General features: G+C 43.6%; 55 protein-coding genes and 1 pseudogene (1 of these 56 running past the window's edge). 20 read left to right on the plus strand and 36 right to left on the minus strand.

Translation table 11 applies throughout. The annotated features are described in order from the left end of the window. The 8 genes and pseudogenes from F0361_RS17915 to F0361_RS17950 all read right to left on the minus strand — a co-directional run. A pseudogene (locus F0361_RS17915) lies at positions 1 to 367 on the minus strand (PVC-type heme-binding CxxCH protein); the annotation flags it as partial. A 166-nt stretch (positions 368 to 533) separates the two neighbouring features. Further along, positions 534 to 1,994 (minus strand): Gfo/Idh/MocA family protein, encoded by a 1,461-nt coding sequence (locus tag F0361_RS17920; RefSeq protein ID WP_154920777.1) that lies wholly within the window; start codon positions 1,992 to 1,994, stop codon positions 534 to 536. Between the two features lie 9 nt (positions 1,995 to 2,003). Beyond that, complete coding sequence (locus F0361_RS17925) at positions 2,004 to 2,792, minus strand: 3-keto-disaccharide hydrolase (RefSeq protein ID WP_154920778.1); 789 nt, start codon at positions 2,790 to 2,792, stop codon at positions 2,004 to 2,006. A gap of 107 nt (positions 2,793 to 2,899) precedes the next feature. Then, positions 2,900 to 4,171, minus strand: a complete 1,272-nt coding sequence (locus F0361_RS17930; protein ID WP_154920779.1) for an adenylosuccinate synthase — start codon at positions 4,169 to 4,171, stop codon at positions 2,900 to 2,902. 19 nt (positions 4,172 to 4,190) lie between these two features. After that, positions 4,191 to 4,646 carry a Fur family transcriptional regulator gene (locus tag F0361_RS17935; RefSeq protein WP_154920780.1) on the minus strand — a complete coding sequence of 152 codons (456 nt, stop codon included), beginning with the start codon at positions 4,644 to 4,646 and terminating at the stop codon, positions 4,191 to 4,193. Between the two features lie 188 nt (positions 4,647 to 4,834). Continuing rightward, on the minus strand, positions 4,835 to 7,039 hold the full coding sequence (locus tag F0361_RS17940) for a RelA/SpoT family protein (RefSeq protein WP_154920781.1): 2,205 nt from the start codon (positions 7,037 to 7,039) through the stop codon (positions 4,835 to 4,837). A 44-nt stretch (positions 7,040 to 7,083) separates the two neighbouring features. Then, on the minus strand, positions 7,084 to 8,316 hold the full coding sequence (locus F0361_RS17945; protein ID WP_154920782.1) for a M48 family metallopeptidase: 1,233 nt from the start codon (positions 8,314 to 8,316) through the stop codon (positions 7,084 to 7,086). 37 nt (positions 8,317 to 8,353) lie between these two features. Continuing rightward, the gene (locus tag F0361_RS17950; RefSeq protein ID WP_154920783.1) at positions 8,354 to 9,157 is read right to left on the minus strand and encodes a TrmH family RNA methyltransferase; all 804 of its coding nucleotides are present in this window, start codon (positions 9,155 to 9,157) and stop codon (positions 8,354 to 8,356) included. A gap of 73 nt (positions 9,158 to 9,230) precedes the next feature. Between F0361_RS17950 and F0361_RS17955 the strand changes: the two genes are divergently transcribed. The 10 genes from F0361_RS17955 to F0361_RS18000 all read left to right on the plus strand — a co-directional run bounded on the left by F0361_RS17955 (position 9,231) and on the right by F0361_RS18000 (position 16,891). Continuing rightward, on the plus strand, positions 9,231 to 10,046 hold the full coding sequence (locus F0361_RS17955; protein ID WP_154920784.1) for a DUF6503 family protein: 816 nt from the start codon (positions 9,231 to 9,233) through the stop codon (positions 10,044 to 10,046). A 123-nt stretch (positions 10,047 to 10,169) separates the two neighbouring features. Further along, positions 10,170 to 10,412, plus strand: coding sequence for a MoaD/ThiS family protein (locus F0361_RS17960; RefSeq protein ID WP_154920785.1), 243 nt, complete (start codon positions 10,170 to 10,172; stop codon positions 10,410 to 10,412). After that, positions 10,412 to 10,828 carry a molybdenum cofactor biosynthesis protein MoaE gene (locus F0361_RS17965; RefSeq protein ID WP_154920786.1) on the plus strand — a complete coding sequence of 139 codons (417 nt, stop codon included), beginning with the start codon at positions 10,412 to 10,414 and terminating at the stop codon, positions 10,826 to 10,828. Before F0361_RS17960 ends, F0361_RS17965 begins: the two co-directional genes overlap by 1 nt. Positions 10,829 to 10,897: 69 nt before the next feature. Continuing rightward, positions 10,898 to 11,881, plus strand: coding sequence for a GTP 3',8-cyclase MoaA (gene moaA, locus F0361_RS17970; protein WP_154920787.1), 984 nt, complete (start codon positions 10,898 to 10,900; stop codon positions 11,879 to 11,881). Positions 11,882 to 11,884: 3 nt separating this feature from the next. Continuing rightward, positions 11,885 to 12,358, plus strand: a complete 474-nt coding sequence (gene moaC / locus F0361_RS17975; RefSeq protein ID WP_154920788.1) for a cyclic pyranopterin monophosphate synthase MoaC — start codon at positions 11,885 to 11,887, stop codon at positions 12,356 to 12,358. After that, positions 12,342 to 12,935, plus strand: coding sequence for a molybdenum cofactor guanylyltransferase (gene mobA / locus F0361_RS17980; RefSeq protein WP_154920789.1), 594 nt, complete (start codon positions 12,342 to 12,344; stop codon positions 12,933 to 12,935). The genes moaC and mobA overlap by 17 nt, the downstream gene beginning before the upstream one ends. After that, positions 12,935 to 14,005 (plus strand): HesA/MoeB/ThiF family protein, encoded by a 1,071-nt coding sequence (locus F0361_RS17985; RefSeq protein ID WP_154920790.1) that lies wholly within the window; start codon positions 12,935 to 12,937, stop codon positions 14,003 to 14,005. The genes mobA and F0361_RS17985 overlap by 1 nt, the downstream gene beginning before the upstream one ends. Further along, positions 13,989 to 14,765 carry a sulfite exporter TauE/SafE family protein gene (locus F0361_RS17990; protein WP_154920791.1) on the plus strand — a complete coding sequence of 259 codons (777 nt, stop codon included), beginning with the start codon at positions 13,989 to 13,991 and terminating at the stop codon, positions 14,763 to 14,765. Before F0361_RS17985 ends, F0361_RS17990 begins: the two co-directional genes overlap by 17 nt. A 403-nt stretch (positions 14,766 to 15,168) precedes the next feature. After that, positions 15,169 to 16,359 (plus strand): molybdopterin molybdotransferase MoeA, encoded by a 1,191-nt coding sequence (locus tag F0361_RS17995; protein ID WP_154920792.1) that lies wholly within the window; start codon positions 15,169 to 15,171, stop codon positions 16,357 to 16,359. Positions 16,360 to 16,483: 124 nt separating this feature from the next. Beyond that, entirely contained in the window at positions 16,484 to 16,891 is a 408-nt protein-coding gene (locus tag F0361_RS18000; protein WP_154920793.1) for a hypothetical protein, read from the plus strand. 108 nt (positions 16,892 to 16,999) lie between these two features. On the opposite strand, the gene F0361_RS18005 is transcribed toward F0361_RS18000, so the two are convergent. From F0361_RS18005 to F0361_RS18020, 4 genes are all read right to left on the minus strand, one after another. Further along, positions 17,000 to 19,396, minus strand: coding sequence for a penicillin acylase family protein (locus tag F0361_RS18005; protein ID WP_154920794.1), 2,397 nt, complete (start codon positions 19,394 to 19,396; stop codon positions 17,000 to 17,002). 327 nt (positions 19,397 to 19,723) lie between these two features. Beyond that, the gene (locus tag F0361_RS18010) at positions 19,724 to 21,016 is read right to left on the minus strand and encodes an amidohydrolase family protein (RefSeq protein ID WP_154920795.1); all 1,293 of its coding nucleotides are present in this window, start codon (positions 21,014 to 21,016) and stop codon (positions 19,724 to 19,726) included. A 176-nt stretch (positions 21,017 to 21,192) separates the two neighbouring features. After that, positions 21,193 to 24,147 (minus strand): amidohydrolase family protein, encoded by a 2,955-nt coding sequence (locus tag F0361_RS18015; protein WP_154920796.1) that lies wholly within the window; start codon positions 24,145 to 24,147, stop codon positions 21,193 to 21,195. A gap of 213 nt (positions 24,148 to 24,360) precedes the next feature. Then, positions 24,361 to 25,422, minus strand: a complete 1,062-nt coding sequence (locus tag F0361_RS18020) for a DUF3810 domain-containing protein (RefSeq protein ID WP_317131749.1) — start codon at positions 25,420 to 25,422, stop codon at positions 24,361 to 24,363. Between the two features lie 66 nt (positions 25,423 to 25,488). Here F0361_RS18020 and F0361_RS18025 point away from each other — a divergent pair, with 66 nt between their 5' ends. Next, a complete protein-coding gene (locus tag F0361_RS18025) occupies positions 25,489 to 26,952 on the plus strand; it encodes an aminoacyl-histidine dipeptidase (RefSeq protein ID WP_154920798.1) in 1,464 nt (487 codons plus the stop codon). A 57-nt stretch (positions 26,953 to 27,009) separates the two neighbouring features. On the opposite strand, the gene F0361_RS18030 is transcribed toward F0361_RS18025, so the two are convergent. The 3 genes from F0361_RS18030 to F0361_RS18040 are packed head-to-tail and all read right to left on the minus strand — an operon-like array spanning position 27,010 to position 29,722. Beyond that, the gene (locus F0361_RS18030; protein WP_394349881.1) at positions 27,010 to 28,149 is read right to left on the minus strand and encodes a peptidylprolyl isomerase; all 1,140 of its coding nucleotides are present in this window, start codon (positions 28,147 to 28,149) and stop codon (positions 27,010 to 27,012) included. A gap of 8 nt (positions 28,150 to 28,157) precedes the next feature. Next, positions 28,158 to 28,709: a gliding motility-associated peptidyl-prolyl isomerase GldI gene (gldI, locus tag F0361_RS18035; RefSeq protein ID WP_154920800.1), complete on the minus strand. Its 552-nt coding sequence runs from the start codon at positions 28,707 to 28,709 to the stop codon at positions 28,158 to 28,160. Further along, positions 28,706 to 29,722 carry a DHH family phosphoesterase gene (locus tag F0361_RS18040; protein ID WP_154920858.1) on the minus strand — a complete coding sequence of 339 codons (1,017 nt, stop codon included), beginning with the start codon at positions 29,720 to 29,722 and terminating at the stop codon, positions 28,706 to 28,708. The genes gldI and F0361_RS18040 overlap by 4 nt, the downstream gene beginning before the upstream one ends. A 136-nt stretch (positions 29,723 to 29,858) precedes the next feature. On the opposite strand from F0361_RS18040, the gene F0361_RS18045 reads away from it, so the two are divergent. Next, positions 29,859 to 30,278 (plus strand): nucleoside-diphosphate kinase, encoded by a 420-nt coding sequence (locus F0361_RS18045; protein ID WP_138259404.1) that lies wholly within the window; start codon positions 29,859 to 29,861, stop codon positions 30,276 to 30,278. A gap of 359 nt (positions 30,279 to 30,637) precedes the next feature. Here the strand turns inward: F0361_RS18045 and F0361_RS18050 are convergent, their stop codons facing one another. The 3 genes from F0361_RS18050 to recF are packed head-to-tail and all read right to left on the minus strand — an operon-like array spanning position 30,638 to position 32,433. Further along, a complete protein-coding gene (locus F0361_RS18050) occupies positions 30,638 to 30,934 on the minus strand; it encodes a DUF721 domain-containing protein (RefSeq protein WP_154920801.1) in 297 nt (98 codons plus the stop codon). Positions 30,935 to 30,936: 2 nt separating this feature from the next. Then, positions 30,937 to 31,350, minus strand: coding sequence for a hypothetical protein (locus F0361_RS18055; RefSeq protein ID WP_154920802.1), 414 nt, complete (start codon positions 31,348 to 31,350; stop codon positions 30,937 to 30,939). A gap of 3 nt (positions 31,351 to 31,353) precedes the next feature. Continuing rightward, positions 31,354 to 32,433, minus strand: a complete 1,080-nt coding sequence (recF, locus tag F0361_RS18060; RefSeq protein WP_154920803.1) for a DNA replication/repair protein RecF — start codon at positions 32,431 to 32,433, stop codon at positions 31,354 to 31,356. Positions 32,434 to 32,555: 122 nt separating this feature from the next. On the opposite strand from recF, the gene F0361_RS18065 reads away from it, so the two are divergent. From F0361_RS18065 to F0361_RS18095, 7 genes are all read left to right on the plus strand, one after another. Beyond that, positions 32,556 to 33,323: a tetratricopeptide repeat protein gene (locus F0361_RS18065; RefSeq protein WP_154920804.1), complete on the plus strand. Its 768-nt coding sequence runs from the start codon at positions 32,556 to 32,558 to the stop codon at positions 33,321 to 33,323. Beyond that, entirely contained in the window at positions 33,323 to 33,805 is a 483-nt protein-coding gene (ribH, locus tag F0361_RS18070; RefSeq protein ID WP_154920805.1) for a 6,7-dimethyl-8-ribityllumazine synthase, read from the plus strand. The genes F0361_RS18065 and ribH overlap by 1 nt, the downstream gene beginning before the upstream one ends. 134 nt (positions 33,806 to 33,939) lie before the next feature. After that, on the plus strand, positions 33,940 to 34,236 hold the full coding sequence (locus F0361_RS18075) for a riboflavin synthase subunit beta (protein ID WP_154920806.1): 297 nt from the start codon (positions 33,940 to 33,942) through the stop codon (positions 34,234 to 34,236). 2 nt (positions 34,237 to 34,238) lie between these two features. Further along, entirely contained in the window at positions 34,239 to 36,083 is a 1,845-nt protein-coding gene (gene mutL / locus F0361_RS18080) for a DNA mismatch repair endonuclease MutL (protein ID WP_154920807.1), read from the plus strand. Then, positions 36,084 to 36,830 (plus strand): rhomboid family intramembrane serine protease, encoded by a 747-nt coding sequence (locus F0361_RS18085; protein ID WP_138259412.1) that lies wholly within the window; start codon positions 36,084 to 36,086, stop codon positions 36,828 to 36,830. It begins immediately after the preceding gene. Then, on the plus strand, positions 36,830 to 37,705 hold the full coding sequence (locus F0361_RS18090; RefSeq protein ID WP_154920808.1) for a rhomboid family intramembrane serine protease: 876 nt from the start codon (positions 36,830 to 36,832) through the stop codon (positions 37,703 to 37,705). The genes F0361_RS18085 and F0361_RS18090 overlap by 1 nt, the downstream gene beginning before the upstream one ends. A 14-nt stretch (positions 37,706 to 37,719) precedes the next feature. Then, on the plus strand, positions 37,720 to 38,736 hold the full coding sequence (locus F0361_RS18095) for an endonuclease/exonuclease/phosphatase family protein (RefSeq protein ID WP_154920809.1): 1,017 nt from the start codon (positions 37,720 to 37,722) through the stop codon (positions 38,734 to 38,736). On the opposite strand, the gene F0361_RS18100 is transcribed toward F0361_RS18095, so the two are convergent. From F0361_RS18100 to udk, 9 genes are all read right to left on the minus strand, one after another. Further along, positions 38,713 to 39,033 carry a DUF6122 family protein gene (locus F0361_RS18100; protein WP_154920810.1) on the minus strand — a complete coding sequence of 107 codons (321 nt, stop codon included), beginning with the start codon at positions 39,031 to 39,033 and terminating at the stop codon, positions 38,713 to 38,715. The two genes, F0361_RS18095 and F0361_RS18100, sit on opposite strands and share 24 nt — an antisense overlap. Further along, complete coding sequence (locus tag F0361_RS18105) at positions 39,026 to 39,652, minus strand: WbqC family protein (RefSeq protein ID WP_154920811.1); 627 nt, start codon at positions 39,650 to 39,652, stop codon at positions 39,026 to 39,028. Before F0361_RS18105 ends, F0361_RS18100 begins: the two co-directional genes overlap by 8 nt. A 12-nt stretch (positions 39,653 to 39,664) precedes the next feature. Next, positions 39,665 to 41,365, minus strand: coding sequence for a signal peptidase I (lepB, locus tag F0361_RS18110; protein WP_154920812.1), 1,701 nt, complete (start codon positions 41,363 to 41,365; stop codon positions 39,665 to 39,667). 96 nt (positions 41,366 to 41,461) lie between these two features. Further along, the gene (gene dapB / locus F0361_RS18115) at positions 41,462 to 42,163 is read right to left on the minus strand and encodes a 4-hydroxy-tetrahydrodipicolinate reductase (protein ID WP_154920813.1); all 702 of its coding nucleotides are present in this window, start codon (positions 42,161 to 42,163) and stop codon (positions 41,462 to 41,464) included. A gap of 2 nt (positions 42,164 to 42,165) precedes the next feature. After that, a complete protein-coding gene (locus F0361_RS18120) occupies positions 42,166 to 42,801 on the minus strand; it encodes a DUF5683 domain-containing protein (protein WP_246160932.1) in 636 nt (211 codons plus the stop codon). Further along, positions 42,794 to 43,693 carry a ParB/RepB/Spo0J family partition protein gene (locus F0361_RS18125; protein WP_154920814.1) on the minus strand — a complete coding sequence of 300 codons (900 nt, stop codon included), beginning with the start codon at positions 43,691 to 43,693 and terminating at the stop codon, positions 42,794 to 42,796. The genes F0361_RS18120 and F0361_RS18125 overlap by 8 nt, the downstream gene beginning before the upstream one ends. A 1-nt stretch (position 43,694) precedes the next feature. After that, the gene (locus F0361_RS18130) at positions 43,695 to 44,468 is read right to left on the minus strand and encodes a ParA family protein (protein WP_138259420.1); all 774 of its coding nucleotides are present in this window, start codon (positions 44,466 to 44,468) and stop codon (positions 43,695 to 43,697) included. 172 nt (positions 44,469 to 44,640) lie between these two features. Beyond that, a complete protein-coding gene (locus F0361_RS18135; protein ID WP_138259421.1) occupies positions 44,641 to 44,976 on the minus strand; it encodes an FtsB family cell division protein in 336 nt (111 codons plus the stop codon). Continuing rightward, positions 44,976 to 45,590 carry a uridine kinase gene (gene udk / locus F0361_RS18140; protein WP_154920815.1) on the minus strand — a complete coding sequence of 205 codons (615 nt, stop codon included), beginning with the start codon at positions 45,588 to 45,590 and terminating at the stop codon, positions 44,976 to 44,978. Before udk ends, F0361_RS18135 begins: the two co-directional genes overlap by 1 nt. Positions 45,591 to 45,699: 109 nt before the next feature. On the opposite strand from udk, the gene F0361_RS18145 reads away from it, so the two are divergent. Continuing rightward, the gene (locus F0361_RS18145) at positions 45,700 to 46,920 is read left to right on the plus strand and encodes a multidrug effflux MFS transporter (protein WP_154920816.1); all 1,221 of its coding nucleotides are present in this window, start codon (positions 45,700 to 45,702) and stop codon (positions 46,918 to 46,920) included. A gap of 62 nt (positions 46,921 to 46,982) precedes the next feature. Here the strand turns inward: F0361_RS18145 and F0361_RS18150 are convergent, their stop codons facing one another. The 9 genes from F0361_RS18150 to nagB form a co-directional block, all read right to left on the minus strand. After that, entirely contained in the window at positions 46,983 to 47,300 is a 318-nt protein-coding gene (locus F0361_RS18150) for a hypothetical protein (RefSeq protein ID WP_154920817.1), read from the minus strand. A gap of 55 nt (positions 47,301 to 47,355) precedes the next feature. Continuing rightward, a complete protein-coding gene (gene acs / locus F0361_RS18155) occupies positions 47,356 to 49,263 on the minus strand; it encodes an acetate--CoA ligase (RefSeq protein ID WP_154920818.1) in 1,908 nt (635 codons plus the stop codon). Between the two features lie 84 nt (positions 49,264 to 49,347). Next, the gene (locus F0361_RS18160; RefSeq protein ID WP_138259425.1) at positions 49,348 to 51,042 is read right to left on the minus strand and encodes a sodium:solute symporter family protein; all 1,695 of its coding nucleotides are present in this window, start codon (positions 51,040 to 51,042) and stop codon (positions 49,348 to 49,350) included. 66 nt (positions 51,043 to 51,108) lie between these two features. Next, entirely contained in the window at positions 51,109 to 51,369 is a 261-nt protein-coding gene (locus F0361_RS18165) for a DUF4212 domain-containing protein (protein WP_154920819.1), read from the minus strand. 44 nt (positions 51,370 to 51,413) lie between these two features. After that, a complete protein-coding gene (locus F0361_RS18170) occupies positions 51,414 to 52,490 on the minus strand; it encodes an anhydro-N-acetylmuramic acid kinase (protein WP_154920820.1) in 1,077 nt (358 codons plus the stop codon). A gap of 7 nt (positions 52,491 to 52,497) precedes the next feature. Further along, positions 52,498 to 54,060 carry a glycoside hydrolase family 3 protein gene (locus F0361_RS18175; protein WP_154920821.1) on the minus strand — a complete coding sequence of 521 codons (1,563 nt, stop codon included), beginning with the start codon at positions 54,058 to 54,060 and terminating at the stop codon, positions 52,498 to 52,500. Between the two features lies 1 nt (position 54,061). Then, the gene (locus tag F0361_RS18180) at positions 54,062 to 55,327 is read right to left on the minus strand and encodes an MFS transporter (protein ID WP_154920822.1); all 1,266 of its coding nucleotides are present in this window, start codon (positions 55,325 to 55,327) and stop codon (positions 54,062 to 54,064) included. Then, positions 55,311 to 56,843: a glycoside hydrolase family 10 protein gene (locus F0361_RS18185; protein WP_154920823.1), complete on the minus strand. Its 1,533-nt coding sequence runs from the start codon at positions 56,841 to 56,843 to the stop codon at positions 55,311 to 55,313. The genes F0361_RS18180 and F0361_RS18185 overlap by 17 nt, the downstream gene beginning before the upstream one ends. A 48-nt stretch (positions 56,844 to 56,891) precedes the next feature. Next, on the minus strand, positions 56,892 to 57,671 hold the final stretch of the coding sequence (gene nagB, locus F0361_RS18190) for a glucosamine-6-phosphate deaminase (RefSeq protein WP_154920824.1). Its footprint extends 1,146 nt past the window's final position; the window shows 780 of its 1,926 coding nt (coding positions 1,147–1,926); the start codon falls outside the window, past its right edge; the stop codon is at positions 56,892 to 56,894.

A 57,671-nucleotide genomic window follows, 5' to 3' on the forward strand; every position in this document is an offset into this window, starting at 1 on the left:
CCTCCAATTGTGTCAACCATTCATCCGGAGAGGGGAAAAATCCTTCGCTGCCGGAATTTTGGGCCAGTTCCGTTTGGAATTTCTCCGCGCCAGGAAACGCCCATGGATTGTTTCTGGACGAATTTGGCCTGAACCCGGGGGTGTTTCCACCATCGCACATGTTCCGTATCCGCAGGGAGTCCTTTGGGAACCTCAATTGCATTTCGGTCTCAAAAAAACCGTAATTCAGCATTCTGGAACCTAGGTTGTTGCCAATAAGAACGATACTGCTTTTAGGATTTATTTCGACTAAAGGCTCTTTCTGGTTTTTACAGGCGGCAAGGAAAATCAATAAAAAAACTAACGGGTAGGTAAACTGGCGTTTCATTCGTTGAATATAAGTGCAATTAAATATAGTCATTATGTTGAACTACCTCAAAAAGAACAACAACTAACAGTTGCGTCTAGAAACAAATAGACCTGACAGGTTTTTAAAACCTATCAGGTCCAGTTTTTTAATTTTTAGTCTTGTTTCAAGGTCGGCACTGGATGAATTAAAAATCCCGGTAATCCCCTGCCAAATATTGATTGGCCTCCTCTTCCGCGAATTTTGCGTTTTGGGCATCCCAATGTAGGGTTTGGTTGGGAAACCTTCCGGCAATCACGCCCAATAGTATGGTTTCCGTAAGCCTTGAGGCATAGGAAAATGGAGCGCTACATTCCGCATCGCCCAAACAGGCATCCACGAATTGGTGGTAATGTTTTGGCCCCTCCGAAGCATAATCCCTAATGGGTTTCCCCATGTTGTTCGCTTGCTCCACTTGCGCAATTTCCTCGGAAATATCCACATATTCCCCATCTACTATTTTTTGTGGAAGCTGCATGAAGTGCGGCAATAGGAGTCGGCCCTTATCGCCAACGAACATAGCCCCCTGCTCAGGGAGTTGTCCCGCTTCGGCAATTCCGGCATCCAAGGAAATTTTATTTTCTTCGGATTCTTCTTGGTTCGCATTGGAACTTTCTCCCGTATTCGCAACGCTATTCGGTAGTTTTAGGTCCTCGTGCATTTCCGGTGCTCCAGGTCCGTCATACCATATCCATTTTAAGGATTCCGCCGTATGTTTGGTGCCGGGGAATTCGTAGGTAACGATATTTTTTTCAGGAAACCCAAAACCGTTCGGTTCCCTACATTCATTTCTGATGGTTCTGGGAACGCCCAATTCCAGTGCGTTATATGGGGTATCAAAAATGTGAACACCCATATCGCCCAAGGTTCCACACCCATAGTCTACCAACTTTCTCCAGTTTCCGGGGTGATAGACTCCTTCCTTATAAGGCCTTTCTGCCGATGTTCCCAGCCAAAGGTTCCAGTTGAGCCTTTCGGGTACCGGGTCAGAACCTTCGGGTTCCGGTCCGTCATATCCCCAGTTTTTGGGCGACCAGGCATGTACCGTATGAACCTTTCCAATGATGCCCGACTGTATCAAAAGCGTAGCCAGTTTATAATCGTAAAAGGTATGTACCTGTATTCCCATTTGAGTGACAAGGCCTTTTTCGGCTGCCAATTTATTCATCGCCCTGGCTTCGGAAACATAATGGGTCAAGGGTTTTTGGCAATATACGGCCTTATCCATGTTCATGGCCATCATGGATGCGGGTGCATGGGTATGGTCTGGCGTACTTACGATTACGGCATCTATCTCATCACCAATTTCTTCCAGCATGACCCTATAATCCGTATAGGTCTTTGCATTGGGATGCAGTTTTTTGGCTGCTTCCAGATTGTTGGCATCCACATCGCAGAGCGCGGTAACATCCACTTTGGGGTGCGAGGAAATATCCCTCAAATCCTCTCCTCCCATATTGCCGACACCTATATGCGCGGTTCTGAGTCGGGTTAATGGAGTTTTTACCACCTCTTTTTGTTCTTCCTTGCAGGCGATTAAAATTGATGGCATGATAGCCGTGGAGGAGGCCAGTATAGCCGATTTTTTTAAAAATTCCCTTTTTTTCATTTTGTTGGTCTATAATTTTTTGATTTTGATATTTCGAAACCAGATCGGACTGGAATGGTCTTGAAGACCGATATATCCCGTTTTGTATTTTCCGTAGTCCTTGCTATTTTTCCATTTGTCCGAATTCTTGCGTTCGTACCAATCTTCGGACCATGGAACGAAGGACAATACCATTTGGCCGTTCAGCCAGTGCTCCACTTTTTCCGGGGTGAAGACAATTTTGGTAGCGTTCCATTCCCCTACCGGATGCAGTATTTTTTTGCTAGCATCTGCGGCGTGCATGGCATAGTCCGAAGCTGTTTGTTGTAGCGGCTTTAGTTCTTCCGGTTTTTCCGTGTAGCCCAGGCTCTTGTTGTATTCGGTAAGGTCGTGGATTTTGGCGTAGTTTTCATCATCGATCAATTGATATTCCGGAGCAACTTCCGGGGGACCGCCATAGCCTTCCTTTAGGTGGTAAAAAATTCCGCTATTACCGCCTTCCGGTAACTTCCATTCTAGATACAGTTCAAAATTTTCGAACTCTTCCGCACCATAAATTATATCCTTTCCCCCAGTGTAATCCTGTTCCAATCCCAATTCCGTATCAAAAGTGAGTGCGCCATCCTTCGCGATCCAGCCTGGTGGGAGTTCCTCCCCGTTATAGGCCCGCCATCCTTCGGTACTTTCACCATCGAACAGTACAATCCATTCGTCCGATGTTTCCTTTTCAACGGTTTCCTTGGGGCTGTCATCTTTTTTATCGGTTTTACAGGAGATGATTAAAATAAAAAGCAGTGGGAGAAACTTGAGCTTAGTCATTTTTGGTTTTGTAAGTTATTTGGTTTGATTGGTAATTTAATAAAAAAAGGATAGCGATACTGACTTTTGTCAATATCGCTATCCTAAAATTTATGAATTCTATGTTCTTACCTATGTATCGTTTGGGTCCTGTCCGGTCCCACTGAAACGATCTTAATTGGTACTTCCAATTCTTTTTCCAAAAATGAGATGTATTCTTTTAATGCTTTAGGGAATTGCTCTTCTGTTTCCATTTTGGTTAAATCCTCTGCCCAACCGTCCATTTCAGTGTAAATAGGCTTCACGTTTTCGGCTTCAATATTGAATGGAAGATGCTCGATTTTTTTTCCTTTGTAATTGTAGGCGGTGCATACCTTTAGTTTTTCGAATCCGCTAAGGACATCCCCCTTCATCATCATCAACTCCGTAACACCGTTAATTCGAACGGCATATTTAAGGGCCACCAAATCCAACCATCCACACCTTCTAGGCCTTCCCGTAGTTGCCCCAAATTCATTACCGACCCGTCCCATGGTTTCACCAACTTCATCGAACAGTTCCGTTGGGAAGGGGCCACTGCCTACCCTTGTGGTATAGGCCTTGAAAATTCCCTTTACCTCCTGGATTTGGTTTGGCGCTATTCCCAATCCTGTACAGGCTCCTGCCGCCGTGGTGTTGGAAGAAGTTACAAAGGGATAGGTTCCAAAGTCAATGTCCAGCAAGGACCCTTGAGCGCCTTCGGCCAATATTTTTTTACCCGCTATTTGAGCTTGGTACAGATATTCCTCACTATCAATGAAGGTCAGTTCCTTAAGTTCCTTGACCGCCATAAAAAATTCTGCTTCCAACTCTGCCAGGTCATATTGAATGTCCACATCGTAGAAATTGATCATGGCCTCGTGTTTGTTGGCCAAGCTACGGTATTTTTCCTTCCAATCGTCCAGTTCCAAATCGCCAACGCGCATACCGTTCCTGCCCGTTTTGTCCATATACGTAGGACCGATTCCCTTCAAGGTAGAGCCAATTTTGGCCTTGCCTTTGGCCGCTTCGGACGCGGCGTCCAACAAGCGGTGCGTAGGTAATATTAAATGGGCCTTTCTGGAAATCAACAGGATGGTCCTTATGTCCAGGTTGAACTTTTTTAGGTTGTCCAATTCCTTTTTAAAGATGACAGGGTCAATGACGACGCCGTTTCCAACCACATTTATGGCATTTTCATGGAAAATTCCGGAAGGGATGGTATGTAGAACGTGCTTGATACCGTCGAATTCCAAGGTGTGTCCGGCATTGGGACCTCCTTGAAATCGGGCGATTATGTCATAATTTTTTGTGAGTACATCAACGATTTTTCCTTTTCCTTCGTCCCCCCATTGTAGGCCCAACAATAAATCTACTGCCATTTAAATTAAACTTGCTTGGTTAGTTATTTGTGTTTTCTGAATTATTTTTTACTCCGTAAAAATAGAGCGAATGTGTATTTATCTTGATGTCGAATACTTCCTCTATCGTTTTTTTGATGGACTGGATCCGGGGATCGCAAAACTCCATGACTTCGCCCGTATCCGTTAGTATTACGTGATCGTGCTGCCGGTCAAAATAGGACTTTTCGTATTGTGCCTGGTTTTTTCCAAATTGGTGTTTGCGCACCAATTTACAGTCCAATAAAAGCTCGATGGTATTGTATAAAGTGGCCCTACTAACACGATAGTTTTTGTTCTTCATTTTTATATAGAGCGATTCAATGTCAAAATGATCATCGCTATCATAAATTTCTTGAAGGATCGCGTAGCGTTCAGGCGTTTTTCTATGTCCGTTTTCCTCCAAAAAAGTGGTAAAGACGTTTTTCACTATTTCCTGATTCTTCTCGGAAGCCATACAAATTGTGTTAATGTACAAAGGTACAGTTAAATTTTTATTCCTTTCTAAGGGCCTGTTCAAGAATTTATCAAATGTTATCCATGCCCTTGTAAGCGGTCAAAATCGAAATCCAATGGGCTAAAATGCTCTTTTCCGACTATGCAAAATAGGGTGTCAAATTCCAAATTTAGAATGACTGTAAAACACTATAGTCTGGTTACTTTATCTATACCATTTATTTGCTGGAGGTTCTCGGTAAGCTTGTTCAGGATACCCTTGTTTTTTACGACTACGGTAATTCTTCCGGTGAAGGTGCCGCCGTCTGTGCTAAAGTTGAGGTTGCGCATGTTTACGTGCATGTTGTCCGATATTACTTCGGTAATCTCACTGACCAGTCCAAGATTGTCGATGCCGGTTAGCTGAATATCGGCCTTGAATTCTTCCTGCGTGGAATCTACCCATTTCGCGCTGATGATGCGGTAGGCATAATTCGACTGTAAGGAAATGGCATTGGGGCAATTCTTTTTATGCACTTTGATGCCTTCGGATACGCTCACAAACCCAAAAACGTCGTCACCGGGAATGGGGTTGCAGCATTGTGACAGCTTGTAATCCAATTTTTCCTCTTCCTTGCCAAAGACCAAAAGATCGTATTTGGAGGTGATCTCCTCCTTGTCGATATCCTCCGGTGCCGGCGTCCTTCTAATCCTGTTTTTGAAGAAACTGATAAAGGCATTGCTGTAGGAAGATGCAAAATCACGAATCATTTTATTGTCTATGGAACCGATACCCACCCTGTAGAACAGGTCCAAACTCGTCTTCAGCTTGAAAAAAGTCACCATCTTATTGATGGAATCCTCGTTCAAGGTAATTTTTTGCGACTTTAATTTTCTTCGGAGTATCTCCTTTCCTTCCTCCGCAACTGATTTTTTCTCTTCCCGTAAAACCGATTTGATCTTTGCCCTGGCCCTCGCAGTGGTGGCGTAATCCAACCAGTTCTGGTTGGGTTTCGCTTGTTCCGATGTAATGATTTCTACTTGGTCTCCACTATGCAGCGTCGTATTTAGCGGTACCAATTTACCATTGACTTTGGCACCACGGGTGCGCATGCCCACTTCTGTGTGGATGTTGAAAGAAAAGTCCAGCGGTGTCGCTCCTTTTGGGAGCGATTTTAATTCGCCTTTTGGGGTAAATACAAAGATTTCTTTGGAGTAAAGGTTCAGTTTGAACTCCTCCACAAAATCGACCGCGTTTGAATTGGAATTTTCCAAGGCCTCCTGAAGTTTGTTCAGCCAGACCTCGATTCCCTGTTCCTTTTGGTCGCCGTGCTTGTACTTGAAATGTGCGGCATACCCTTTTTCGGCAATCTCGTGCATGCGCTCGCTTCGTATCTGTACTTCTACCCATTTTCCTTTAGGCCCCATCACGGTGATGTGCAAAGCTTCATAACCTGTTGATTTTGGAGAGGATATCCAATCCCGCAAGCGAACCGGGTTGGGTGTAAAATGATCGGTTACGATGGAGTATATCTTCCAGGCCAAAAACTTTTCGTTCTTGGCATCGGATTTATAAATGATACGGATGGCGAACTTGTCATAGATTTCATCAAAACCTACATTTTGGGTCTTCATTTTACGCCGCATGGAGAAAATGGATTTCATACGGCCTTTGATGTAATAATTGAGCCCTTCCTGTTTCAGGGAATTGTCTATGATATCAGAAAAGGCATTTATGTACGCTTGTTGCTCCTCTTTGCTTTCCTCTATTTTACTTTTGATATCATAATAAACCTCAGGTTCCGTATACTTTAGACTCAGGTCCTCCAGTTCCGTTTTGATGTTGTAAAGCCCAATTCTATGCGCCAAAGGGGCATAGATGTACAAGGTTTCGGAAGCTATCTTCACCTGTTTATGCTCCGGCATGGAATCCATGGTGAGCATGTTATGGTAGCGATCGGCGATCTTTATGATGATGACCCTAACGTCGTCGTTCAAGGTCAATAACATTTTTCTAAAATTCTCCGCTTGTTGGGAGATATTCATATCCTTTTTAAGATGGGATATTTTTGTAAGTCCGTCCACAATACGTGCCACCGTTTCCCCGAACATCCTGTCAATATCGTCCAGTGTGTACGGTGTGTCCTCCACAACGTCGTGCAACAGGGCTGAGGCAATACTTACCGCATCCAAACCAATTTCCGAAGCAACGATTTTGGCCACGGCAATGGGGTGAAACACATAAGCTTCCCCGGATTTTCTCCGCTGCTCTTTATGCGCATCTACCGCAACTTCAAAGGCGCTCCGTATTAGTTTCTTATCGTCATCCGTTAAGGTTTGGTAACTGATACGAAGAAGTTCCTTGTACTCCTGTGCGATTAATTTGTTCTCTTGTTCTAATGCAGCCTGTGTCATACTTGATTAAAATTAGCACAATCCTAGCTGTTAGACAACAAAAATTATGCCTTTAAATTTCGGATTCTTTCTACCAAGGGAGGATGTGAATAGTGGACAAAAACATAGGTAGGATGGGGGGTAAGGTTGCTCAAGCTATTTTTTGAAAGTTTCTTTAGGGACGTTATCAAGGGAGGTGCGGCGAAGGTGTTTTTTGCAAAATCGTCCGCCTGATATTCGAATTTCCGAGAAAAATAATTCATCAAAAGACCGGTAAGTTCAGATATAGGGCTGTACAGGATTCCAAAACCGATAAGCGCCGCGTGAAAACTGGGTCGGTCAACCCCAACGGCCAAGGAAATACTAGGGTTGTTTATGAATAATGAAAGGATAAAGAGCATAAAGCCCGTAAGTAAAACCGATGTTATCAAATTAAAGATGATGTGGTTCTTTTTGTAATGCCCAATTTCATGTGCCAAAACGGCCACAATCTCGTCCTCTTCCAAATCATTGATGAGGGTGTCGTAGAGTGTTACCCTTTTTTCCTTTCCAAACCCGGAAAAATAGGCGTTCGCCTTGGTCGACCTTTTTGATCCATTGATCACGAAAATATTTTTAAGCTCGAAGCCCACCTTGCTAGCATATGCCTCTATTTTTTCCTTTAACGAACCGGTCTCCAGGGGTTCCTGTTTGTTGAACAATGGAACGATCAATTTGCTGTAAAACAAATTCATGAATAGGGTAAAGACCGCGATCAATGCCCAGGTGTAAAGCCAAAAGCCTTTGCCGGCGAACTGAAAAAACCAAATGACCAGGGATAAAAGAATGCCGCCAATGACAATTGTCATTAACCAACTTTTAAGCTTGTCCAAAAGAAAGGTTTTCACCGTTGTTTTGTTAAAACCGAACTTCTCCTCGATCACGAAAGTTTGGTAATAATATAGGGGCGTAGCCAGAAAATCACTGCCGATCATAATGAATCCAAAGAACAGCAGGGCCTGTAGGATTTGATTGTTGGTAAGATCCCTAACGATGGTATCCACAAAACCGAAACCTCCAAAAACCAAAAAGCCTACGATCAATACGAGTGAAAAAACTGAGGTTACGATGCCAAACCTGTAATTGGCCAATTTATATTCCTGTGATTTTTTGTACTCTTCCGGATTGTAGACATCATGTACATCCGCCGGTATGGGATCCCTAAATTTCTTGGCATTGAGGTAGTTTAATATTGTGGTAAGGACAAATTCCCCTAAGAGAATTCCCAGAATACAATAAAAAACAACGGTGTGGTCCATAAAGACTTTTGAGATTAACGAACGAATTTCGGTTTTGTTATTCCAATCGCTGACGTTTCGCCTCAAAGATAAGTATTGCCGCGGATACCGAAACATTCATGGAATCGATGGCGCCTTCCATGGGAATGATAATGTTTTGAGTGGAATTTGAAAGCCATTCATCACTGAGTCCGCTATGCTCCGTACCTACAACAATGGCTGTGGGCCCTTTGTAGTCAATCCCCGTGTAAGGTTTGGAAGCGGAAAGTGCGGCACAATATAGGGCAATGCCATTTTCCTTTAAAATAGAAATAATCGAGGAAGTATCAGCCATAAAAATCTTTCTTGAAAAAACACATCCTACACTTGACCGAATGATATTCGGATTGTAAAGATCCGTTTTAGGATTAGCGATAAAGACGGCATCCAGGTTTGCGGCGTCGGCCGTTCTTAAGAGAGCCCCAATATTCCCTGGTTTTTCTGGGGCCTCGGCTACAAGGATCAAGGGGTTTTTGGTTTGAAACGAAACCCCTTCCATGTTGTGGTTCTTGGCTTCGGCTATGGCGATAACGCCTTCCGTCGTATTTCTATGCGCCAATTTTCCATAAACATCGGGACTAACCGAAATCAAAGCGGTATTCGCATTTTCTATGAATGCATCCATATCCTCTTTTGAGATTAGTTCCGTACAGAACAATAAGGTGTCAATGGTATAGTTTCCATGGATTGCGAGTTCAATTTCCTTTCTTCCTTCCAGAACGAAAAGTCCGGATTTCTTGCGTTCCCTGGATTTTTCCTTTAGTAAAAGGGCCTTTTTTATCAGAGGGTTTTGTAGGCTGCTAATGTGTTTTATGTCCTTCATTGGCAACAAAAATAATTTAATCTGTTAACTAAACATGGTATGACCGACCAACTTAAAAACTAATTCCTGAAAAATGATAAAACAGTTATTACCAATCTGTATGCTTCTTTTGCTGATGGGCTGTAAAGAGGCTGCCAAAGAGAAGAATACCAATGAAACCATAGGTAAAACTACCGAGACAAGTAACGTAGTAAGCAGGTATCCGGAAGCGCAAAGGCGCATATTTGATGCCCATGGGACGTACGGGGCATGGAAGGAATACAAAACGCTTTCCTATGAAATAGGGAAAGAAAAAACCAATGAAATCCATGTTGTGGATCTACCTAAAAGAATGGATTTGGTTACCATGGGTACTGTTCAAATGGGATTCGATGGTACCAGGGTTTGGCTGGCTGACCCGGAAAGAAACTATCAAGGAGATCCCGTATTTTACCACAACCTTATGTTCTATTTTTATGCAATGCCCTTTGTTTTGGGCGATGAAGGTATAAACTATGGGGATACGGCGGATTTACTAGTGGATGGCAAATCCTTTCCCGGGATAAGCGTCACCTATGATTCAGGTGTAGGTACGTCACCCAAGGACGAGTATTACCTTCATTACGACCCGGAGACTTTTCAAATGGCTTGGTTGGGCTATACGGTGACCTATAGAACGGGTGAGGATTCGGATACTATAAAATGGATTCGGTATGATGACTGGCAGAAAGTGGGCGACCTTGTTTTGCCTAAATCGATTTCTTGGGTTGCCTATGAAGGCAGGGAGATGGGCGAAATACGAAATACCGTGCAGTTTGAAAATGTGGAATTAAGTAAGGAATCCAAGCCCAATGAATATTATGCAAAGCCCGAAGCCGGGGTTTTTGTCGAAGGAAAATCCCAAGATTGATTTTGTATTTTTCAAACTTAATGAAAGGTTAAATAGGTCTTTGATTCGTTAGGTTCTTCCAGAATAATAAGTAATTTAGAGGTTCAGGTAAAATGGGCATGCCCATTGCACAAATTGGGTCAAATGGATTTACTTTTTTTTGGAATTGCAAAGGATATTGTTGGTACATCCCAACTGGATATGTTTTTTGGGGAAGACTCCCCTAATTCGGTGGCGGAGCTAAAACAAGCCTTAAAAAAAAGATATCCCGAATTTTCAAAGTTGACCTCCTTGGCAATTGCCGTGAACAGCGAATATGCATCCGATGATGTTCAGCTTAAAGCAAATGATGAGGTGGCGATAATTCCGCCCGTAAGTGGAGGCTAATGAATAAGATCATAGAAATAGTACAAGATCTGGATACCAACAAAGTGTATCAGGAATTATCCCATCCAAGCAGTGGTGGCATCTGCGTCTTTGTAGGTTCAGTCAGGGAGTTTACCAATAACGAGCAAGTGATGGCCCTAGAGTTTGAGACCTATGAGACCATGGCTTTGAAAGAGATGGACAAATTGGCGGATACCGCCTTGGAAAAATGGAAGTTGAACAAAGTGGTCATAAAACATGCGGTCGGCAAGAAGGAGGTCCAAGATGCGGTGGTCATTGTGGGAGCCTCATCGGCACACAGGTCGGAATGCTTTGAAGCATGTCGGTTCTTAATAGACACCTTGAAGGAAACGGTACCCATTTGGAAAAAGGAACTGTTCAAAAATAAATCGGTCTGGGTTTCTGCCCACCCATGAAAAGGAAGAGAAACCAACCCACTGGCGGCTATTTTGCATTGGCAACGCTAAAGCGTATATTGAAAGAATATGTTGATAGACAATCATAATAGAACAATAAATTACCTAAGATTGGCGGTTACGGACCGTTGTAATCTAAGGTGTAACTATTGCATGCCCGCGGAAGGCATCAATTTTGCCAAAAACGATAAACTGCTCACCATTGAAGAATTGAAAACCCTAAGCGGTATTTTGGTAGGTCAGGGAATCGATAAAATCAGGATAACCGGGGGCGAACCCTTTGTACGAAAGGATTTGATGGAATTGCTAAGATACTTGGCAAAGTTGGATGGTTTGAAGGATATTTCGGCAACCACGAACGCAACCTTGATAGGGCCGTATATCGATGAGCTAAAATCCTTGGGCATCAAAAATATCAATGTGAGCCTAGATGCCATCAATAAAGCAACTTTTGAGAGAATCACTCGCAGGGACCAATACGATACGGTCCATAACAACCTGATTCGTTTGATCAGTGAAGGATTCAATGTGCGTATAAATTTTATCGCCCTTGACGGACAAAATACCCAGGACATTCTGCCCATTTTGGAGCTGGCGAAGCACTATCCGGTATCGGTTCGGTTTTTGGAGGAAATGCCCTTTAACGGTGGTTCAAAAACCTTCCAAAAAATTGCTTGGGATTATAAAAAAATCTTGGAGCACATTAGGGAAGCACATCCCGATTTCTACAAACTGGAATCACCAAGCACTTCCACTTCCATAAATTATAAGATACCCGGTCATATGGGAACTTTTGGGGTGATACCTTCGTTTAGCAGGACTTTCTGCGGTACCTGTAACCGACTTAGGGTTTCGGCCACGGGCGATGTTATTACCTGTTTGTATGCAAAACCCAGCGCAAACCTAAGGGACATTATGAGGAGTGAAAATGCGAAATCCAAAGTGGAAGAACAAATTTTGATAGCTGTTGGCAGTAGGGCAAAAACCGGTTTCGAGGCCCAAGAAAAATATCGGGATGTCTTTTCCAATTCCATGACATCGATTGGAGGGTAGGCCATGGAGAAAAAATTATCACATATCAATGCATCCGGAAATGCCGAAATGGTGGATGTTTCGGAAAAACAGAATAGTTCAAGGGTCGCCATTGCTTCCGGTAGGGTTCTATTTCCTACGGAAGTTTTTAAAGAATTGCAGCAGCAGGACTTTTTGGGAAAAAAGGGAAGCATTGTCCAGACTGCAGTCATTGCGGGGATACAGGGTGTCAAGAAAACATCGGAATTGATTCCGTTGTGCCATCAGATCAACCTGACAAAAATAGATGTGGATATCGTTCCAGGCGATAATCAATTTCTGATCACCTGTACCGTAAAGTGCGATGGAAAAACAGGGGTGGAGATGGAGGCACTTACCGGCGTTTCCGTGGCCGCCTTGACCTTATATGATATGTGCAAGGCATTGTCCCAGGATATTGTGATTTATACGATACAGTTAGAAAGAAAATCAGGAGGAAAAAATGACTACGAACGATAAGATTTATGGATTGGTGCTTTCCGGAGGGAAAAGCACCCGGATGGGTCAGGACAAAGGATTGATTTCCTATCACGGCGTGCCACAAAGGGAACATTTATTTCGCCTTTTGGAGGATGTTTGCGACAAAACCTTTATGAGTGTTCGGCACGATCAGCAAGCAGACATTCCGCCCACGCTCAATACCATTTTGGATAAAGACGAATTTCGAGGTCCCTACAATGGATTGTTATCGGCACATAAGGAATACCCAGGTGTTGCATGGTTGGTTTTGGCATGTGACCTTCCTTTGATAGACAAGGAATCCCTAAAGGAATTGATACACCATAGGGATTCAAAAAAAATTGCCACGGCCTTTGCACAAAGGGAAAATCCGCTACCCGAACCTTTGTGCGCCATTTGGGAGCCGGAAGCCTTACGAACTTCGATTGCCTATTTGGAAGCGGGCAATGGTACCTGTCCCCGAAAGTTTTTGATCAATAATGATGTACTGCTCGTATTTCCTAAAAGACCGGAAGTGTTGTTGAATGCCAACTCCCAAGAGGAGTATAAGGAAGCGGTACAAAAACTGGAAGCCTAATGGAAGGTAGGTACCATAGACAGACCATTTTGCCCGGTTTCGGGGAAAGGGGGCAAGCGGCTTTGGCAAAGGCCAGGATTCTTGTGGTAGGAGCCGGAGGCCTAGGCGTGCCCGTAATGACCTATCTGAATGCCATGGGAGTGGGCACCTTGGGAATAGTGGATGCCGATCTGGTTTCCAAGTCCAATTTACACAGACAAGTACTCTACACGGAGGCCATGATAGGTAAGTCAAAAGTGGAAATGGCAAAAGAACTATTATCGGCACAGAATACAACCACTTCAATCCATATCTATAAAACCTTTTTGGCACCGGATAATGCCGAAAAAATTATTGAAAATTATGATGTGGTAGTTGATGCTACCGATAATTTCCCTACCCGATATCTAATAAACGACGTTTGCTTACTTCAAAAAAAGCCTTTTGTATATGGAGCTTTGCACGGTTTTGAGGGACAGGTAAGTGTTTTTAACTACGAGAACGGACCTACATATCGATGTTTGTTTCCAAATATGCCGAAAGCCGATGAGGTTCCCAATTGCAACGAACATGGTATCTTGGGAATTCTTCCCGGGATTATTGGTAATTTGCAGGCCTTGGAAGTTGTAAAGATTGTCTGTGGATTGGACGGTGTACTAGCAGGGGTTTTGTTACTCTATGATGCGCTGTCGCAACGTATGCAGCGCATGAAATTCGGACTAAATCCTGACAATCTAAAAATAAACGGGGTCCAGGATTCTTATAATCTTGATTGCGAAGTAGTATTGGAGTCCGTTGAGGCAGTTGGAATCCAAAACCTTATAACGGATAAAAAAGTGTTGCTTTTGGATGTTAGGACGGAGCGGGAATTCCAAAGGAAGCATATTGACGGTGCTAAAAATATACCTTTAAACGAATTGGAAAAAAGAGCAGAGGAGGTGGCCATTGAAAAACCGGTGTATGTTATTTGTCAGTCGGGTATACGTAGTAGGAAGGCTGTTTTAATGTTGCAGGAATTGTCTCCTGAAGGAAAATATATCAACGTGGCCGGAGGTATGAACCAATTGAACTCCTATGCAACTACCTATTGAGCAATTCGCACTCTTATGTTGCGGTTTTTTTGTGGTGGCAACCTTATACTCTTCCGTGGGATTTGGAGGTGGTTCCAGCTACTTGGCCCTTTTAACGCTTTTTCTAGGGAGTTTTTTTGCCATACGATCTATTGCTCTTATTTGTAATCTGGTGGTGGTTTCTGGGAGCACCTATCTTTATTTTAAGAACGGACACGCCAAGTTGAAGGATTTTCTCCCTTTTATAATTACTAGTATTCCTTTGGCCTTTCTTGGAGCGTCGTTCCGCTTAAAGGAAAATATATTCTTTATTATTCTGGGTATCTCCTTGATTCTTTCGGCAACCTTTTTGGCATTACAAACCTTTAATTGGGCAAAGTCGGTACCGGAGACCAAAAAATATCCGGGTTACCTGAGCTATTTTTTAGGGGCCGGAATAGGTTTTCTATCGGGTTTGGTAGGAATTGGCGGGGGTATATTCCTGGCACCGATCTTAAACCATTTACGTTGGGACAAGGCCATTAAAATAGCGGCCTTGGCCAGTTTCTTTATTTTGGTCAATTCGGTATCGGGACTCATGGGATTGGTAACAAGTGATTCCTTGTTCCTCCCTTGGTTGGAAACCCTATGTCTTGGAATTGCCGTGCTATTGGGAGGTCAGTTGGGAATTCGTATCAGTTTGAAGCGACTTTCCGCGAATGGTATCAAACGGGTAACGGCACTATTGGTCCTGATTGTGGGAATTAGGGTGCTTTTGGTAAATGGATTCGGTGTCCTTTAAAATGAAAAGTGAAAAGTGAAAAATGGAAATTTAGAAGTAAGAATATAGATTTTAGAATGAAGTTAAACCTCAAATCTGAACCTTGAATTTTAGTGAAATAGTTGGATAGTGAAATAGTGAAATACCACTTGAACTAAAAGCGAACAACCACCAACGAACAACCACCAACGAACAACGAAAAGTGAAAAATTGAAATGAAAAATGATTTTTTTTGCTAAAGGCTAAAGGCTAAAGGCTAAAGGCTAAAGGCTAAAGGCTAAAGGCTAAAGGCTAACAGCGAAGAATGCAGAGTTAAGAGGTAAAAATTATTTCATTAGCCAACAACCAACAACCAACAACCAACAACCAACAACCAACAACCAACAACCAACAACCAACAACCAAAAGCCAAAAATAAACAACAGTGATTACATTTAAGGAAGCATTGCAAAAGGTATTGGAACATCCCCTGAATTTAGGGAGTGAACACGTACCGTTGATGGATAGTATGGGTCGGTATTTAGACGAACCCATTTATGCTGACAGGAATTTCCCTCCTTTCGACCGCGTAACCAAGGATGGAATTGCTATCCAATTTGATGCTGTTATAGGCAAAGTTGAAACACTGCGTATTGAAAACATTGCCAGTGCTGGTATGGCACAATGTACCCTTCAAGATGAAACGGCCTGTATCGAAGTCATGACGGGTGCCGTATTGCCCAAGCACACGGACACGGTCATAATGTACGAGCATCTAACCATTGAGAATAATCGTGTAACCATCAATGAAACGGTTACCAAGGGTCAGAATATTCACTATGAAGGGAGCGACGAAAGCAAGGGAACCCAAATATTGTCGAAAGGAACCAAAATAACCCCTGCCGAAATTGGGGTGATGGCCTCAGTGGGAAAATCGAATGTCTTGGTGAAAAAGGTCCCACGCGTATGCAGCATCGCTACAGGGAATGAATTGGTGGATGTTGATGTACTACCGGAACCCCATCAGATTAGAAAATCGAATAGTTTTACCATGGTATCGGCCCTATCCGATTTGCGAATCGAGGGAAGTTCCTTGCATCTTTTGGACGAAAAAAAAAGTATTGAAGATGGTCTTTCATCCGCCTTGCGTGAAAATGATGTCCTGTTGTTGAGTGGTGGCGTATCAAAAGGTAAGTTCGACTTTATACCGGAAGTGATGGAAACTCTAGGTGTGGAGCAGCTATTTCACCGGGTGGCGCAGCGCCCTGGAAAGCCCTTTTGGTTCGGTGTCCATAAGGAATTCAATACCGTTATATTCTCCTTCCCCGGGAATCCGGTATCGACCTTTGCCAATTATCATTTATATTTTTTGCCGTGGCTGTTTCGTTCCTGGGGAATCAAAATAGAAAATCAATATGCTCAAATGACTGTTGAACTTGATATTAAACCTCCCTTGACCCGGTTTATTCAGGTACGTACGCATTGGCTGGACAGCTGCCTCCAGGTTACACCGGTGGTGGAGAATGGCTCGGGTGATTTAACGAGTTTGTCCCGTGCCGATGGCTTTATTTGCCTAGAACCAAGAGATTTAAAATATACAAAAGGTGAGCTGGTATCTTTTATTTCCACAAGGTAAACTTTGTAATTGCTTTTTGCAAAAGATTACTATTTAATCTCTTATTATTGGAATGAACATAAAATGCTATCTTGGTTTTGCTATAAAGTAAACGATTATCATTCATATCTAAATAAAAGTAAAAATGAACCCCATTATTAAAAATATATTAGCAGTAATTACCGGAGTTTTAGTAGGAAGCATCGTAAATATGGGTATTGTCATGATTAGCGGTTCTATAATACCGCCGCCGGAGGGAGGAGATATTACAACCATGGAAGGATTGAAAGCGACAATACACTTGTTTCAACCAAAACACTTTATATTTCCTTTTCTCGCTCACGCATTAGGAACTTTGGTCGGTGCATTTGTAGCCGCCAAAATCGCAGCAGCACGTCCTTTATCCATAGGTTTGATAATTGGGGTTTTCTTTTTGATTGGAGGGATAATTAATATCACAATGTTGAACGGGCCAGTATGGTTTACTATTTTGGATTTGGTTGGAGCCTATTTGCCAATGGCGTATTTAGGTACAAGATGGGCAACTAGATAATGGAAACCATTTATTTTTAAAAAAAGTTATTTTCTTTCAGGCGAATTTTCCCCTACCTCATTGAAAGTTGCGCAAATACGACATTAAATAATTTGTGAACGTTTCTGACTAATTATCAAAGGGTAGAAACCTCTTACGCTCAACCGCTATGGAATCAACCTTTTGCTTAGTGTAATAGACAGGAAAATACTGGTCCTTGGCCCAAGGTTCAAACAGATTGCTATAAAAAGGACTTTCAGGATTGCCGGATTGCCCCGGGCCATTGGTAGCTTGTGCAGTATCCCAATCCCCGGTATTTACGATCATCCGGAAGGAGGCACCGCTCGACTGGTTGAGATTACCGCCTGTTGATCCCGGTGTCGTACCACTGCCGCCCCTAGGCAAAGGGCCTAGATTGAAAAGGGTGTCACGCATTGCTTTGTTGACAACTTTCCCCAAGGCATGCTCTATATATACGTGTTTGTTTTTTGCCTGACCGTACTGCCATTTTTCCATATCTGGACCCAATCTGTTTTCCAGGTTATCGATGGCTTGTTGAAAGGACTTTTTTAACAACTCGTTTCTATTTCCCTCTGTATCGCTCCCAAAAACTATTTTAGGATGTGAAACAAAGTCAATGATTGTTTTAAGTTGCAAGGAGGTCACAATATGTTTTGCTTCTTTGGGAATGACCAAATCTTCCATCATTTCTGCCAACGAATCCTCCCAAGTTACATAGATGGCCGCGGGAATGGAATTCGGGTTCAATGTAAAATTCCAATCCTCCAATTTCGTTTTGGCCTCTTGGTAGGTACCGTCCAACGTAATTTTATTTAGCAAGGGAACAAGTTCCTTTGCCGGAAGGGAAACATAATCGGTTTGTAAGGCTTTAAAATCCTCCATGGTAAAGTCCGATTTACTACTTAAAACCTCTTCGATCCTGTTGCCCCTGTAAGGATCCGACCATGAAAAGCCAATGGCATCCCAATGTTCATAATCGGGTGGGGTTACATTTTGGTTGGCGGTGGCAATAAAGCCTTTGTCGGGATTATGGTCGTTCGGTTTTTCAATAATGGGGAGATAGCCATCCCACTCATAGGTTCCATCCCCGGGAACCGGGACCAAACCGCTAAAATTTCTTCGGATAGGGGCAATGCCTACAGCTTGCCAGCCAATATTCCCTTCTTTGTCCGCCCAGACCATATTTTCCCCGGGAATATGGCTGTAGTTGCAGGCTTCCCGAAATTCTTCCCAATTTTTGGCCTGGTCCATTCGTAGGGATGCCAAGTACGGGGAGCCTCCAGGCTCCAACCAGGCACAACGAACGGCATAGGCAACGTTGTTTTCTGTATCGATCAGGGTTACAGGTCCATGTTGGGTGTAGTGTAGATTGACAATGGTGTCTTTTTGCCCTTTTATCTTAATGGTTTCCTGAATGGTTTTCATATCCACCCATGCTCCTTGGTATTTATACTGATTCTGATTTTCAGGATTGAGTTCATACACATAAAGGTCTTCACCATCGGTTTCAAAAACAGTCAATCCCCAAGCTCCATATTCATTATGTCCGATTGATATACCCGGGATTTCGGGTTCCCCTCCGCCAATAACATTCCAACCCGGAGCGACCAAGTGGGCCATATAGCGCAGGGAAGGTACCGCAATGGTTCTGTGGGGGTCATTGGCCATAAAGGTGTTGCCATCCTTGGTGCGGCTACCGTTAACTACCCAATTATTACTCCCAATAGACAGGGAATCCCTGTTTTTTTCCTGATTTTCGATAAGAAGGTTGGCCACTTCTTGGCCTCTGTATTCGGGTTGGATATCCTCCGGGGCGAACTTTACCGATTTTCTATAGGCATTGTAAAGCTCCAAAATATCCTGGGACAGAAGTTCCTTGTTAATTTTTTTGTCAATGGTCAAGTCAGGATCTTTGGGGTGTAACCAAAATAATTTCTTAGTCATTTGCGGTCCCATTTTTGCGACCGCCCTACCAATTTGTAACTCATCATTGATATTTCCCAACAAGCCTTGATGTCTGGATATCACCACCTCTGGCGTCCATTTTTGGGGAAGTATGTCCAATATCTTGAATTCTATGGGAAGGCTATCAGGATTTTGCAACACTTTGTCAATATAGGCATTCACTCCATCCGTATAAGCGGTTATGATTTCCACCCCATCTTCGTGATAGTGGTTCATTTCGGTTTCCATATCTCCTCGAAACTGGAAGAGTCGGGTGCCAATATCCCGCTTCAATTCACGTTCCCCAAGAATTTCCGCCACGGTACCCGTTGCCTGTCTACGCCATATTTCGAATTGGAAAAGTCGGTCCGCTGCCGCAGCGTACCCTTGGGCGAAGAAAAGATCATGTTGGTTATTGGCGTAAATATGGTTGATGCCCCATTGGTCCCTCACTATCTCTACGGGTTCTTTAAGACCGGCCAATTCCAAAGCATTTTCCGATGTTTTGTTTTTCTTACAGGAAAACAAAACCAATAGACCTAGGAAGAATATTTTTTTCATACGGAAAGATGTTATTTACACAAACAAAAAAGCCCGATAGCAGACCGAGCTTTTGTTGATTCTTAATTCGCTAACTATAAAGTCGATACCTACCGACTTAAATGTACACTTTTATAATCAGATTCCTAATCTGTGATTAGATTGATTATAGTTTCTGTCCCCTTGAGCGCAGTAGAAAGGTCGACAGAAACATCTCGACTGCGCTCGATGTGACACATAAATAGAGTCGCGACTTTTTAGACGGCCTCTTTGTTATTGTTTGGTTCAATGCCAATTCAGTCGATACCTACCGACTTAAATGTACAGTTTTATCTTTTTGGAAACGATTTATTCCCCCTCATATTTGCCCATGTATCGTTTCCACAATTCGGTTTGGTGAGTTTCAAGGGAAATATTCCTGCCATCAATAAACGCATGGGTCAATTGATTGGTGCTCATGTCCAAGGCATCTCCTTCCGAAATAAAAAGAGTGGCACTTTTACCTACTTCCAAGGTGCCGTAACTATCATCAATCCCTAATATCTTTGCGGAATTCCCGGTTATGAGCTGTAAGGCCTTTTCCTTATCCAATCCCTGTTGCCCTACTTGGCCAGCATAGAAAGGCAAGTTCCTAGTTTGGAAATTGGACGCTTCGTTGTTTTGTAGACCAACCAGCAGGCCGCTGTCCACCAAGAGTTTGGGAAGTTTGTAAGGAAGGTCATAATCGTCGTCATCAAAAACGGGAAGATTGTGGGTAAACTGAACCAAAACGGGAATATTGTTCTTTTTAAGGAAGTCGGTTATTTTGTAGGCTTCATATCCTCCTACCAATACAACTTCCTTGACTCCGTTGGTTTTTAGTGTGTTTACGGCATCGATGATTTCCTTTTCCCCATCGGCATATACATACATTTTTTGAGTTCCATCCAGAACACCCTGCATTGCCGCAAAGGCGGGGTTCATCTCCGTAGGTTTTCCTTTGCCATAGGCCACGGAATTTTTGAGGAACGTAACTACCGTTTCAACATCTTTGCTATAGTCCTTATTGGGTTGGTATCCTCTTTCCTCGCCCATCCACCAACGTCCCTGGCGGAAACTTCTTGGCCAGTTTAAATGTACGCCATCATCTACCTTGATGGCTGCGTCCTCCCAATTCCAAGCATCGAACTGCACTATAGAGGAGGTACCGGAAATTCTTCCGCCAGATGGCGCTATTTGTCCAAGCAGAACACCATTGGGCCGCATGCTTTCCACCACCTGGGATTCCGCATTGTAGGCGATGAGACTCCGCACGTGGGGAATTAGTTCCCCAATCTCGTCTTGGTCGTCCGTAGCGCGAACGGAATTGATTTCGATGAGCCCCAAGGTTTTTGCCGGGGCAATGAATCCAGGATAGACATGTTTTCCTGAGGCATCTATGATGTTGCCTTTACGGGCAATCTTCATTTTGGAATCCCCCACAAAGGTGAGTTTGCCATCTTCGAACATGATCAATGAACTTTCAATGACCTCGCCATTTCCCAAATGGGCCGTAGCTCCCTCTATGGTAATAGCTTCTGTCTGCTTAGCGGCAGGTGTCTGTTGCGCCGATACTGGCAAATACGTTGCAATTGCCAGTAGTAGTGTTAATATATTTTTCACACGTTTAAATTTTAGTAATTAGTTGATAATAAATAAATTATAAAATTAAGAACGTGTGCAACCACTCGCTGTACTCGTTCTCTCATTAAAAATTTTAAACATTCCCATTTATGAAGAAATTTTTAAAATTTTTTAATGCTCGTTTCATCTTATTAGGTATTTTCGATTTTAGAATTTTAAAGCGTTTCACAAGTGAACGTTTGTTTTACACTTTGTTTTGGACCTTGGGTCTTTTTGCCTCCGGCTTTCTCCTCCAACATCATTTTTACCAACTCGTTGCGTTCTTTTTTTATGGCTTCCCGCTGGGCTTTGTCCTTTTGCAAATCAAAGTAAGTGGTACCTTCAATGATGGTTTTTTCGGCTTTCGTATACACTGATAATGGATTGCCGGACCATAAAACAAGGTCAGCATCCTTTCCTTCCTTGATACTACCCACACGATCATCCAGATGAAGGAGCTTCGCCGGGTTGATGGTAACCATTTTCCAAGCTTCGAGTTCCGTCATACCTCCGTATTTGATGGTTTTAGCCGCTTCCTGATTCAAACGCCTCATCATTTCGCGATCGTCACTATTTATGGCGACCGTGACACCTTGTGAATGCATGATGGCGGCATTATAGGGAATGGCATCCTTTACTTCGTATTTGTAGGCCCACCAATCGCTAAAGCTTCCTGCCCCAACACCGTGCTCGGCCATTTTATCGGCTACCTTATATCCTTCCAAGATATGTGTGAAGGTATTGACCCTAAACCCAAAGTGCTCCGCAACTTTCATCATCATATTAATTTCGCTCTGTACATAGGAATGGCATGAAATAAACCGTTCACCATTGATAATTTCTGCCAATACTTCCATTTCTTCATCATAACGATAAGTCTGTCCGCTTTTTTTCTTTTCGTCGTACTCTTTGGCACGTTGAAAATAGTTCATGAACACCTGCTCCACGCCCATTCTCGTCTGCGGGAAACGGGAGTAGCTATCCCAATTGGACTGTTTTACGTTTTCGCCCAAGGCAAATTTTATAAACTTGGGGGAGTTATCGTAGATAAGACCATCCGCTTCCTCACCCCATTTTAATTTTAGGATGGCCGAACGACCCCCAATAGGGTTTGCGGAACCGTGCAATAACTGAATCGAAGTAACCCCACCCGCCAGACTATGGTAAATTCCCATATGTTCAGGATCTACAACATCTTCCATTTTCACTTCTGCCGAGCTATTATGACCTGCTTCATTGACGGCAAGTGCCGCAATATGGCTGTGTTCGTCAATGATTCCGGCAGTTAGGTGTTTGCCTGTGGCATCGATGACCTTGGCGCCGCTGGCTCCCAAATTGGTGCCTATTTTAGCGATTTTTCCATTTTTGACCAACACGTCCGTATTTTCCAAAATTCCCGCTTCCTCACTGGTCCAGACCGTGGCATTTTTGAACAACAAATTTTCCTGCTTGGGTTTGGAGGTATAGCCGTAGCCCACATTTGGAAAGGTAACCGGCATTACCTTGGGAGCATCGGAAGCATCGCTGTCATCTTTGGATTTTTCCTCAAAACCTGATTTTTTGTTGGCCATAAAGGAGGTTTCCGTTCCGTCCGGCAATATCAACCTGCCGGAAAGATTGTCGGTATCCGGAAGCACCGCTCCTATCATCCGGTAGGTTTTGGCACCTTTATCGGCGGAAAAAGAAAAGGTCAGCCAATCATTTTCATAGGATATTTTTGAATCCAGTTTTACGGTATCCAGCTTTACCTCCATTTTGGGCTTTGCGAGTTCGCCAGTTATGGAAATATCATAGGTTTTACCTTCGGTAGTCAGGGTATAGTCACCCCGTATGTCCGTGATGTCCTTATTGTTGATGCTATTTTTATTCCCTTGTACCCAGTTTTCATAAAGGGTCGTGGACTTGTCAAAAATATCTCCCGATGTAATCAGGAAGTTTGCATGCGCCCCTTTTTTTAGGGTTCCAAGTACATTTGATTTTCCCAATATTTCGGCAGGAACCGTAGTTAGCGCCTCTAGGGCCTTAGTTTTGGGTAGGCCATATTCTATAGCCTTCATCAGGTTATCCTTGAATTTTGACATGGATTTTAGTTCGTAGGGTGTCAGGGAAAAAGTGACCCCATTTTCGGCCAGCACTTTCGGATTGGTGGGGGCCTGGTTCCAGTAGCGCATATCCTCCAAGGATACATACCCTGCCTGATAAGGGTCGGAAACATCATAGGCATCCGGAAAATTCAAGGGGATTATGAACTTGGCGTTGGTGGCCTTTATTTCATCAATGCGCTCAAACTCATTTCCACCGCCTAGAATGGTATATTGAATACCATAGGCGTCCCCAATTTTATCGGCACGTAGGTCGTTGCCCTTATCCTTGGCCTCAAAGATTTGGACCAGTCCCTTGTTTTTTATTAATGCCTCCAAGGATCGATCCGTTGTGGATGCATTTCCGTTTGCATACCAATTTGCGTCACTATACATCTGGCGCAACAAGGCTAGCGCACCCATTAGGGAGGTGGGGTAGGACTGTTGTTTGGTAACACTCTTTTCCAACGAAAAATATTGGGCGGATCTATCATCCAGTACCCTGTTGGCATCTGTACCCGCATTGTTCAGGGCGATGAGTACACCCGTACCCCGAGCGATTCCATCGTGGGTATGCGAATTCACCGCACCAAAACCCGCTTCAATCAATTCCTTCGCTTCTTTTTCGTCATACTTGAAACTGCCAATGGCATCGTTTTCGGGCATGATATGGTCGTTCCAGTAAAACCCTTCCCGAGTGGGCTCAAATTGCGGGGAACGTCTTCCACCACTGCTCCGTTTTGGTTGTTCTATCCCAAACTTGGAATAAATATCTATAAAGGAAGGGTATATCGATTTTCCGTTTAAATCCACCACGATTGTATTTTGTGGTAGTGTTACGGATGCGCCAACATTGACCACTTTGCCGTTTTGGATGAGCAGCGTTCCTTTTTGAATGACTTCAGTAGGGGTCACAAAAATCTTGGCGTTCGTAAAGGCCGTAAAATTATTGTTGTTCGCTTTCACGCCTTCACTTTCAGGGAAGTAATCCTGAGAAAAGAGGAGGGCACCACACCAAAATAGGCATAGTGAAAAAATAAGTTTTTTCATTTTGAGTTCGTTTGATTAGTCTTTTTAAAATTAAGGTTTAATCCCTGCTATCCGATGATTTTAGTTTTTTTTAACACTTAAAACGGCCAAATTGTGTGACTTTGAACCCAGCTATTAAAATTTGGAAAATTTTATATCAAATTGATATAAATAGTATCAAATTGCTAAAGGTTTTACTCGTTTTGGTAAGCTAATTTTAAAATTGCCGGTCTTCTAAAGCGGATATTTTTTGTGATAGGCTATCACAAGGGAAACCACCCCGTTGTAACTTCTAATACCCTGTTCTTGATTGTTCGCCTTTAAAAAGGAATTGAAGATCGATTTGAATACGGGTTCCAAGGGGTTTTCATATTGTTCCCAAAACAGGGCCATTTCCTCAAAATTGGCCCGGACACCTGGATGGAGTTTTTGGAACATTCGGTCGAAAGTTTCTCTATTTCCACGCCGTACATCGCTGAGACAATATCCCATGACATAAGCATATGCTGCATATTGAAAATAGGGGTCCTTGTTTTTTGATGTTACCAAGTATCCAATGAAATTGGTCTCATTTTCGGCTGAATAGCCCAATTGATGGCCAATTTCGTGTCCGGTGACAATGGGAAACCTAAAATTGGGCAAGATGCCGTTTACCTGGGCTTCATTGGTAAATGGGTTCAAGTAACCCGCGTAGCCCATATAGGTGAGTCCGGTGCTAAAAAGTGAGGTTTTCACGCTTGGATGTTCGTATCCCAAAAAACCGAATTCCTTGGCAAGCTCTTGATAACCTTCAATGCTCATTTGAAACATTTCATTTTGGGAATAGGGAATGTTCACTTTTTCAAGGGTATCGCCAACCACATATTCTTGTATGGAATTTGTTTTTTGGATAAGCCTTTCCGTAAAGTCCAATAATTCTTGATAATCCTTGGTTTCGGTCAAACCCAATTTCTCCGATAGCGGTCTGCGATAATAATTAAATCCCCATGCCAGATGGAATGTCAGGTAGGCAATGGAGAGCACCATTATTACATTCCTTAGAAACTTCAGTTTTTGTGTTTTGATAAATGTCCATCGTCGGTATAGGTAAAAAATGGCTGTACATATTAGAAGGAAATAGAGTAGGTCGCCCACGGAAAAAGGAATCCAACCAAAGAGCCATCTGAAAAATCCGGATATATGGGGATAGAGCCCCATGCTGTAATAGGATTCAATGAAATCTGTGTTTTGGCCCAACCATTTTACAAGGATAATTTGGGGAATCAAGGAAACCGCGATTACGGTTTTTAAGGACATCTTCATGATTTCAAAAATAGGGATTTGATTTTATGGTATGTATTTTTACTGAAAAATTTCAATCTTATGGAAAACCAAATACTCGAATTAGCACCTAAAACCGTTTGGAAGAACTTTTCAAGATTGAATGCGGTTCCCAGACCTTCCAAAAAAGAGGAAAAGGTGATCCAGTTTATGGTCGATTTTGGAAATGCATTGGGTCTGGAAACCTTAACGGATGCCGTAGGAAATGTCATTATCCGGAAGCCAGCAACAGCTGGTATGGAACAAATAAAAACCGTCACCCTTCAGTCCCATTTGGATATGGTACACCAGAAAAACGCGGAAACCGACTTCGATTTCGAGAATACCGGGATTCAAATGTTTGTTGCCGGCGATTGGGTAAAAGCTAAGGGAACCACTTTGGGAGCTGACAATGGTATGGGGGTCGCTGCCATTATGAGCTTGTTGGAATCCACGGAAATTGCGCATCCGCCCCTGGAAGCCTTGTTTACCATAGACGAGGAAACCGGAATGACGGGAGCTTTTGGATTAAAGGGTGGTCAGTTACAAGGGGAAATTCTGTTGAATTTGGATACCGAAGAGGACGATGAAATCGATATTGGTTGTGCGGGGGGCATTGATGTCACAGCAACCAAATCTTATGATCAGACTCCTAGAATATCGGGGGAAGTCGGCCTGAAAATTACCTTAAAAGGACTTGCCGGGGGCCATAGCGGTATGGATATCCACAAGGGTCTGGGCAATGCCAATAAAATAATGAATCGGTTGTTGTTCCATGGAAATGAATACGATTTTAGAATTTCTGAAATACATGGTGGGGGCCTTAGAAATGCCATACCCAGGGAAAGCGAATGTCTGTTAAATGTGGACGAAAACCAGCTGCCCGCATTTTTGGAAAAATTGAAGACCGAAGCACAAGCTATCAAAACCGAATTGGCGGTGGTGGAACCGAAACTGGATATTCACTTTGAGACAGTCAATCATCCTTTTGAAAAATTGATGGAATTGGAACAGCAGGAGCAGCTATTAAAAACTATTTACGGGCTTCATAACGGGGTTTACCGAATGAGTGCCAACATGGAAGATTTGGTGGAGACGTCCAACAATGTGGCAAAGGTGACCGTTGCCAATGGCACGATAGAAATTGGTTGTTTGACACGTTCTTCGATTGAATCCGGAAAAATGGATTTGGCCAATGCTTTAAAATCGGTATTTGAACTTGGGGGCTTTTCTGTTACATATTCTGGGTCCTATCCCGGATGGAATCCCAATATGGATTCTGAAATACTCAAGATTGTCACATCGGTGTATACAAAACTTTTTGATGCCAAACCCCGTGTGGTTGCCTGTCACGCCGGATTGGAATGTGGGATATTAGGACAAAATTATCCGAGGATGGATATGGTCAGTTTTGGACCCACCATCAAAGGGGCCCATTCTCCCGATGAACGCGTAAGCATCTCCTCCGTACAGAAATTCTGGAAGTTTTTACTGGAGGTACTAAGTCAGATACCTTTAAGGACGTGACGGGTTTGTTTTTTTAGACCTGACAGGCTTCCAAAACCTGTCAGGTCTTTACATGTACTATTCCTGTATTCCCGTAATCTCCAAATCAAACACCAAATCTGAATTGGGAGGTATGGGTCCGGACCCCTGCGCTCCGTATCCAAGATGTGGAGGTATGAAAAGACGTACCTTGTCCCCAACGTTCATGCTTAATAGACCTTCCCTGAAACCGGCTATTAAAGGTGATTCTGGACTGTAGTCCATAGGTATCGGCATGTAGCCGCCTCCCTGTAAACGTCGCTCATCGAACATGTCATATTTTCTGGCAACTTCTTCATAATTACTGTCAAACAAAGTACCATCCTCCAGATAACCGGCATACATTACGCCAACTTTTTGGCCTACTGTGGGTTTTTCGCCAGCGCCTTCGTTCAAAACAAGAATTTTTAGACCGGATTCCAAGGTTTTTGCCTCTTGCTTTTGAGTTTCCAAAGTGGATGAGAACTCCGATTTCATTTTTTCGATTTCGGCCCTTTTTGCGGCTTTTTCCTTTTCAATGGTAGCAAGACGTTCTTCCTCCCCGTCAAAATACTCTGTCATTATTTTTACGGCATCGAATTTTTTCGCTTCCTTTCCATTACGAATGATTTCAATGGTATTCATTTTTACGGGTTCCAAGGGCTTATTATTTCCGGGGGATACCTGTACGCCTGCGATGGAATCCACCACTTCCAGACCCTCTACAACTTCACCAAAAACACTGTGCCTGTTATCCAACCATGGGGTAGGAGCATGGGTGATGAAGAACTGGCTTCCGTTGGTCGCAGGCCCTGAATTGGCCATGGAAAGTATCCCCTTTTTATCATGGATGAGAGAGTCGTTGAACTCGTCCATAAATTTATAGCCCGGATTCCCGGTACCCGTAGCCAATGGATCTCCACCCTGTATCATAAAGTCCTTCATCACACGGTGGAAGGTAAGTCCGTCATAATACTTTTTCCCTTTGAACTGTTCACTAACAAAAGGGTTGTTGCCTTCGGCCAAGGATACAAAATTGGCCACCGTAACTGGTGTTTTTTCATGCTCCAGTTTCACGATAATATCGCCATGGGTGGTTTTGATATCGGCGAAAAGGCCATCGCCCAAATCCGCTCTCTGACTGGTTTTACAGCTTGCCATAAGCAAGACAAGGGCCGCCCATAGGTATGTTTTCTTTATCATAATATTTATTCTTCTAAATTATCCTGTTGTTTTTCTATGTTTAAAATTGTAATCGTCGATTTAAGGGGCACATTGGTGCCTATTTTATTATTGTCGCCATGATATCCGTAAGCTATGGACGAGGGGAAAAGGAAAGTGGCCTTTTCGTTTTCCTTTAACAACTTTACCGCCGCTCTAAGGCCCAGAAACAATTCCTGTTTGTCCACCTTATAAGTAAATGTTCCTATCTCATCTTCGGAATACAAGGTGTCGTTATCCAAGGTCAGAAGATTATATTTCATGGTAACAATATCATCCGTTTGGGGGGTATACTCCGTTGAGTCGTTCACCCTAAGGTAATGATACCAGGAACCGGAAGCACTATGGGTGTAATGCTTTAAAGAATCAATCTTTATGATTTCATGGATTTTTTTTTCTTCGGCCTCCAACAATTTTCTACTCCTTTCAATGGATTCCTTGAAATAACTGCCGCTTTTTCGCTGGACCGGTTTGCGAGGTTCAGGACCCTGACATCCATAAAGTAAAATGAAAACGAGAAGTACTCCAAGGGTTCTCATGCTGTCAACTCTTTTTTATAGTTGGGTAATAGGGATATAAAGTAATCGATGGTCTCTTGCAAGGATTTTTCGCTTTTGCCGCCAGCGGCATTGGTATGTCCGCCTCCCTCAAAGTGGTTCCGTGCAAATTCGTTCACTGAAAAATCGCCTACGGACCTAAAGGAAATTTTAAAGATCCCTTCATCCTTATTCTCGATAAAAATAACCGCAAAACGAATATTGTTCAAGGTAAGGCCATAATTCACGAAGCCCTCCGTATCCCCTTTTTCATAGTCGTACCTATCAAGTTCTTCTTGGGTCAACGTAATATAGGCCGTGTTGAATTCTTCAAGAATGACCATGTTCTTTAGGGCACAGCCCAAAAGGTGCAATCGGCTAGGCGAGTTGGTATCGTAGACTTTCTCGTGGATGGCCGTATTATCGGCCCCTTTGTCCATAAGTTCCGCAACGATGCGATGTGTCTTACTGGTAGTAGCCTTAAACTTGAAGGAGCCGGTATCCGTCATAATACCCGTATATAAGCAGTTTGCTATATCGCTGTCGATGAGATCACGGTCACCCATGGCATCGATGAGGGTGTAGACCATTTCGCAAGTAGAGCTCATGGTTACATCGGAATAAGTGATGTCCGCATAGTCCGAAGGTTGCTGGTGATGGTCCACCATGATGAATTGTGCCGATGCATTTTCCAAACATTCCGCCATTTGGCCTACACGTCCAAAGTCGTTAAAATCCAACGTGAAAATCAAATCGGCATTTTCGATATACTTTTTTACTTCCGTATTATGCCTTTCAAAGTTCAAGATTTCAGTGGCCCCGGGCATCCATTTCAGGAACTTTGGAAAATCATTTGGAGCGAGAACTTGGGTTTCATGACCTTTTTTTGACAGATAATGGGAAAGTGCCAGGGTGGAACCAATGGCGTCCCCATCCGGATTTTTATGCGGTACAATGGCAATCCTTTTTGAAGAGGAAAGCAATTTCTTCAACGCCGTTACTTGCTCAAAATTCATGGGCGCAAAGATACAATTTAAAAGGAAAGCGAATACAGGACCCCCGTTCTTTTCAAAAGGCATATTCTTTGAGTATACCACTATAAAGTTGTGGTTCTATGGGAAAAGCGTATTTTTGCGCAAAATTTTAGAATAAATGACTACAAATAGAACATTTACCATGATTAAGCCCGATGCTGTTGAAAATGGACACATTGGAGCTATTTTGGAAAAAATCACGGCGGCCGGATTTAAGATCATCGCCATGAAATATACCCAGTTAAGCGTACGGGACGCACAGGAATTTTATGCCATACACAAAGAAAGGCCTTTCTTTGGGGAGTTGGTGGAATTTATGACACGCGGCCCCATCGTTTCCGCCATATTGGAGAAGGAGAACGCCGTGGAGGATTTTAGGGCCTTGATCGGTGCTACCAATCCTGCCGAAGCTGCGGAAGGTACCATCCGAAAGATGTTCGCTACGGATATTGCGGAAAACGCCATACATGGTTCTGATAGTGATGCCAATGCCGCTATCGAGGGCGCGTTTCATTTTTCCGGTAGGGAAATATATTGATAGGAAAATTTAATTTAAGAAAGTAAGGCTGTTCAAATAATGATTTGGACGGCCTTTTTTGTGGCCTTCGCTTTGCTCCGGGAGACCGTATTGGCTTTTTGGTTGTTCGTTATTTATTATTCGTTGCTCGTTGCTCGTTGTAGGTAGTAGCTAGACGCCTTGTGATGAACGCTTTACGCTGAGCTTTTCGCTTAAGGCTTATAGCTTTTGCACAAAATTGTACATTGTAAACTTTTTACTGTAAACTCCTACTGTTTACTGCCAACTGTTAACTTATAACTGGTAATTGTTCATTGCCAAATGCACACTTAATACTGGCAACTGAAACATGCTAACGGCAAACTGCTACTGATTTCTGTTCAACGCAGCACCAATTTTTTTATGAGCTCTTTGCCCAACTCTTCGTTCAGCATGGTGATAATCTTGGTCTTTCCATGGCTTAGTTCTTCCCGTAGCACGGAAGAAGATAGGGAAACGAACAGCGTGTCCCTTTTAAGTTCCACATCCGTCGTATAATTTAATACCCCATTGCCCATAAGATTGGCCCACGCCGTACGAACATCCACCTTGTCCATTCCTTCCTGCAGGTTGTTCTTTTTTATGAAGGCCGATAAGGCATCCTGCATGCTCAAATGGTCGTTTTCTCTTCGGGGCATGGTCAATCCAGTTTTATAGGTTCAAAGCGTTTGAAACGATATAGGATTCCTTCCGGATTTTCAACGGAAAATGAATCTTCTGATAAAGATAACAACCTTTCCTGCCATTCGCTCAATGGATTTTCATAGCGCAAATAAAAAACACCGTTTTCTTCAAAAATATTAAAGGGTTCCGCATCATCCGAAGTTTCAAACGTACCATCGAACCGGGGCACCATTTTTTTTCGAAACCCGTTATTCTCGTTGAGCTCGATATAGTCAACCACGGTATTCATGGGGTATTCCTTTTTGTTGCCATTAGGGAATTCCACTTCCTGGATTTCCCAGTATCCGTTCAAATGATGTAAATCCTCCATGGCAATCCTGTCATTGCAGGAAACTCCTAATAGCATTAGTAGAAACAGCAACCTGTACATGGTTCAAAGTTTAAAAATTTTATACGACTGGTGTATTTTTTTTACAACGGCTTCGGTACGGTCGGCATGGGTGTCACTCACAAAAATCTGCCCAAAGTTTTCCTTGTTCACCAAGGAAATGATGTGGGAGACCCTGTTTTCATCCAGCTTGTCAAAAATATCGTCCAAGAGTAAAATGGGATTGGTCTTCGACAAATTGCGCATAAAATGGAACTGGGCAAATTTTAAGGCGATCAAAAAGGACTTTTGTTGGCCTTGGCTTCCAAATTTCTTGATGGGATACTCCCTAATGGAGAAATTTAAATCGTCCTTGTGAATACCCACGCTTGTATACTGCAAGGCTCTGTCCTTTTCCAAATGTTCCTGCAAAAGCGTGCCCAGGTTTTGGGAGAACAGTTTGCTGTCGTAGGTAAGGTTTACATCTTCGATATTGTTTGTGATGGCCTTGTACTGCTCCTTGAAAATGGGTATGAAGTCCTCCAAAAATTTCACCCGCTTTTTGAATAGTTCCGTACCGTAATTTTCCAATTGTCCGTTGTAAACGGATAACGTGGTCTTGTCAAAAGTATGGTTGGCGGCAAAGTACTTTAAAAGCGCGTTTCTTTGCGAGAGGACTTTGTTGTAATTTATCAGGTGTTGTAGGTACTCCTTGTCCGACTGGGCAATGACCCCATCCATAAATTTTCGGCGGACATCGCTCCCTTCCAAAATCAGGTCCCTGTCGGCCGGGGAAATGATCACCAATGGCAATACCCCAATATGGTCCGCAAATTTCTCGTACGGTTTTCCGTTTCGTTTGATGATTTTTTTATTTCCTTTTTTTAAGCTACATACGATTTTTTCTTCTTTGTCCTCCTTTTGAAAATGCCCTTCTATTACAAAGAAATCGGCATCATGCTTTATGTTTTGGGAGGAAACGGGGTTAAAGTAGCTCTTGCCAAAGGACAGATGGTAAATGGAATCCAGGATATTGGTTTTTCCAACGCCATTGTCCCCCACAAAACAGTTGATCTTGGAATCAAACTCCAGATTTTTGGATTCAAAGTTTTTGTAGTTCAGAAGGGAAAGGCTCTTTAAATACATTAAAAGATTCGAGTTTTTATTGCGCAAAGGGCATCCATTGCTTGGACTTCCAAAAATAACGAATAAATACACTATTGGATTTCAATAAAAACTTTATTTTTGCGCGACCAATAAAAATAGAGATGGCAACATACAAGAAAAGAGGATTTAAGCCCAAAACAAAGGTTGAGGCTCAGGAGTTTGAAGAGCAGGAAAGTACTACCGCGGAAGTTTTTAGTTCCTTGGATGAAGGTGCTTCCAGGACCGAAGAATGGGTTTCCAAGAATCAGAATTACATCTTAGGAATCATTGGTGTGGTCGCCGTAGCCGTATTGGGGTATTTGGCCTATAATCAATTTGTATTGAAGCCAAAGGAAGCCAACGCCGCCAACGAAATGTATTATCCGCAGCAGTATTTTGACCAGGCCTTGAACAGCACCACGGCAAAGGATTCCCTGTTCACGCTTGCCTTGGAAGGTGCGGAAGGTAAATACGGTTTCTTGGACATCATTGAGGAATACAGTGGTACCAAGGCAGCCAATTTGGCCAATTATTCCGCAGGCATGTCCTACTTGAACATGAATAAGTACCAGGAAGCCATTGATTATTTAGAGGATTTTAAATCCGATGATGCCATTTTAGGGGCTCTGGCAAAAGGAGGTCTTGGAGATGCCTTTATGCAATTGGACCAACCCTCCGATGCTTTGGGCTATTATGAGGCCGCTTTCAAGCACAGCGATAACGAATATACAACGCCCAAATTCCTGTACAAGGCCGGGGTCACTGCCTTGGAAATGGGAAATAAGACAAAAGCTTTGGAGTACTTTCAAAGAATCAAGGACGAATTTTCGGGTTCCCAAGCGGCCACTTCCATCGATGCTTTTATCGGCATAGCCAAAACTGGCGCATAATGGCCACGGAGAACAAAAATCTATCGGAATACGATAAGGATACCATCCCAAACGCGAAGCATCTTCGGTTTGGGATTGTTGTTTCTGAGTGGAATTCCAACATCACGGAAGGGCTGTACCAAGGGGCCGAAACGGCCTTGTTGGATTGCGGTGCGCAGGCGTCCAATATCATACGGTGGAACGTTCCGGGAAGTTTCGAGCTTACCTATGGCTGTAAAAAACTGATACAACAGGAAAAACCGGACGCGGTCATTGCCATAGGGAGTGTCATACAGGGCGAGACCAAACATTTTGATTTTGTCTGTAGTGCTACCGCCCAGGGTATCAAGGACCTCAATGTACAATTGAATGTTCCCGTCATTTTTTGTGTCCTAACGGACAATACCATGCAACAGGCCATTGACCGAAGTGGTGGAAAACACGGTAATAAAGGTGCCGAAGCTGCCATCGCGGCAATAAAAATGGCCGTATTGGGCAAGTAGCCGTTTCCTTTTCTTTCAAGCCCGTTTTTCCCATAACATAGTAAGAAATCCAGATTGCCAGGTAATGTGGCGTGTTAACAAATTTTGGGGATTCTTGTAAGGGGCTTTTTGCTATTTTGAGTAACTTTGAAGCTATGGGATTTCTGAGTAAAATAACGCGTTTACGAAAAAACAGAAGGTTCGAGTACAATCCTAGATTTTATGACGATAAGGGCAAAGGAAGCCCCTACCGGATAGAGCCCAAGTTTGATCAGTTTCGAAGTACCCTCAACAATCAACGGGGTTTGAAGAACAAGATCAGCAATGCCCTGGAAGATTCCCGAAGACAGGGCGATAGAAACGTAAAAATCCGATTCGTGATTATCTTGGCCATTCTCATTTTGATTTTCCTATATATAATTGATTTCGATCTCTCCATATTTTTTTCCTGATAATGGCGGATATTATTAGACTTTTACCCGATCACGTTGCCAACCAAATCGCAGCGGGAGAAGTAGTGCAACGACCGGCCTCCGTGGTAAAGGAGTTGCTGGAAAACGCCATTGACGCCCAATCGACCGACATAAAATTGATCGTAAAGGATGGGGGGAAAACCTTGATTCAAGTGGTGGACAATGGCATTGGCATGAGCGATACGGATGCCCGTTTGAGTTTTGAACGGCACGCTACCTCCAAAATCCAAAAGGCCGAAGACCTTTTTAACTTGCATACCAAAGGTTTTAGGGGCGAGGCATTGGCGTCCATAGCGGCCATTGCACACGTGGAAATGATGACACGTATCGCTGAGGATGAGGTAGGTACCCATATAAAAATTGAGGGCAGTAGGGTTATAAGTCAGGAAGTTGCCGTAGTGCCCAAAGGGACTTCCATGATGGTAAAAAATCTCTTTTTCAATATTCCGGCACGGCGTAATTTTTTGAAGTCGGATCAAGTGGAATTCAGGCATATTACGGATGAATTTCACAGGGTGGCTCTGGCGCATCCGCAGGTTTCGTTCAGTTTTTATAATAATGGCAGTGAGGTCTTTAATCTTCCTGCCAATGATTTTAGAAAGCGCATCGTTCAGATTTTTGGGCGAAAGACCAACGAGAAATTAGTACCTGTAAACGAGGAAACCCAGGTGGTGAAAATTACAGGATACGTCCAAAAGCCGGAATTTGCCAAAAAGAGTAGGGGGGAGCAGTTCTTTTTTGCCAATGATAGATTCATCAAGAGTCCATATTTGCACCACGCCGTTTTGGGCGCCTTTGAGGGATTGATAAAACCGGGAATGCATCCGGGTTATTTTATTTGTCTGGAAGTGGATCCGGCAACCATAGACATCAATATACACCCCACAAAGACCGAAGTTAAGTTCGATGACGAGCATACCCTGTACGCGTATTTAAAATCGACCATAAAGCATAGTTTGGGCCAGTTCAATGTGGCCCCGTCCTTGGATTTTGAAAAGGACCAAAATTTGGAGACCCCATACGATTTTAGGGACAAAGCGGTATCGCTGCCCAGTATAACGGTCGACTCCAGTTTTAATCCCTTTGAGAAATCGGGAACCAATAACGCATCCGGGTATTCCCGACAACCGAGTGCCAAGGGATGGGAAAGCATTTACCACGGCTTGGAACGAAAATTGCCCCAGCGGGACATAGGTATCCTGGAAATGGAATCCGAAGGTATCAATAACACTATTTTTGATACTTCGGTGGAAACCCAGGAATCTGTAACGACTACCTTTCAGCTACGAAAGAAATACATTGTTTCCACCATAAAGTCCGGGATGTTGATCATCAACCAGAGCAGGGCACACCAAAGGGTGCTTTACGAAAGGTTTTTAAAGAATATAACCATCAAGGAGGCGGTGAGCCAACAATTATTGTTCCCGCTGAATCTAAATTTTACCCGGGGCGAAATATCCATACTGAAGGAAATAAAAGAAAGTCTTTGTGCGGTGGGATTTGTCTTTGGCGATATTACCCCCGAAACGGTGGAAGTGAAAGGCGTGCCCGTAGTGGTTACGGAAAGTGAGGTGCAAATGGTTATGGAACAGCTCATCTCAGATTTCCAAATGGAAGTTGCCGAAGATAGTTTTTCACAGGTGGATATGTTGGCAAAGACCTTGGCCAAGACCCTATCCGTTAAGACCGGGGAGGTGTTGGACGACCGTTCGCAGGTAGGTTTGGTAAACGACCTCTTTGCCTGCAAGGAAAGTGCCCTGAGCCCATTTAACAAACGTACCTATACCACGATTACAGAAACCGATATTGATAGAAAATTTATATAAATGAGCAGACTAACCGAGGCGATAAAGCACTTATTGATCATCAATATTTTATTTTTTGTTGCCACACAGATTTATGGGGACCAAATGTATCAATGGTTCTCGCTTTGGTTTCCAAAAAACGAGAATTTCGCAATCTGGCAAATTTTGACCCATATGTTCATGCATGGTGGGTTTATGCATATCCTCTTCAATATGTACGCCCTTTACGCATTTGGAACACCCTTGGAGCGTATGTGGGGTCGAAATAAGTTTCTGTTCTTTTATTTTTCCGCGGGATTAGGGGCAGCCTTGCTCCATACCGGGGTCAACTATTATTACTTTCAGGAAGGACTCAATGCCATCGTTAGTTCCGGAGTATCGGAAAGTTCTGTTATGGACATTGTTACTAGGGGGCAGTACAATACGGAGTGGTATAACATAGCTGGAAAATCAACTGTCGACAATTTTTTAAGCGCCTATCACACACCGGCCGTTGGTGCTTCCGGGGCCATTTATGGTGTATTGGTGGCCTTTGGGATGTCCTACCCCAACAGTGAACTTTTCCTAATTTTTCTTCCGGTTCCCATCAAGGCAAAGTATTTCATTCCCGTATTGATCGGTTTGGATTTGTTTTCAGGGATTACGGGCTATGGAATTTTCGGACAGGGAATTGCACATTTTGCCCATGTTGGAGGTGCGCTTGTAGGTTTTATAATGATGTGGTATTGGAAAAAGAATCAGTTTAACAATAATCGCTGGGACAGATAATGGCAGGATTCGATTTAAAATATCAATATGCACGCTTAAGTGTGGCCGAGAAGCTTATCGCGATCAACGTGGTGGTATATATTGTCAACGCACTTATTCCATTTCTATTTGGCTTCTCCAAAAATGCGATTGTCCAATGGTTTGAGCTGCCCAATGATTTCTTCGGGTTTTTGATGCAGCCCTGGTCCATTATTACGTATTCCTTTTTTCATGGCGGACTGGGACACTTGTTCTGGAACATGCTGCTTATTTTTTTTGTAGGCCGAATTTTTTTGAACCTTTTTGATGGTAGACGGTTTTTAAACGTATACTTTTTGGGCGTTATCCTTGGGGGCTTATTTTTTATGCTGGGCTATAACATATTTCCGGCATTCTTCAACGTGAACGCCGCATTGATTGGCGCCTCGGCCGGTGCGAGTGCCATTCTTATCTTTATTTGCACCTATATTCCCAACCAGGAAGTACGGGTCATTTTCTTCAATGTAAAGCTCTGGTATATTGGGGTATTCGTTATTTTGATGGATTTGATCCAACTGCCCACCAGCGGGAATGCAGGGGGGCATTTGGCCCATTTGGGAGGTGCTTTGCTGGGATATCTGTACGCCAGTCAATTGTTCAAGGGCAATGATATAGGGGCCGGGTTTTCAAATTTTTTTGACAGTATTGCCAATCTATTCAAGCACACCGAAAAAAAGGCTCCCTTAAAAACGGTATACAGGAACCAAAGTGCCCCTTCCAATAGAAGTACAACCGATTATGATGCCCAGAGCAAGCAGAAAAAAATTGATGCCATTTTGGACAAAATCAGCAAGTCCGGTTATGAAAGTCTTTCTAAAGCGGAAAAGGACTTTCTTTTTAAGGCAGGTAAGGAATAGATTCAAATTGGCGTATGACTCTCTGGGGTAAAACCGTTTACGGGTTAAATATTGTTTTTTCGTTGGCATTGCTATTGGCCTGTGTTGCACAATACATGAAATCGGCCACCCTTTCCTTCTTAAGCCTCCCTGTTCCCGTGTTGGTGATTTCAAACTTTTTATTTCTTTTATATTGGCTCATGGTCAAGCCAAAAAATATATGGCTGTCCTTTGTCGTTTTGTTGGTTGGCTATTTTAGCTTGGGCTCTTTTGTTCAGTTCAATACCGGGGAGGCGTATGACGATAATGCCCTAAAAGTCATGAGTTTCAATATACAGGGGTTTGAAGGGTTTCCGCGGAATTATGACCGACCCATTGTTCCCGAAATTGCCGAGTTCATCCAAAAGGAAAATCCGGACATTCTATGTTTGCAGGAGTTTGGGTATTACGGTTTGCGGAATGAGGTTTTTACCAAGTATCCGTACAGTTTTACGAATTACGAGGTCGGTTCACATGAAAAGGGGGTCTTAATGGCCATCTACTCCAAATACCCGATTATCAATAAAGGTGATATTGAGTTTCAGAACTCCTTGAACGGGGCCAGTTTTGTGGATGTAGTGTACCAAAAGGATACCCTTCGCGTATACAATCTGCATTTGGAATCCTTAAAGGTGCGTCCCAGAAGCCTGAAAAGGGAGCGATCGGATAGATTATTGGGAAGATTGCGGAATTCCTTTGCGAAACAACAGGAACAGTCAGATTTGATCAGGCAACACATGAACGGGGTGGGGCATAGCAAAATTGTTTGTGCCGATATGAACAATACCCAATATTCCTATGCCTATCAGGAGCTTAAACAGGATATGGCCGATACCTTCGTGGAAAAGGGAAACGGCTATGGTAGGACCATCAACTTTTGGAAATTCCCATTGCGAATCGATTTTATCTTGACCGACCCAAATATCGAGGTGTTGGGACATAAAAATTATAAGGTAAGTCTGTCCGATCACGAGCCCATCATGGCCGTCCTACAGGTTGTTTCGGATAAATAGGCAGTCGGCCAGATCCGCCACCATGTGGATTAAAAAGGCGATACCCCAGATTCGGGTGGTTTTCCAAAAAAGCATCAAACAATACATAGCGATCGCCCAATAAGTGTGCAATGGGTGGAAGTTGATACTACATCTATCGGCATCAAAAATGGGCGAAGCCAAAAGATGATCTACATCCAGAACAATTCCCGCTAAAAGTATCAAAGCCACTTTCAACCGATGTTCCTTAAAAAAAAATAAGGCAACAAGTATGGGGACTATAAAATGAATCCCGTAGTGTACCAAGAACCTAAGCATCGGGCATGGATATTTCTATATCGGAAATATACCCGGCGGTGTTGGGACCTAAATTGAAAAGTACGTCTAGAATGCTCAGGTTGGGGATAAACCCATGTCGGTCTCCAAAAACCTGCACATATTCGGGAAATTCGTACGGCAACTCTTTTTTTGCATTTACCAAATACCGATAATCTTTTTCATACTCAAGGGAATAGATATCCGTGAATTCATCCACAAAGTCCAATTGTAGGCAATCACAGATGGTTTGGATGGAAGCCAAATTGAAATCCAAGAGGAGCTCGAATTCCTTTTCGTACAAAGGTTTGATTTCATCTTCGTAAAACTCGAAAAACGGCGAAGTTCTGTAAGCAGTTTCCAAGGTTCTCCAATGCTGGCGTTGCCATGGATAGGAATTGTCCAGTTTCACATCCTTGTAGTACTGCCTGCCTGTGGCACCTTTGGTGTGCACGATGGGAATGCTTAACAAATGTTTGCCCCTGTCCGTGCAGATATACGCCCGGTTCCTGTAGGTCTGTTTTTGATAGTTGTCCTGCATTTCCAGCACCACATTTTTAGCCTTTGTATACACACTTAAAAAAGCCACATTGGGAAAATAAGCAGGATGTAGTACGGTCATGGGTGCCTGTGGTTATTTTTGGGCCTTTTTGCGTTTCCAAAACCAGTTGCCCACGAAATAGGCCGCCAAGAGAATCAGGAAGTACTTAAAATAGGATTGTGGTTCGCCATCCCCGTTTACGGTCGTAAAGATGCGGTCCCATCTGGGGCGCCATTTGGACATGGGTTCCGTAAAGTTGTCAAAACTCATCCATATGAAAATAGGCGTTCCTACGATATGGTTCTCTGGTACATAGCCCCACGCCCTGCTGTCTTCTGAATGGTCCCGGTTATCCCCCATCATCCAATAATAGTCCTGTTGAAAGGTATACGTGTCAGCAACTTCGCCATTGATCACTATTTGGTTGCCGTTCACGTCCAAGGTGTTGCCTTCGTACTCGCGGATAATCTTTTTGTACAGTGGCAGTGTTTTTAGATTCAGCGAAACTGTCGCTCCTTCCTTGGGTATATAAATGGGACCCATTTGGCTGTAGTTCCAAGGGTAGTCCGGACTTTGGGGGAAAAGGTTAATGCCCCTTCTGCCTTTGGGGACTATTTGCCGAACTACGGAATCGATACCCGAGTCCTTACGCAAGGACGTTGCCATTTCATCCGTAAGGGGAACCAAGCGTTCCCGATCTGTTACCTCTTTAAGTGAAAGCCGATTGTTTCTTATGACATCCGCAGGGAAGCCTGAACTGCCCGTATAGAGTTCCAAACCGCCATCGGCCAGTTGGTTAAATCCTTTTAAATAGGGATTTATAGCTTGGGCCTGTTGTTGGTTGACGGGTCCTGAAATGTATTTTCTGGTGAAATCCGTAATTCCTAATTGGTCCAACAGTCTTGAGGATACTCCTTTTTGGGCGTAAATGATATAATCATACTGAGGTTTGGCACTTCCGGGCAGTTCCAGCTGCTTGCCGTTTATGAATACATATCCATCGCGCACTTCCAGGGAATCCCCAGGAATGCCCACGCAACGTTTTACGTAGTTGGATTTTTTGTCGATGGGTTTTTTCACCCCGGCTTCGGCCCTGAAGAATTGGCGAACGGTATCCGCCGGCCAACTAAAAACTACAATATCGTTCCGTTCAACCTTTGTAAATCCGGGCAATCGAAAATAGGGAAGCTGCGGTTTGTTCAAATAGGACTTTGTTCCTATGAGGGGAAGGGTGTCATGCACCATGGGTGCCGCCACCGTAGTCATGGGTGTCCGGGCTCCATAATGGAATTTGCTCACAAATAAAAAGTCGCCCACACGCAAGGTTCTTTCCAGAGATCCGGTGGGTATCACATACGGTTGAATAAAATACGTGTGCACCAAAGTGGCCGCCACTACGGCAAAAACAATGGAACTTACCCATTCGCCCAAGGCCGTGCCTGGATGGAGGCTCCTATTTTCGATATATTTTACGTCCAATGCATAGTTCACATAGAAGATATAAAAGCCTAGGGTCAATACGACCAACCAAGATTCCACGAGGCTGTTCCTGCCATAGCTCCGTATGGTCTCAACCCAGATTACAGGGAACATCAAGAGATTGATTATGGGAATGAACAACAAAATGACCCACCATTTGGGCCTGTTGATAATCTGCATCAAAACGATGGCATTGTAGATGGGAACGATGGCCTCCCAGGGCTTGCGACCGGCCTTAACGTATAATTTCCAAGTTCCTAGAAAATGAATTACCTGTATTGCTAAGATGAAAATGATCCACTGTGTGCCATTCATGATGTATACTTTTTACGCGATAATCGATATTTAATGCTCCCGCTAGGAACGTAATTTGATTGTATCTGTCTATTGAATATTCGTTTGTTACTTATTTTAACCCAGGTTTAACACGTCCTTCATTGTGAAAACCCCTGTCTTTCCAAGAATCCATTCCGCAGCAATGACGGCTCCCAAAGCAAATCCCTCGCGGTTGTGTGCGGTATGTTTTATCTCAATACTATCTACAGCGCTAGCGTATTCCACGGTGTGGGTACCCGGCGTATCCCCGATTCTCTTGGCCGTAATCGCTATTTGATGATTCCCGGGTTCGTCCAGCTTCCAATTTTTGTAATCGGTATGGGCAATGATTCCTTCCGCCAAGGTAATGGCCGTGCCACTGGGTGCGTCCAATTTTTGGGTATGGTGAATTTCCTCCAACGAAACGGAATACTGGGCAAGGTTTTTCATCATTTTGGCCAAATATTCGTTTAGTTCAAAAAAGATGTTTACCCCTAAACTGAAGTTGGAGGCATAGATAAAGGCTCCTTTTTGCTCCTTACAATGTTGGACAACCGACCCGAATTTGTCAAGCCAACCTGTGGTTCCAGAGATGACGGGAATCTTATTGTCAATACAATTTAGTATGTTTTCGTAAGCGGCATCCGGAGTACTAAAATCGATGGCTACATCGATCTTTGAGAAATCTACCTCTGTGGTTCCCACATCGATTTTGGCTACGATTTCATGTCCTCTCTCAACGGCCAACCGCTCTATCATTTTTCCCATTTTTCCGTAACCGAAAAGTGCAATCTTCATACTTAAAATTTTATGGTTAGGGCCATCCCGTAGGTGGGGTTGTTGGAAACGGCGTTCAGGTCAAGATACGGTTCAAAATCCAGGGCCAGATTGTTATCGATATTGAATTGCTTTAAGTGCGCATCCACATTGGCATCGATAATGTTCAAGCTATAGGCCACGATTGATAAAACCAACCAAAGGTCCCGGTCGCGCTGAAAACGTTCCTGTTGGTTTTCCAAATCACCATCGTCCAAAAAGGGAAAAACACCTTCGCCATTAAATTCATCGTCCGTAAACCCGGCCTGCCTTCTTTTAAAGGCCGTCCTGAAACGTTTGTAGTTATCGTTGTTCCAAGTATAGGCATAAACGCTTCCACCAATAGCTCCCCAAACAAGCGGAACCTTCCAATAGCGCTTGTTGTAGATTTGGCCCAGACCGGGCAGCACCGCAGAATAAAATGCGGCCTTGCTAGGAGCCAACGGATTTATATTCCTTGTTTTCTTGACGGTTAGGGAGTCGTCCATGATTAAGACATCCGTACTAAGTGCGTTGGAAATGGAGTCCGTTGCTTTTTCCTCCGGTTGCTCTTCCTCTTGGGAATAGGACGTTACGGTCAAAAAAAACAACAGGGAGAGTATTGAAAAGTGTTTATGCACCCGTAATCAACTTTTTTATTCGCTCGAATTCCTCTTTGGAATGAAAGGGGATGGTAATGCTTCCTTTGGAATTTCCGCTGGTCTTTACTTTGATTCCTGCGGATAGATGTTTGGAGATTTCCTCGATTCCCGATGCCACATAGGTTGGGGTCTCCACCTTTGGTTTTACCGGTTTTGGTTCCTCTTTTTTGTGATAGTTCTTTACGGCATTCTCCGTATCCCGTACCGATAAATTTTGCCCTACGATTTTCTCGTAGAGGGCTATCTGGTCCTGCCTGTTTTCGATATTTACCAAGGCCCTCCCGTGTCCCATGCTCAAAAAGCCGTCGCGCATCCCGGTCTGTATAATGGGGTCTAGCTTTAATAACCTTAGGTAATTCGCGATCGTAGAGCGTTTTTTTCCTACCCGATCACTTAATTTTTCCTGGGTAAGATTAATTTCATCGATAAGACGTTGGTAGGAGAGTGCAATTTCAATGGGGTCCAAATCTTGTCGCTGGATGTTCTCCACCAACGCCATCTCCAAGGATTCTTGGTCGTTAGCGATGCGAATATAGGCCGGGATGGTATCCAGTCCTACCAATTTGGAGGCGCGATACCTTCTTTCCCCAGAAACGAGTTGGTATTTGTTGAAACCAAGCTTTCTTACCGTAATGGGCTGGATAACACCCAATTCCCGTATGGAAGAAGCCAGTTCTTGTAAAGTTTCATCGTTAAAATTGGACCGGGGCTGAAAAGGATTGACCTCAATATGCTCTAAATCCAGTTCAATGATATTACCAACGACCTTGTCGGCGTTTTTATCCGATGCAGATTGTATGTCATTATCAGGGTCCTTCAACAATGCCGATAATCCTCTTCCCAAAGCCTGTTTCTTTACTGCTTTTGCCATGTTATGCTGTCTGCTTGTTTTTCTTCACCACCTCGTCCGCCAGGTTCAGGTAGTTCGTAGCCCCTTTGCTGGCCGCATCATACTTTATGATACTTTCGCCGTAGCTGGGCGCTTCGCTCAATCGAACGTTCCGTTGGATGATGGTCTCAAAGACCATATCGCCAAAATGTTTTTTGACCTCTTCTACCACTTGGTTTGAGAGCCGTAATCTGGAATCGTACATGGTCAATAACATTCCTTCAATGTCCAATTGCGGATTGTGTATTCTCTGTACGCTTTTTATGGTATTTAATAACTTACCCAAACCTTCCAAGGCAAAGTATTCACATTGAATGGGGATAATTACGGAGTCTGCGGCGGTCAGTGCATTTAATGTCAAGAGCCCCAAGGAAGGGGCGCAATCGATAAGGATATAATCATACGCATCCTTTATGTCCATGACGGCCTTTTTCATCATATATTCTCGTTCGTCCTTGTCCACCAATTCTATTTCGATCGCCACCAAATCTATATGGGCGGGAATCAAATCCACATTGGGTGAGGTGGTTGGGATGACGGCCTCTTTGGCAGTCTTTGTATGTTCCAAAAGCTGATAGGTGCCCAACTCGATACTGTCCACGTCAATACCCAATCCAGAGGTGGCATTGGCCTGGGGGTCGGCATCGATCAACAGTACCTTCTTTTCCAGAACACCTAGGGAGGCAGCGAGGTTTACGGTCGTAGTCGTTTTACCAACGCCGCCTTTCTGATTCGCTATAGCAATTATCTTGCCCATATACTAAGTAAGTTAGGGTGTAAAAATACGATTATTTGTGGGGCTGATAAAAGGATTTTGTTAACACAAGGTGAATAACCAAACCCTTTTGATTAAAAAAGCGTTAAAGTTTTAGATATCAAAGCTTTAGATGTGATACTTGAAATGTACGTACCGCTTAGCCGGATGGGCCTTATTCCTTTTTTTCCTTGAGCTTGAGGCTGTCCTCGTACTCAATCAAATAGATTTCCTCGTTTTTTTTCTTCAGGTAGTATTCCTCTCTGGCAAATTTTTCCAACTCGTCCTCATTGGACAGTTTTTCGATGACTTTTTTATCCTTGGCGATTTCCTTTTTTAAGAATTCCTGGGTCTTTTCCAACTTGTTTATTTCACGTTTTAGCTCCATGTGAATGAGTAGGGAGTTGGTGTCAAAGAAGACCATCCATATAACGAATACGGTTAGTACCAAAACATAGATATTGGTCATGACCTTGAACCATTTTTTCTCCCTTAATTCCTTTAGTCCCACTAGGCTTCGGCTAATTTTTCGTTAATAATGCTCCTTACAATTTCAACGGCAACCGTATTGTATTTATTATTGGGAATAATGATATCAGCATATTCCTTGGTGGGCTCTATAAACTGGTCATGCATCGGTTTTATGACATTCTGGTAATTGTCCAGGGTTTCGTTCAAGTTCCATCCACGTTCGTTCACGTCCCTTTTTAATCTACGGATGAGGCGCTCATCGGTATCGGCGTGCACAAAAATCTTTATATCGCACATATTTCTGATTTCGGCATTGGTCAAGATGAGGATGCCTTCTACGATCATCACCTTTCTTGGATGGGTGGGTATGGTTTTTTCCGTCCTATTACATTCCAAAAACGAATACACCGGTTGTTCTACAGATTCCCCCGCTTTTAGCGCCTTCAGATGATTTTCCAATAATTTGAAATCGATGGCACTGGGATGGTCAAAATTGGTCTTTCGGCGTTCTTCCAAAGTCAGGTGCGAAAGATCATTGTAATAGGAATCCTGTGAAATGACCCCCACCTCGTTTTTGGGCAGTTCATTGATAATCTGATTTACCACGGTAGTCTTTCCACATCCCGTTCCTCCCGCTATTCCTATAATGAGCATCCATCTAATATTTGGTCCAAAAATACATATTTGAACATCAAAATGGTACAAAACTTAAAATTGACGATCGGGTAACGGTCATTCTGGTATTAAGGGTTACTTTTGCGCCATGCAAAACGAACAGGTAAAACCTAATTTTGAATTTGTAGCGTTAATGGCCTCATTAATGTCCATCGTAGCCTTAACGATTGATGCCTTGATACCTGCCATTTCCGATATTGGCATGGCCATCCATAGCCTGGACCCGACCCAGAATCAGCTATTGATCATCATGATATTTTTGGGACTGGGCGTGGGGCAGCTCTTTTTTGGTCCCATTTCCGATAGTTTGGGCAGAAAGCCCGTGGTATACATTGGTTTCGGAGTTTTCGCCATCGCCAGTGTTATCTGTCTTTTGGCGCCAAACCTAGAAATCATGATTGTTGGTAGGATTTTACAGGGTGTCGGGCTTTCGGCACCAAGAACCATAAGTATTTCCATTATCCGGGACACCTATCGCGGCGATTATATGGCTAAGATCATGTCCTTCGTAACCGCTTTCTTTATATTGGTGCCGGTCATCGCTCCCGCTTTTGGGAAATTTATCATGAGTTTTTCCAGTTGGGAGGGTATTTTTTATGCGCAGCTGTTTTTTGGTCTAGTGGTATGTTTTTGGTTTTACAAACGACAGGAAGAAACCCTAAAACCCGAATATAAGGTACCTTTTAAAACATCGGTATTTATAAACGGAACCAAGGAAATTTTCAAGTATCGGGAGACGGTTTCCTGTACGATAATCTCCGGATTGATTACAGGTTCTTTTTTGGTGTATCTGAGCTCCGCCCAGCACGTTTTTGAGGAATTATATGGCATGGCCGATAGCTTTCCGTTAATCTTCGCCGGACTGGCCATTTCCATCGGTTTTTCAACGTTGACGAACGGTACGCTAGTGTTACGTTTTGGCATGCGAAACCTATCTTTCGTGGCCTTGTTTGCCTTCACGGCCATCGCCCTTCTCTATAGCGTTCTATTTTGGAACAAGCCCGACCCAAGCGTGCCCGTATTGATCGGTTTTCTTTCGATATTATTTTTATGTTTGGGTTTTATCTGGGGAAATTTACGGTCCATCGCCATGGAACCTATTGGTCACATAGCTGGCATTGGGGCAGCGATTACGGGTTTTGTCTCCACGGTATTATCGATTCCGATATCCATCTACATAGGAAAATTCATAACCGACTCCGTGTGGGCCTTGTTCGCAGGGCTGGGAGTATGTGGATTACTTTCAGTGGTCCTGTTCGTTGCGTTTAAGACAAGACCACTGTTTGCAAGTAACCGGGCATATCAATAGAATTACAGTGCCTCGTCCATGATTTCCTGAACTCAATAAATGGTAGATTAAAATTCAATTTATTATCCAGAATTGGTAAAATAGGTTCTGTTTTTATAAAGGAAAGACATTGATTGATAGTGAACTGCTGAAACTACTACAGGGTCTCCTATTAAATTCAAGGCATCTATTTCATAATGATGTTTTCTGAAGTATAGCCAAGTTAAAAGGTTTTCTCCTATTTCAAAATTGGCGTTGTATGGTTTAACAACTTTCCTATGGTTGACATATTCCAGTTGCTCACTTTCAAGATAAGATTTGATTTTTTCCAATTTCAATTCCTCATTTGAAAAAACATGAAATACATAAACAAGAGCCAAAATAATAATGATAAAACCCATTAAATAAGATATTCCAGCACACTCAATTCTGATAAGCTAAAGCATTAAAATTATCTCAGAGCGCCTCATCCATAATTTCCTGAACGATTTCAGGATTTAACAGCGTACTCGTGTCGCCTAGATTTGAGGTGTCTCCACTGGCGATCTTGCGGAGGATCCGTCGCATGATCTTACCACTTCGGGTCTTGGGCAATCCGGAAACGAATTGGATTTTATCCAGTTTGGCAATAGGGCCAATTTGCTCCGTAATCTGTTGGTTGATTTCCTTTCTGAGATTGTTTTTGTCCCTGCTTTCCCCGGTTTCCTTCAAAATTATATATCCATAGAGTGCATTTCCCTTTACATCGTGCGGGAAGCCAACGATGGCGGATTCTGCCACGGCCGGATGTTCGTTGATGGAATCCTCAATAGGTGCCGTACCCAAATTGTGACCGGAAACGATGATGACATCGTCCACGCGACCCGTAATCCGGTAATAGCCAACGGCATCGCGCAATGCACCATCGCCCGTAAAATACATGTCCTTATAGGCCGAAAAATACGTATCCCTGTATCGTTCATGGTCGCCCCATATGGTTCTTGCCATGGAAGGCCACGGGAATTTAATGCAGAGCCTGCCATCGACTTGATTCCCTTTAATCTCCTGTCCGTTTTCGTCCATCAGGGCGGGTTGGATTCCAATAAAAGGTAACGTGGCATAAGTTGGGGTCGTTGGGGTCACGTACGGAATAGGGCTTATCATGATGCCGCCCGTTTCCGTTTGCCACCAAGTATCTACAATGGGGCTTCTTTTTTTGCCAACATTGTTATTGTACCAATGCCAGGCCTCTTCATTGATGGGTTCGCCTACAGAGCCCAAAACCTTTAGGCTGGATAGGTCGTATTTTTCAACATAATCGAGATTTTCCTTTGCCAAGGCGCGTATTGCGGTGGGAGCCGTATAGAACTGGGTTACTTTGTGTTTTTGGACCACTTCCCAAAACCGACCAAAATCGGGGTAGGAGGGGATTCCTTCGAACATCACGGTGGTGGCACCGTTGGCCAAAGGCCCATAGACGATATAGGAGTGTCCGGTAATCCAACCGATATCGGCAGTACACCAATACACGTCCTCTTCCCTGTATTGAAAGACATTTTTGAAGGTGTATGCGGTATAGACCATGTATCCGGCGGTGGTATGGACCATTCCTTTTGGCCTTCCTGTGGATCCCGAAGTGTATAAAATGAAAAGTGGGTCTTCGGCATTCATGATTTCGGCCACATTGTCGCCATAGGCATCGTCCAATAAAGGTTGCAACCAATGGTCCCTTTGGGGCATCATATCGATATTGCTATGGATGCGTTTCGCCACTAAAACCGTTTCTACACCGGGGCAGCCTTCCAAGGCTTTGTCCACAATTCCCTTTAAATCGATGGTCTTGGCACCTCTATAGGAACCATCCGAAGTTATGACCAACTTACAATCGGAATCATTAATCCGTGTAGCGAGGGCATTGGAGGAAAATCCGGCAAAAACGACCGAATGTATGGCGCCAATTCTGGCGCATGCCAATACGGAAACCGCCAATTCAGGTATCATGGGCAAGTAGATACACACCCGGTCCCCTTTTTTGATGCCTTTTTCCAACAGCACATTGGCCATTTTGCATACGCGCTGGTGCAATTGCCTGTAGGTAATATGTTCCGCTTCTTCCTTGGGGTCGTTGGGCTCAAAAAGAATGGCTGTTTTATCGCCACGGGTAGGAAGGTGTCGGTCAATACAATTCTCGGTAATGTTCAACTGTGCACCATCGAACCACTTTACTTCCGGTTTTTTAAAATCCCAGCTCAGGACATTGTTCCATCGCTTGCGCCAAACAAAGTGCTCCTCTGCGATTTCTTCCCAAAAGGCCTCTGGATTACGAACCGATTTTCTATATACTTGATAATATTCCTCTAGATGTTTAATGTGATAGTTACTCATTTTTGAATGCTGATTTTACGCGATAATCTAAATTGAAAATATTCCAAAACTGGTCCGTCCCGGTTTATAAAAATACGAATTTATTTAATGGTCTATGGCCTCTCCCGCACCGCTTGGAATCCGAATATCCTCCACAATCTCCTGAACATTATAGGGAGGGGGCGGGGTGAGTTTCATGACACTAATGGATACCAAAAAATTGGCGAGCATGGCAATGCTTCCAAAACCTTCTGGGGATATGCCAAACCACCAATCTTCTGAAGTTCCACCGCCAAACCAGTCGAACTTAAACTTGGTCATATAGAATAGCATCAAAAGGGTTCCCGTGACCATGCCGGCAATGGCCCCTTCCTTGTTCATCTTTTTGTAAAAAATTCCAAGCACAATGGCCGGAAAAAAAGAAGCTGCGGCTAATCCAAAGGCGAGGGCGACCACGGCGGCAACAAAACCGGGCGGGTTGATTCCAAAATAACCAGCGATTACAACGGCAACCGTTGCCGATAAACGTGCCGCCCAAAGTTCCCCTTTATCTGAAATAGTGGGTTTGAATACTTTTTTTATGAGGTCGTGGGATACTGAAGCCGAAATCACCAATAGTAGGCCTGCCGCGGTAGATAACGCGGCCGCAAGGCCACCGGCCGCCACCAGGGCAATTACCCATGCAGGAAGGTTGGCTATTTCCGGATTTGCCAGTACCATGCTATCTGGATCTACGTAAAGTTCGTTTCGATTTTTATCCGCTACATACTGTATTTTACCATCCTTGTTCTTATCGTCAAATTGAAAGAGCCCCGTAGTTTCCCATTTTGTAAACCATTCTGGCATGGAACCGTATTCCTTGTTGTTAACCGTATTTATCATATTTGTTCTGGCGAATACGGCCACGGCGGGTGCTGTGGTATAGAGGATAGCAATAAGAAGTAGTGCCAATCCGGCCGATTTTCTTGCGTCCTTGACCCTTTTGACGGTAAAGAATCGGACAATAACGTGGGGCAGTCCGGCGGTGCCTACCATCAACGCCAAGGTAATGGCCAACACATCTATCATGGATTTTGAGCCGTTGGTATAGGCGTTAAAACCCAATTCCGTGGATAATCCGTCCAACTTGTCCAAAAGGTAGGTTCCCGAACCATCGGCCAATTTGGAACCCATTCCCAGTTGCGGAACGGGATTTCCGGTCATCTGGATGGAAATGAAAATAGCTGGCACCATAAAGGCGAAAATCAAAACACAGTATTGGGCTACCTGCGTATAGGTGATTCCTTTCATTCCGCCAAGCACGGCATAAAAAAGAACGATGATCATTCCGATGATGACACCGGTGTTGATGTCGACCTCTAAAAATCGGGAAAAAACTACGCCAACCCCGCGCATTTGCCCAGCTACATACGTAAAGGAAACGATAAGGGCACAGATAACGGCTACGATTCGGGCGGTTTTGGAATAGTAACGGTCCCCTATGAAATCCGGCACGGTAAACTTTCCAAATTTCCGAAGGTATGGCGCCAATAAAAGCGCTAAAAGCACATAGCCCCCTGTCCAGCCCATAAGGTAGACGGAACCGTCATAGCCCGCAAAGGCGATGATGCCGGCCATGGAAATAAATGATGCGGCGGACATCCAATCGGCTGCAGTGGCCATACCGTTTGCCAACGGGGAAACCCCGCCCCCGGCAACGTAAAAATCCTTGGTGGAGCCGGCGCGCGACCAAATGGCAATACCGATATACAGGGCAAAAGTAATTCCGACGAGAAGGTAGGTCCAGATTTGAACGCTCATAATTTTTTTGTTTGGTGGTCTTTTGTTTTAGGCGGTCTTGGTGTTGTTTGAAAGCATTTTTAGAGGCTATTCATTATAGCCATATTTTTTGTCCAGTTTGTTCATGAGTCGGACATACACGAAAATAAGGATTACGAAGACGTAGATGGATCCTTGTTGCGCAAACCAGAACCCGAGTTTAAAACCGCCAATTATTATCGTGTCCAAGGCATCTTTAAAGAGGATACCCGCTCCATAGGACACCAAGAACCAAATTATTAAGAGAATGAAGAGATATTTTACGTTTTCCTTCCAGTATGCGGAGGCTCGTTTTTGTTTGTCGGACATTTTTTGGAATTATCTAATTAAGATAGAAATTTAATGAAAATACTTCAATTGGGTAAAAAAATGACTCCGCTCGAGGAATCCCGTTTGGCACCGGTCACCGTTTTGAGGACATTGATTTCCCTTTCCCACCTTAATACCCCCATGAACGCGAAAACCAGCGCTTCCTTGAATTCAATTATTTTTTTTTCCGGCACAACGACTTCTATATTTTTATTTAGTTTTTGCTTCAGTGTTTCAATGAGAAAGGTGTTCAGGGCACCTCCTCCGGTGATGAATAATTTTTGGGCTTGCTTTCCCGAATTCAAGGAAACTTGCTGGGCAATTTTTTCGCAAATGTGATGAACGGCGGTGTGTAAAAGGTTCTCTGTACTGTCCTTAGTGGCTTCTACAATAGGAACGACCTCCTCCAAAAACCATTCATATCCAATCGATTTGGGGTGTGGCAATAAATAGTAATTAAGGTCATTGAGCTTTTTCAACATCTCTGGGTTGATGTTGCCCGATTTTGCCATGGTCCCGTTTTCATCATAATTCAGTCCGATTTTTCTGGTGATGTGATTCAAGATCATATTCGCCAGGCCGATATCATAGGCAATCCTGCTACCTTTGGATTCAAAGGAGATGTTGCTGATACCCCCAAGGTTGAGGCAAAAATCATATGCACTGAAAAGCAATCGGTCACCAATGGGAACCAGAGGCGCACCTTGTCCGCCCAAGGCGAGGTCGCTAATTCTAAAGTCGCAGATTACTTGATGTCCGGAAGCATTGGCCAAATGCTGCCCCGATCCCAACTGGAAGGTGAGTCCAAGTTCCGGCCTATGATGCGAGGTATGGCCGTGGCTTGCAATAAAATCGGTCTCCAGATTATTTTCAGCGATGAATTCCTTGGCCCTTGCCCCAAGCCAACTTCCGTACTCGTTGTGCAGTTGCAGCAATTTTTCGGCCGAAAGGTGAATGGCATCCTTGAGCTCGTTCTGCATTTCCGGTGTATAGGATATGCTTTTTGTTGCCTTGATCTCGAACTCCCATCGGTCCTTATGTTTCCAAAAATGGCAAAAGGCCAGGTCCAGACCGTCCAATGAGGTGCCGGACATCATACCGATGACTTTGTATTTATTCATAGTTACGTTACGTTAATGAAACAGGTAATTTTCCATGCGCCTTTATTTTTCCCAAGAAATGTTCCGTGGCCACATCCTGAAACTCGGTAAAATCTTGATAGACCAATACGGTTGCAACGGATTTTTTTACATCAAAAAGCTTTAGGGAATATGGATTTCCAAAATGGTACAGTACCACGTTCTTTTCCTCTAGCATTGCATTGATGAAATCAATTTCTTCTTGAAAGAAACCAAATTGGTTCGCGGGCTTCACTTTGGGCGGGGTTACCAGTAAAAGAATATTTTTCTCTTGTTTGGTTTCCTGTTTGGCTTCCTCCAAAAAAGAAAGGATATCCTCCTTTGAAGCGTTTTCTTGGGAACGTTTTAGGGTAAGGGTACAAAAGTCTTTTTTCCTGAAAGATTTGATATCGGTTTCGGTGCCATGGTATAGCGTGATGCTTTCCGTTGCGATTTCCTTGTTTAACTTACTGCTATCCGAAAGTTCGCCGAATCCCTTCCAAAATGGATTTCCCATCGCCTTTACCTTGAGCTTCCATACGCGTTCAAAGGTTTCTTCAAGCTGTTTTGCAGTACTATTTATTGCGATGGTCTCAATGCCTTCCTTTACGTGTTCGGCAAAGCAAAGGATATCGTTTCCTGCATTGAAGGCGAGCCATTCCAGCTCACCGGGCACGGGATAGATTTTTGAAACGGCATGCATGTTCAGGGCATCGGAGATGACAACGCCCTTAAAATGTAGTTCGCCCCGTAAAAAATCGGTACAGATTTCCCTCGAAATACTTGCGGGAGTATCCGAGCCATTTGCCAAAGCCGGCAAGGACAAATGGCCCACCATTACGGCATCCACGCCTTCTGATATTATTTTTTGAAACGGATATAGTTCATTTTCCAAAAGCTCCTTCTTCGATTTATCAATGACCGGAATCCCCAAATGTGAATCTACGGAGGTATCCCCGTGTCCCGGAAAATGTTTGATGCTTGTCAATACGCCAACACTTTCCGTTCCTTTTATGTAGGCCAATGCTTTTTGCGTTACTTGTTCCCGGTCATCTCCAAAAGACCGATACCCGATCACAGGGTTGTTGGGGTTGTTATTGATATCCACTACCGGGGAAAGGTTCCAATGGATTCCGGCCGCCAAACAGTCCTGGGCAATCTTTTTCCCTACTTCATAAATAAGTTCCTCGTTTCCGGTAAACGCCCCCAAAGTGATGGCGTAGGGATATTGAGGGGTATTTTCAACGCGCATCGCCAAGCCCCATTCCGCATCGATTGCAATAAAAAGGGGATATTTTGATGCTGACTGATATCTTTTTATGAGGGATTTTAAGGTATCAAAACTTTGCTCGTTTCGTAAGACCTCCTTTTTACCCTCAAAATTGGTAGCTGCGCTGGCCCTTGAATGAAAAAAGCAGATTCCACCGACACCCTGATTCCTGATCAAATCTTCCAAGGCACGGATTTCTTCTTCCGTATCGTTGATAAACGCTGCGGGCATGAAAAATTGACCAATTTTTTCCACAGTACTTAAGGTGTTTTTGGCTTCGGTATAGTTAGGTAGCGACTTCATACTAGTTATCGGTTTTCTTACCGAATTCAGGTGGGTAGGTGATGTATTTTAATAATATCAAAGCAGGCAAGGCCGCGATAACGACCCAAATAAAGAATCCGTCGTACCCCAACCACTGTTGCATATATCCGCTGATCATCCCAGGAAGCATCATGCCGAGTGCCATAAATCCTGTGGCAATGGCATAGTGGCTTGTCTTGGACCTGCCTTCGGCTATATAAATAAGATACATGAGAAAAGCCGCAAAGCCGAAACCATACCCAAATTTCTCGAACATAACGGTGGCGGTTACTGGTATGACATGCGTGGTTTTGGTAATCGCCAAAAGGGCGTACAAAATATTCGGCAAGTTTAGGGAAAGCACCATGGGAAGCATCCATTTTTTGAGTCCGTCGCGGGAAATCAGGATACCGCCCAGAATACCCCCAATAGAAAGCATGATAACACCTGCCGTACCAAAAATGGTCCCTATAAGTTCCGTGGAATAGCCCAGCCCTCCTTTTTCCTGACTGTCCAGCATGAACGGTGCCGCCATTTTTACCAATTGCGATTCCCCTAGTCGGTACGTCAAAATGAACGCCAACGCGATTCCAATATTTTTCTTCTGAAAAAAGGATTTAAAAACTTCCAGGAAGCTTTTGGGTTTTTCGGTAACATTCGATGCTTCGGATTCATATTTTGGGGTCACAAAGAAATTGGAAATGGTGAGCAACAGCATGAGAACGGCCGCGGCGATCATGGTCATGCTCCAGGCCTTGGAATTGTCCCCGTATTTGTTTTCCAGAAATCCGGCCATAATAACGATCAGCCCTTCTCCTGTGACCATCGCCAATCGATAAAAGGTACTTCGCATACCCACGAAGAAGGATTGCTTTTTTTCCGTTAGTCCCAGCATATAATACCCATCCGAAGCGATGTCGTTTGTGGCCGATGCAAAGGCCGCCATCCAAAAACAGGCGAGGGTTGTTATAAAAAACATATTGGTGGGGATGCTCAATCCTACGCCCAATAAGGCAATTGCGATGAGCAGCTGCATGGCCAAAAACCACTTTCGCTTGGTACTTTTGAGGTCTACCAAGGGACTCCAAAGGGGTTTTATTACCCAAGGTAAGTACAGCCAACTGGTATACAGTCCAATGTCCGAATTGCTGACGCCCAACTGCTTGTACATGATGACCGAAACGGTCACCACCAACACATAGGGCAGGCCTTGCGTGAAATATAAAATGGGCACCCAGCCCCATGCGCCCTTATCTTTTTCTGCCATACCCTGATATTTGTTTTAAATGTATGATTGTTGGTTGGGATTCCCGCCCATATCGGTCCAAAAAAGTAACCGCAATTCGCTTTCCTTTGAGAACCGACTTTGGTATTTGGACCTGATTTGATTCCGCCTCAATAAAAATCTTGTCAAGAAGTTTCTTGGCTTTTAATTCCGATGCCGTTCTTTTTCCCGATTTATATACAAGTGCATATTGAATTGCATCATTGTGCGCTATGGTCAATGTCAAAAAATCATCCGATTGTACCTTGCCGATAATGTCAATGTTTTCCGAAGGTTGTTTTTGCCCACCACTAATTTCTGGTGTAAGGGCCGGCCATTTGTAATACTTTTTTTTCAAATAGGAAACCACGTCCGGGTTATTATCCATTAGGGATTTTGCACTGAACAAAATATTGCCTGATATCTCCGGGGTCTGCCTCGCCAATTTGAACTGGTTGGGCAATTCCTTTTTTTTCTCCCAGGCTTGGTCACTATTATTTCGGACTTTATAAGCCCCATTCCCAATATATACTTGAGTATTCGCACTGTTCTTGGCCCACCAATCAACCAAGGTTTTATGGGAGGCCACAGAAAGGTCCAAACTCCAATAGATTTGCGGGGCTATGTAATCCAACCAGCCATTTTCCATCCATAGGAGCGGGTCGGCATAGAGGTTTTCATAGGTGGTCTGGCCCGCTTGTGTTTCGGAACCCCGTGGGTCTGTAGACTTATTTTTCCATACCCCAAACGGACTCACCCCAAAGGAAACCCATGGTTTTATTTCCTTGATCGTTGTGTAGCTTTTTTTAATAAGGCTGTCCACATTGCTTCTTCGCCAGTCTTCCAAAGACTGATTGGGTAAAGAGCAGTTGTAATACGTGATGCTATCGTTGAACACTTCGTCCTTGATGGTGTAGGGGTAAAAATAGTCGTCAAAATGTACCCCGTCAATAGCATACGAACTGGTCAATTCTTTTATTATAGAGACAAATTTTTCCTGTACTTGGGGCAATCCGGGATTGTAGTAATATTTGGTTCCGTATTTGACCATCCAATCAGGATTCGTATTATAATCGTGTTCAGGGCTTAGGATATCGGTATTCAAATCGAAGGTAGCCCGATACGGATTCAACCAAGCGTGGAATTCCAATCCACGGACATGCGCCTGTTCGATCATCCAAGGTAAGGGGTCTTCTTTCCACTTGAGGTTTTCCCCTTCCGTTCCGGTCAGAAATCTGGACCAAGGAGCATATTCCGAAGCGTAGAAAGCATCCCCGGCGGCACGGACTTGCACTATAACGGCATTGTAGTTGAGGTTTTGATAAAAATCCAGAATTTTTAGAAAATCCTCCTTTTGTTTTTCGAGCGTATCCAAGCCATTTTTAGGCCAGTCAATGTTCACCACCGTGGCTACCCAAACCCCTCTAAATTCCTTTTTTGGTTGTGGGATATTGGAGGTGAGGACACCGCATGAGCTGGTAAGTGTCAGAAGGAAAACAACAAATAGCTTTTTGGGCATGGGAAAATTAAAAAGGGCCTATCGAAAATAGGCCCTTTTTTAAGAGTATTAAAATTTATGTCTCACAAAAGCTTCCATGGCTGCATAGGAGGACATGCCCAAAGCCTTGTACTTGTTGGCGGTATCTCTATTTCGTTCTTCGGCACGCATCCAGAATTCGCGGGAGTCGTCCCCTTGGAACATCACCCCATCCTTTTGGGACTGGTGGCAAAATATCGCATTTCGTTTTTTGAGGACCTGTCCCGGACTCATAGGAACGCACATTTCTATTTCGTTGATGTCCCATTCGTGCCAAGCGCCCCTGTACAGCCACAACCAACAGTCTTTTATGAAAGGTTCCGGTTTTAGTCGTTTTAAGGCTTCTAAAACGGCGTCCAGACAGACTTTGTGGGTGCCATGAGGGTCTGCCAAGTCCCCGGCAGCATATATTTGATGCGGTTTAATCTGGCTTATGATATCTACCATTAAGTCTATATCCTCTTTAGAAAGATTGTTCTTTTTAATCGTTCCGGTTTCGTAGAAAGGCAGGTCCAAGAAATGGACGTTGGCATCCTTTAGGCCCATGTATCGGGTGGCGGCATAGGATTCGGACCGCCTGATATCTCCTTTCAACCTACGTAATTCCGGGGAATCGATTTGGCTATCCCGTTTGTTGTTGATTGAGTTGATGATTTTCTGAACTTTTTCAGAGGGGTTCAAGTTCATGGCGATTTCCGCGAATTTGCGGGCATCTGTATCGGATACGGCAATGTTTCCGGATGTTTGGTAGACTACATGCACTTCGTGGCCTTGTTCCACCAATCTATCGAAAGTTCCCCCCATGGAAAT

It is taken from the genome of Maribacter flavus (genome assembly GCF_008386635.1).
GTDB classification, from domain to species: Bacteria; Bacteroidota; Bacteroidia; order Flavobacteriales; family Flavobacteriaceae; genus Maribacter; species Maribacter flavus.

Excerpts from the sequence above, each read along its gene's own strand:
- F0361_RS17920 (WP_154920777.1), bottom strand. The coding sequence starts at position 1,994 with ATGAAAAAAAGGGAATTTTTAAAAAAATCGGCTATACTGGCCTCCTCC.
- F0361_RS17925 (WP_154920778.1), bottom strand. The coding sequence starts at position 2,792 with ATGACTAAGCTCAAGTTTCTCCCACTGCTTTTTATTTTAATCATCTCC.
- F0361_RS17930 (WP_154920779.1), bottom strand. The coding sequence starts at position 4,171 with ATGGCAGTAGATTTATTGTTGGGCCTACAATGGGGGGACGAAGGAAAA.
- F0361_RS17935 (WP_154920780.1), bottom strand. The coding sequence starts at position 4,646 with ATGGCTTCCGAGAAGAATCAGGAAATAGTGAAAAACGTCTTTACCACT.
- F0361_RS17940 (WP_154920781.1), bottom strand. The coding sequence starts at position 7,039 with ATGACACAGGCTGCATTAGAACAAGAGAACAAATTAATCGCACAGGAG.
- F0361_RS17945 (WP_154920782.1), bottom strand. The coding sequence starts at position 8,316 with ATGGACCACACCGTTGTTTTTTATTGTATTCTGGGAATTCTCTTAGGG.
- F0361_RS17950 (WP_154920783.1), bottom strand. The coding sequence starts at position 9,157 with ATGAAGGACATAAAACACATTAGCAGCCTACAAAACCCTCTGATAAAA.
- F0361_RS17955 (WP_154920784.1), top strand. The coding sequence starts at position 9,231 with ATGATAAAACAGTTATTACCAATCTGTATGCTTCTTTTGCTGATGGGC.
- F0361_RS17960 (WP_154920785.1), top strand. The coding sequence starts at position 10,170 with ATGGATTTACTTTTTTTTGGAATTGCAAAGGATATTGTTGGTACATCC.
- F0361_RS17965 (WP_154920786.1), top strand. The coding sequence starts at position 10,412 with ATGAATAAGATCATAGAAATAGTACAAGATCTGGATACCAACAAAGTG.
- moaA (WP_154920787.1), top strand. The coding sequence starts at position 10,898 with ATGTTGATAGACAATCATAATAGAACAATAAATTACCTAAGATTGGCG.
- moaC (WP_154920788.1), top strand. The coding sequence starts at position 11,885 with ATGGAGAAAAAATTATCACATATCAATGCATCCGGAAATGCCGAAATG.
- mobA (WP_154920789.1), top strand. The coding sequence starts at position 12,342 with ATGACTACGAACGATAAGATTTATGGATTGGTGCTTTCCGGAGGGAAA.
- F0361_RS17985 (WP_154920790.1), top strand. The coding sequence starts at position 12,935 with ATGGAAGGTAGGTACCATAGACAGACCATTTTGCCCGGTTTCGGGGAA.
- F0361_RS17990 (WP_154920791.1), top strand. The coding sequence starts at position 13,989 with ATGCAACTACCTATTGAGCAATTCGCACTCTTATGTTGCGGTTTTTTT.
- F0361_RS18000 (WP_154920793.1), top strand. The coding sequence starts at position 16,484 with ATGAACCCCATTATTAAAAATATATTAGCAGTAATTACCGGAGTTTTA.
- F0361_RS18005 (WP_154920794.1), bottom strand. The coding sequence starts at position 19,396 with ATGAAAAAAATATTCTTCCTAGGTCTATTGGTTTTGTTTTCCTGTAAG.
- F0361_RS18015 (WP_154920796.1), bottom strand. The coding sequence starts at position 24,147 with ATGAAAAAACTTATTTTTTCACTATGCCTATTTTGGTGTGGTGCCCTC.
- F0361_RS18020 (WP_317131749.1), bottom strand. The coding sequence starts at position 25,422 with ATGTCCTTAAAAACCGTAATCGCGGTTTCCTTGATTCCCCAAATTATC.
- F0361_RS18025 (WP_154920798.1), top strand. The coding sequence starts at position 25,489 with ATGGAAAACCAAATACTCGAATTAGCACCTAAAACCGTTTGGAAGAAC.
- gldI (WP_154920800.1), bottom strand. The coding sequence starts at position 28,709 with ATGAGAACCCTTGGAGTACTTCTCGTTTTCATTTTACTTTATGGATGT.
- F0361_RS18040 (WP_154920858.1), bottom strand. The coding sequence starts at position 29,722 with ATGAATTTTGAGCAAGTAACGGCGTTGAAGAAATTGCTTTCCTCTTCA.
- F0361_RS18045 (WP_138259404.1), top strand. The coding sequence starts at position 29,859 with ATGACTACAAATAGAACATTTACCATGATTAAGCCCGATGCTGTTGAA.
- F0361_RS18050 (WP_154920801.1), bottom strand. The coding sequence starts at position 30,934 with ATGCCCCGAAGAGAAAACGACCATTTGAGCATGCAGGATGCCTTATCG.
- F0361_RS18055 (WP_154920802.1), bottom strand. The coding sequence starts at position 31,350 with ATGTACAGGTTGCTGTTTCTACTAATGCTATTAGGAGTTTCCTGCAAT.
- recF (WP_154920803.1), bottom strand. The coding sequence starts at position 32,433 with ATGTATTTAAAGAGCCTTTCCCTTCTGAACTACAAAAACTTTGAATCC.
- F0361_RS18065 (WP_154920804.1), top strand. The coding sequence starts at position 32,556 with ATGGCAACATACAAGAAAAGAGGATTTAAGCCCAAAACAAAGGTTGAG.
- ribH (WP_154920805.1), top strand. The coding sequence starts at position 33,323 with ATGGCCACGGAGAACAAAAATCTATCGGAATACGATAAGGATACCATC.
- F0361_RS18075 (WP_154920806.1), top strand. The coding sequence starts at position 33,940 with ATGGGATTTCTGAGTAAAATAACGCGTTTACGAAAAAACAGAAGGTTC.
- mutL (WP_154920807.1), top strand. The coding sequence starts at position 34,239 with ATGGCGGATATTATTAGACTTTTACCCGATCACGTTGCCAACCAAATC.
- F0361_RS18085 (WP_138259412.1), top strand. The coding sequence starts at position 36,084 with ATGAGCAGACTAACCGAGGCGATAAAGCACTTATTGATCATCAATATT.
- F0361_RS18090 (WP_154920808.1), top strand. The coding sequence starts at position 36,830 with ATGGCAGGATTCGATTTAAAATATCAATATGCACGCTTAAGTGTGGCC.
- F0361_RS18095 (WP_154920809.1), top strand. The coding sequence starts at position 37,720 with ATGACTCTCTGGGGTAAAACCGTTTACGGGTTAAATATTGTTTTTTCG.
- F0361_RS18100 (WP_154920810.1), bottom strand. The coding sequence starts at position 39,033 with ATGCTTAGGTTCTTGGTACACTACGGGATTCATTTTATAGTCCCCATA.
- F0361_RS18105 (WP_154920811.1), bottom strand. The coding sequence starts at position 39,652 with ATGACCGTACTACATCCTGCTTATTTTCCCAATGTGGCTTTTTTAAGT.
- lepB (WP_154920812.1), bottom strand. The coding sequence starts at position 41,365 with ATGAATGGCACACAGTGGATCATTTTCATCTTAGCAATACAGGTAATT.
- dapB (WP_154920813.1), bottom strand. The coding sequence starts at position 42,163 with ATGAAGATTGCACTTTTCGGTTACGGAAAAATGGGAAAAATGATAGAG.
- F0361_RS18125 (WP_154920814.1), bottom strand. The coding sequence starts at position 43,693 with ATGGCAAAAGCAGTAAAGAAACAGGCTTTGGGAAGAGGATTATCGGCA.
- F0361_RS18130 (WP_138259420.1), bottom strand. The coding sequence starts at position 44,468 with ATGGGCAAGATAATTGCTATAGCGAATCAGAAAGGCGGCGTTGGTAAA.
- udk (WP_154920815.1), bottom strand. The coding sequence starts at position 45,590 with ATGCTCATTATAGGAATAGCGGGAGGAACGGGATGTGGAAAGACTACC.
- F0361_RS18145 (WP_154920816.1), top strand. The coding sequence starts at position 45,700 with ATGCAAAACGAACAGGTAAAACCTAATTTTGAATTTGTAGCGTTAATG.
- F0361_RS18150 (WP_154920817.1), bottom strand. The coding sequence starts at position 47,300 with ATGGGTTTTATCATTATTATTTTGGCTCTTGTTTATGTATTTCATGTT.
- acs (WP_154920818.1), bottom strand. The coding sequence starts at position 49,263 with ATGAGTAACTATCACATTAAACATCTAGAGGAATATTATCAAGTATAT.
- F0361_RS18160 (WP_138259425.1), bottom strand. The coding sequence starts at position 51,042 with ATGAGCGTTCAAATCTGGACCTACCTTCTCGTCGGAATTACTTTTGCC.
- F0361_RS18165 (WP_154920819.1), bottom strand. The coding sequence starts at position 51,369 with ATGTCCGACAAACAAAAACGAGCCTCCGCATACTGGAAGGAAAACGTA.
- F0361_RS18170 (WP_154920820.1), bottom strand. The coding sequence starts at position 52,490 with ATGAATAAATACAAAGTCATCGGTATGATGTCCGGCACCTCATTGGAC.
- F0361_RS18175 (WP_154920821.1), bottom strand. The coding sequence starts at position 54,060 with ATGAAGTCGCTACCTAACTATACCGAAGCCAAAAACACCTTAAGTACT.
- F0361_RS18180 (WP_154920822.1), bottom strand. The coding sequence starts at position 55,327 with ATGGCAGAAAAAGATAAGGGCGCATGGGGCTGGGTGCCCATTTTATAT.
- F0361_RS18185 (WP_154920823.1), bottom strand. The coding sequence starts at position 56,843 with ATGCCCAAAAAGCTATTTGTTGTTTTCCTTCTGACACTTACCAGCTCA.